Origin of the sequence: Paenibacillus aceti (assembly GCF_003614185.1) — a bacterium.
Taxonomy (GTDB): Bacteria; Bacillota; Bacilli; order Paenibacillales; family Paenibacillaceae; genus Fontibacillus; species Fontibacillus aceti.
Map to the genome: position 1 here is coordinate 126,854 of NZ_KZ987724.1, position 57,671 is coordinate 184,524.

Below are 57,671 nucleotides of genomic sequence, written 5' to 3' on the forward strand. Positions count from 1 at the left end.
ACATGCCCATTTTGATCATATCGGCGGACTGCCGGAATGGGCGGATGCTTGCCGCTGGTTAGGCAGAAGAGGGCAGATGTACGCTCCACGCGAGGTCGTGGACATCCTTCTGCGCCAATATCCCTGGCTGGAGCGGAATCTTGATATTCATCTGCTGGATGATGGGATTACGTTAACCGGCTGGAGTATACATGGCTGGAAGGTGAACCATGGCAAGAACGGTTATTCCTATGCTTACCGCTTCAGCAAGCAAGGATACAACTGGGCATATTGCCCCGATTCGATCGGCTTGCCACCTGAACAGAGGCGGCCACTGAACGGCCTTGATCTATTGATTCTTGGGACAAGCTTCTATAAGGAGCTAGCCGAATATTCCACCCGATCCGTCTACGATGTGACTGAAGCGCTGGAGCTGCTGCAGGAGGTTCAGCCGAAGCGCACGGTATTTACGCATATGTCGCATGATATCGATCTCGCCCGGGATTATGGCCTGTCGGAGCGCGTGTCGTTTGCTAGAACAGGGATGGCAGTTTCTCTAAGATAGATGGTGATATTACGCTCAAAAAAAGCCTCATTTTCCACAAAGGGTGGAATTTGAGGCCCTTTTTATTTAGCATGGCTGGAGTATGCTCGTTATGTTCACTGTGGTTGCAGCACGAACTTGTCGATGACCGCCTTGACTCCATCCTCATTATTACTAAGCGTCACGTAATCGGCAATCTCCTTCAGCGCCGGAATGGCATTGCCCATGGCTACACCAAGCCCCGCCGCCTCTAGCATTTCATGGTCATTCCATGAATCACCGATGGCGATCGTCTCCGCTAATTCGCAGCCAAAATGCGCAGCCAGAAACTTCAGGGCATGTCCCTTCGTCCCCTCCTGATGTGTGATCTCCAGGAAGTTCGGCTTCGATTTTGTGATATGCACCTCCGCGCCGAGCAGTTCGCGCAGCTGGGGAGCTATTTTATCCAAATAATCCGGTTCATCAATAATGAGCATCTTCGGTGTCGGTTGGCTAGCCAGCTTAAGGAAATCCGGCTCCACATAGTATTTCGTCCGGTTCAGATTGGTGTAATCGATCAGCTTCTGATTCTCTTCCCGGGCATAGAGCTTGTCGTCTATATAGGTCTGCAAATGCAAATGATGCTCGGCGCAGAATTCGAAGGTCTTGCGGATCGCTTCTGCCGGTACGTATCGTTCATATAGAACCTTCTCGTCGAGAAGATTTTTGACTAAAGATCCTTGGTAGGTAATAATCGGAACATTCAGTCCTGTCTGACGGGCAATCGCCTGTGCTGAAGAATAGGCGCGTCCGGTGGCCAGGGTCACGATGACTCCTGCGGCGATCGCTTGCTCAAGCGCTTGCTGGGTAGCTGGGGTAACTTCTTTGTTGTCGTTGATCAGAGTATCGTCGATGTCGATGGCAATCAGCTTGTACATAGTCCCTCTCCTTTGATGAATTCTCTATCTATCGATAGCATGACTACCTCTATTGTACCCTCCAGCGCGCAAAATTCAATTTCAACATGAATAGCGGGAGATTTTAGCAGATCATTATGTAAGCTGTCCCGCACCCTGGGACAAGGGGGGACAGTTTTAATACGGTATAGCTCTCTAGCAGCACTCATTCTTCGTCATAAGCAGGGATGATTTCACGGATTCGATCAAGCGGAATCTTCACCCGGAGGAATACTGAACCCCTGCAAATACGCAGCACGAGACAACGATTATTAACATGCAGAATAACCCCTTCCACCTCGCGCCCATCTCTTAACACGATGATAACATCGCGGTTTAATAGACGCCTGGCTCGATCGTACATAGAAATTCGCCTTCTGTAGCTCATAGGATCGTTCACCTCTTTCATTTGAGATAATGCATCATATGAGACTCTATTGAATTTTGATAGGGCTAATAGATTGCGATAAGAAAAATATAGAAAAGCCCGGGGCAAGAGAACTGTAAATCAGTTCTCCACTCCAGGCGATGGAAGGGATAAGGCGTGTTATGTTAACTGATATTAATCTTCCAGGAAGACCAGGCCGATGAAATCATCCTTGTCTATATTTCCAAAATAATGCTTCACATCGATGTCCGCCAGTGCTTCTCGAACGGTGCTCTCCTCGTAGCGGATTCCTCTCAGCTTGTCCTCGATATCCGCAACATCGCCGACGCCGAAGAAGTCCCCATAGATTTTGATATTGCGAATATGGCCTTCTTCGATGTCCATACGCAGGTCGATAATGCCTACTGGGAATTTCTTGGCATGCTTCACGTTGCTGGCTGGAGACTGGCCGTAGTTCCAATCCCAGTTCTTATAACGCTGCTGCGAAATTTCGTTGATTTTTGACCAGTCGGCTTCGGTCAGTTTGTATTGCGGCACTTGATCCGCTTCCATTCCGAATATATGACGCAGCAATTCAGCGCGGAACTCTTCGATGGTCATCTTCTGATCCATGAAGTCGCTGATGTTAGCGACACGGCTTCGCACCGATTTGGTGCTCTTGGATTTGAATTTCTCCGGATTGGCCTTCAAGGAGGCTTGGACATTATCCAGAACAGAGTTGAACATCAGTGTGCCGTGGCTGAACATCCGACCGCGCGTGGAGAACTGGGCGTTGCCGGATATTTTCTGTTCACCGACCTGCAGATCATTGCGGCCTGACAGCTCGGCATTAACGCCAAGGGATCTCAGCGCCTCGACAACAGGCTGGGTGAATTTGCGAAAATTGTGGAATGAATCGCCGTCATCTTTTGTAATGAAACTGAAGTTCAGATTGCCCAGGTCGTGGTACACCGCACCCCCACCCGATAACCGGCGGACAACTTGGACTCCGTTCTCTTTGCAATACTCCTGGTTAATCTCTTCAATTGTATTCTGATGCTTCCCGATAATAATGGACGGGGCATTGATATAAAACAACAAATAGCTATCATCCTCAAGCGGAAGATGCCGTAATGTATATTCTTCGATTGCCAGGTTAACCGATGGATCTGTAATTCCTTGATTGTCAATAAACAGCATATGCTTCAGCCTCCAGTACCTATGAGTTTTGATTCTGTGTATATTCCATTATCTATTGTAAACCAATTATTAGGTAAACCAAAGCGCCGCCGTTATTTGTTCATGAAAAATGCATGTAAGGGGATTGGGCAGCAGGTATAGTGCGTTAAATGGGGTGGCAAGAGGATGGAGGGGGGCATGCGAAGATGACCGTTGCTTCTGTGCCTGCTGGTGCTCTTGTTCGTGCTCTCGTTCGTGCTTGTACTTGTGCTGATGCTGATGCCCATGTCCGTACTGTGCTCGTGTGTAAGTGTAAATCATACACTTATTTTCTCGAATGATCGGTGGCCCCCTCCTTTGGAAGCATTTTGTACACTTAAAATTACTTATTTTCGGATAAATCAGTGGAAAGTGGATTTTTAAGTGCAGGTTCTGCAACTAAAGTGGCGGGTGGAGTGGATTTGTGACTTTTTAGTTGTATGTTCTGCAATTAGACAGCCTTGAGGATTAGAGGGAACTGGGGTGGTTGGCCGGTTGGCTGGTTGGGGATGACTCCACCAGGTCATCGTTTTGGCGGCGATGTGCACCATCAACTTACAGATGTCGTATCTAAACGCTCATCTGCCAAAATTTATGCTGACTCACTAACATAAGTGCTTATGTGCAACTATTCGGCATCTTCATGCTCGGTTTAGAGGGGATAGCTGCTTTTCTGCAACTAAATTGCTGGAATCTCGTTGGATCGGGGCTAAAATAGGGAAATAGTTGTGTGAGCGCAGTTATTTTCTCATTTCAGGCGGAATGGGCGGGAATAGTTGTATTTTTGCAGTTAGTATGAAATTCAAGGTACATCCAGCGTGTTGGAACAGGGGGAATGATCCGTTGTTGATCGTATTTGTGGTTGACGATTGACGGGAGCTGAAGCATATCGCCATAATGGGAATAATCGTGCTATTGGAGTTGAACTGAGAGGTAGAGGAGATACATTATGTTACTTGAAGTATATGGACATGGCGGGGACTTGCAGACCGCTTCGGAACGATATGGAATTTCGCCGGGGCAGATGACGGATTTGAGTGCGAATATCAATCCGTTAGGACCGCCGCCGGGTTTAATAGATAAATTGCGAGCCGCCATGCCGGAAATTGTAAAATACCCTGATCCGGGCCATCGCCGCTTCATATCGCGGTTAAGTGAGCGTTATGCGCTTGAAGCGGATCATTTTATCATCGGCAATGGGGCTGCGGAGAATATGGCACTGGCGCTGCTCGCGCTGTCTCCTGCCAGAGTGGGGATCATTGAGCCCTGTTTCTCAGAGTATAGGACCCTCGCCGAGCAGTTTGGCGCGACGGTCAGCTCGGTATATGGCACTGCGGAACGGGCGTTCAGGGCAGATCCCGGGGATATTGAACGCTTGATTGAGGAGACGGAGCTAGTATTTCTGGGACAGCCTAACAATCCAAACGGCGTGCAATACCCTTTGGATGAGCTGCACAGGTTTGCGCAGACGGCTGAGCGCTGCGGGACTTATCTGGTCGTGGATGAAGCCTTTGTAGATTTCATCCCCGAGGCGAAGAGGCAGACATTGCTGCCCGTGCTCGGGCAATATAAGCACTTGATTCTGATCCGTTCGATGACGAAATTTTATGCGATTCCGGGGCTGCGGCTTGGTTTCGCGCTCGCCGCTCCAGAACTTGTGGCAAGGATGCGCAGCAAGCAGGTGACCTGGAGTGTTAATGCGCTGGCTCTGATTGCCGGAGAGATCTGCTTGCAGGGAGATGAAGTCTATGAGCAGGCGACGATCTCATTAATTACGGAGCAGCGTGAGCTGCTGCATACTGGACTACATCAGCTCGGTTGTCAGACTTGGCCGGGAGAGGCGAACTTCATGCTGGTTCGTCTACCGGAAGGCTGGACGGCAGCTGCTGTACAGACAGAGCTTGGAAGACGCGGGGTGTTGGTGCGAAGCTGTGCGATGTATCCGGGCCTGGGTGAACGTGATATCCGCATTGCTGTCAAAGGGCAGGCTGAGCGTGAGAAATTGCTGACGGAATTGACTGCAGTGCTTGGAGGGAAGACAGAATGACTACGCCATTATTACCGTTTCTGAACGGAGCGGATCAAGGACTCTATGAATCCGAAGCTTGGCAGGGCCTTAAATTGTTCAAAGCAGAGCGTCACTTGCTGCTGAAGCCGCCAGCGCTATTGGATGGGATTAGCAGTGCTGTCTATGGAGGCGGTATGGGCAAGCTGCGCCAAATGGTTAACATCTACGTAGACAAGCATTATCGCTGTGATGATCCGGAGAGGGATATTCGCGGGTTGCTGCAGGAATGGAGCCTGCCGGAGCAGGAGACCGCGGGGCTACTGACCGCTGTGAGGCTGCGTTACGCAGCGGTGGCGGAGGAGCGGAGCAGTGACTACGCGGTGTTCTGCTGCGCGACGGCAGGCGCCTCGAATGCGGCACGGGCGGGAGTCCGGCGGACGACCTTTCCGGCCAGCTGGACGCCGGGCACGATCAACCTCATGTTGGTCGTGGACGGCAGGATGACCGCCGCAGCGATGGTGAACGCCGTCATAACGGCGACGGAGGCCAAGACTGCGGCGCTGCAGGACCTCGGCGTGCTCGATGCCGAGACTGGCCTGGCGGCCACCGGCACCACGACGGACGCGGTCGTGCTTGGCGCCAGCCAGCGAGCCGAATGGCCGCTGCTGCATGCCTACGCGGGGACCGCGACCGATCTGGGCGGCACGGTGGGCCGCCTGGTGTACGCCGCCGTGAGCGAATCGCTGCGCGCTGCGGCAGCGGGTGAGCGCCGATGATGGCGGCGTGGTGGGTGTTGCCGGCGGCGTATGCCCTCGACCGGCTGCTCGGCGATCCGAGATGGCTTCCCCACCCGGTCATCGGGATGGGGAAGGCGATCGCCGCAGTCGAGGCGCTGCTGCGCCGCCTGTGCAAGCCCCGCCACTACCGGGCGGCGGGGCTGCTGCTGCCGCTGACTGTTGTCGGCGGCAGCTTCGTCTTGACCTGGGCCGTGCTGTATTTGCTGGCCCAGGTCAGCCCGTGGCTGTCCGCAGCCGCGGAGGCGATCGTCATCTGGACGACGATCGCTTACAGGGGCCTGCGGGACGCGGGGATGGAGGTGTGCGCCCAGCTGCGCAAGGGCGACCTCCCGGCTGCACGACGATCGCTCAGCATGATCGTCGGCCGCGACACGGAGCATCTCGACGAGTCGGAGATAGCTCGCGGCGCCGTGGAGACGGTCGCCGAGAACATCGTCGATGCCATCGTGTCGCCGCTCTTCTTCGCTCTCATCGGCGGAGCCCCGCTCGCGATCGCGTACCGGGCCGTGAATACGCTGGACTCTATGGTCGGTTACAAGAACGACCGCTATATCAATCTGGGCTGGGCCTCGGCCCGGCTGGATGATGCCGCCAATTTCATTCCGGCACGCCTTACGGCGCTGCTGCTATTTCTGGCGGCCTGGCTGTTGGGACTGGATGTCAAGGAAACGATCCGCGCTGTGCGGCGCGATGCACCGAAGCATCCCAGCCCCAACAGCGGCTACCCCGAGGCTGCCGTTGCCGGCGCGCTCGGCATTCAGCTCGGCGGGGAGAATTCCTATCATGGCGTCACATCCTTCCGCGCCCATATGGGGGAGAAGACCCGCGAGCTTAACAGAGAGGACATTCCTCGGACGGTGAGGCTGATGTTCTTCGTTACTAATACAGTGGTTTTGCTGGGAACGTTGATTACAGTATGGATGACCGGGGGTTGGCACTGGATCAGCTGAAGCTACTGCGGTTTCTCTCGTATCTTCGGTTTGGGTATAGGTAAGTAATAATAGTATAATCTCCCTATCGGGAAAGAAAGGTGGAGGAATTGTGGGATTCGAATTTGCTATAGAGCCTCTAAATTATATCGCCTTCGAGGATGAGGCGGAACAGATCGAGCAATGTAAGGAATGGGGACTATTGTCCGGGAAAGCTGCAAAAACAAAAACATACTTCTACAAAGGAAACGGGCTGAATATGTCCTGTAAGATCGTCGGTATGGTCGATAAAATTACTGCGGTCATCGAACTCGAGAACCAGCAATTGCACTGTATTCATCCTTCCTACTTGAAGGAGATGCAGGCAGCGAGCTATGGTCAGAGGTCTGCTGTGGAGGGGATTGTTACCCCTATTGACAATCCGGAGGATTCGATTCAGGATACCGATCCGGAGATAATTTCTTCTGGAGCCAAGGATGTGGAAGCGATCAAGGCTACATCTGAAGGCAAGCCAACTCAAGCGGACGAGCCCATCGTCGATATTTCTGATCCCGATTATGCGTCACAAGCACCGCAGGGCAAAGTGAAGGGAGCCAAGAAGCAGAAGCTGGAGCTGCCCGAAGGCAAGGTCAAAATGACGGCTACTGTGCAGGACTTTACGACGGTACCGAATCATTTTTCCGATAAAGACGATGAGGTCGTCATCTATGAGGCGGTTTCAGTTCTTGAGCCTGAGCTGGAAATCGGAGAAGCCTGGTCGAGCCATAGTGCCACCCTCAAAAAGTTCGAGCTCGCGGTCGGAGACACCATTACTTTTGAGGCCAAAATTATCGCCAAAAAGCTGACCAAGCACCCTGTCGCCTATAAAATCAACAACCCGGCCAAGATTCAAAAAGTAAACCCTTGATATATAACTCGTGAATTAGAGTAAAAGGCACTTGGGACGGGGGCGTTAGGCGTGAGGACCCTGTATCTAACTTCTAACGAAACTGCAGAGAGCTATTTACTCCAAAACAAGGCTAGTTCGAATCTAACGAAACACCATATCGTTATTTGGGCAAAAACGGGGCTTTAAGTGGCTATATTGACGGAATAAGCTTCCCCTGTTTCGTTACAGTTCCTATGGGCTGTTTTTGGCGTGATTAGCGATACCACGTTTCGTTAGAGTTGGCTACATAGCGGCGGGTTAGGTAAAAGCCTGCATAAATGCAGGCTTTTGGCGGGGTGGGAGCCTCTAAATTAGAAATTCCTGCGAAAATGCAGTTATTTTCCCAAATTTGGCCTGTTTTTAAGGAAATCGATGATAAAGCCTGCACTTTTGCAGGAATTTCGTAAAAAGTGGCCTGGTTGGGTAGTAAAGCCTGCAGATTTGCAGGTATTTCGTTTTCATGCCCGTTTTCAGGTGTCTAGGCCTATGGTCTATAGTGCTCAATGTTGCAATTACCTACTTTTTAGTAACTTTTTTCACATGCGTCACACCGAGAGAAGAAGTAAGAGTTAGATTAAGCACATACACCATACTCAAAAGAGAAGTTAGACTAACCACGTACGTTATACTCGAAGGGGAAGTTACACTAACCACATGCGCCTTATTCGATAAGAGGGAAAGTTGGTATAGGTTCAGAGTAGCTATTGCAAGAGAGAGGAGTGGGATCGGGTGCAAATTAAGATTGGGGTTATCGGGATAAGGCCTGTTGTGGATAAGCTGCTTAAGGTGATTAAGGGGTTTCCGACGTTTATGCCGGTGGTGAAGATTGTGCAGGAGGAAGGGGAGATTCCGGCAGCGGCGGAAGGGCTGATGGCGGAGGTAGAGGCGCTGATTCTGTTTGGGGCGCAGTCTCATCGTAAGGTGAAGGAGAAGGTCAATGTAGCGATTCCGGTACACTATGTTCCGCTGACGGGGGCGGGGCTGTATAGGGCGCTGTTTCGGGCTCAGCAGACGGGGCAACTGGAAGGTGGCATTTCCATCGATTCGTTGACGAAGACGATGGTTATGAATGCCCTGACGGATCTCGGAATCGAGCAGACGAAGGTCGTTCTCTACAATGGCCCTGCCTATGCGTCAGCGGACAAGCTGTTCGCCTTCCACCAGCAGCAGCTGAAGGCAGGAGCTTGCTCACTGGCGATTACCGGGGTAGAATCGGTCGCTCGCAGACTAACCGCCGCCGGAGCAGCCAATGAATGGCTGATTCCATCGGATCAGGATATGAGCGTGACGCTGGAGCGCGCCCTGTTGTCTACGGAATCGCGCCGTATTAAGGAATCGCAGATTGTAGTCGGCATGATCAAGGTCGATGAATTCGGGAAGCTGGTCATGAAGCGCACGAGTGAGCATGAGGTGCAGAAGCTGAAGCTCGATATCCACCGCATGGTCCTAGACTATGTCGAGTCCCTCGACGGTTATCTGACGTCGATTGGGGGCGATGAGTATCTGTTCTTCACGACGCGAGGTATCTTCGAAAGGGAGACCGGCGGTTATAAGACGATCCCGCTGGCCAAGGATGCCAGTCAATCCTTCGGCATCTCGCTGAGCTTCGGGGTTGGCTTCGGCACATCGGCTAATGAAGCGGGAACCAATGCCCGGGCCGCGCTGCGCAAATCGAGGGAAGCCGGGGGGAATACCTGCTTCATTATCCGTGAGGATCAGACGCTGATCGGGCCGCTGGAAATGTCTGATCCGATCCAGACCGTACTATCGCCCACATATACAGGGCTGATCAAAAGAGCCGAGGAGGCCGGAATGACAAGCGCTTATTTGAGTAAGCTGCTGTCTCATACGGCGAAATTTGGCAAATACGAATATACGGTGCATGAGCTCGCCGCCTTGCTCGAGATTACAGTGAGAAGCGCACATCGGCTGCTGCTACTCTGGATTGACAATGGGCTGGTGGATATCGTCGGGATGGAGAAGGTACCTAAGGGGCGGCCACGGCAAATTTACCGTTTCTCTTTTTTGAAGGAGAAGACGATGATGTAATCATTTTAGCTATTTAAAGACGATTTAAAGATTTGTCTTTATATGCATCCCCTCGTTATGATGGAGACAGATCCACAGATGAAAGGGGAAAATGCTGTGAAGACAATCGAAGAATTGGAAGCCAAGCTGGCAGAGCCTTCCGAGGCGTTGATCCAGGACTTATCTACCGTTACGGGAGATATCCTGATTCTTGGTGTAGGTGGAAAAATGGGGCCGAGCCTGGCTCGGCTGGCGCTAAATGCCGTACGCGAGGGCGGCCTGAACAAGCGAATTATCGGTGTATCGCGCTTCTCCAATGAAGAGGCCAGACGCGAGCTGGAGGAAGCAGGGATCGAGACGATTTCCTGTGATCTGTTGAATGATGATGAGCTGATGAAACTGCCGCACGCTGACAACATCATTTATATGGCGGGCAATAAATTTGGAACCACAGGCCGCGAGCATTTCACTTGGGGAATGAACACTTATTTGCCGGGCAGAGTGGCTGAAAAATATAAGGATTCGCGGATCGTCGTCTTCTCTTCGGGGAACATCTATCCATTTATGCCAGTCGGCAGTGGTGGCGCCAGCGAAGCGATCACACCGGAGCCAATCGGCGAATATGCCCAATCTACCCTGGGGCGCGAAAGAATCTTCGAATACCACTCGCACAAGAATGGAACGCCGATGCTGTTCTATCGCCTGAATTATGCGATCGATATGCGCTATGGCGTACTGCTGGAGATCGCCAAGTCTGTGAATGAGCAGCGGGCGATCAATCTGACGATGGGTCATGCCAATGTGATCTGGCAGGGGGATGCCAACCAGATGGCGCTGCGCTGCCTGACGGAATGCACGAATCCGCCTAGCATTATGAACATTACCGGGCCGGAGACGATGTCGATCCGCTGGGCCGCCGAGGAATTCGCCAAGCGACTCGGGAAGGAAGCGATCTTCGAAGGCACAGAAGCCGAGCTGGCGCTGCTCAACAATGCTTCGAAGTCTCATCAGCGCTTCGGTTATCCGGCGGTATCCTTGCTGCAAATGATCGATTGGCTGGCCGAATGGATCGAAGCAGGTGGAGCGACATGGAATAAGCCGACTCACTTCCAGGAAAGAAAGGGGAAATTCTAGTGGCTACTACAACACTTTCACCAGAATTGCTGAAAGCGCTACACGAGGGGCTGGTCATCCCTGCCCATCCTTTGGCGCTGGATGAGAATCGCCAATTAGATGAGAAGCATCAACGGGCCTTAACCCGTTATTATGCGGCTTCGGGAGCCGGAGGGATTGCGATCGGCGTTCACTCTACGCAATTTGAAATCCGCGATCCAGAGCATAATCTGTTCGAGCCTGTGCTCCGCATGGCTGCCGAAGAGATCGCCAAGGCCGATATAGATCATCCGTTCATTAAGGTGGCTGGCGTATGTGGACCTATAGCGCAGGCGTTGAATGAGACGAGGTTGGCGCAATCGCTGGGCTATGATGCTGTTCTGCTCAGCATGGGTGGACTGGTCGATTGGAGTGAAGCGGATATTCTGGATCGGACGAAGCAGGTGGCTGAGATCATGCCTGTAATCGGATTCTATTTGCAGCCATCTGTCGGCGGACGGATCTTCAGCTTCGAGTTCTGGTGCAAATTTGCAGAAATTCCGAATGTGGTCGCTATCAAAATGGCCCCGTTCAACCGCTATCAATCGATCGATGTGGCTCGTGCAGTATGCTATTCCAGCAGACGGGATGAAATCGCGTTATACACAGGCAATGATGACAATATCATTAACGATTTATTGACAACCTATCGCTTTGAAGTCGATGGGGAACTCGTAGAAAAGACCGTTGTCGGCGGCTTGCTGGGTCATTGGGCCGTCTGGACGAAGCAGGCGGTTGAATTATTGAACGAAATCAAGCTTGCCCGTGCCAACGGCGAAATTTCGAAGGAATGGCTGACGCGTAACGTGCAGGTGACGGATACGAACGCTGCATTCTTTGATCCGGCGCATCAGTTCGCGGGCTGTATCCCGGGCATCCATGAGGTGCTGCGCCGCCAGGGCTTGCTCAAGGGCATCTGGTGCCTGAATCCGGAGGAGAGCTTGTCCCCGGGACAGATGGAGGAAATTGATCGCGTATATCGGGAATACCCGCATTTACATGATGATGAGTTTGTGGCCGCCAATCTGGCCAAGTGGCTTGACGATAAATAAAAGAGGAGGGCTCAGGCATGCGTTTTAAGGATGTATTCTCGATTATAGGTCCGAGCATGGTGGGCCCCTCCAGCTCCCATACCGCTGGTGCGGTCAGGCTGGGAAGAACGGCCCGGCATGTACTCGGTGGGCAGCCGGAGCGAGCGGAGATCATCTTCTACGGCTCCTTCGCGACGACCTATCGTGGTCATGGAACAGATCTGGCGATCATCGCCGGACTGCTCGACTACGACACGGATGATCTGCGAATCAGGGAAGCCTTTGAACAGGCTGAGGAAGCCGGGATGAAGGTGCAGATTCGCTCTGCCCAGAAGGCCGGAGTCCATCCCAATACCGCAATGATGATTCTAGAGCGGGGAGATCAGAGGATCGTCGTCACAGGCAGCTCGATCGGCGGTGGTAATATTGAAATCGTCAGTATCGATGATTTCGATGTTAAATTTACGGCTATCTATCCGACCTTGCTGATCTTTCACGCCGACCGGCGCGGAATACTGGCGGAAATGACGGATATATTCAAGCATGCCGATGCCAATATCGGCTATATGGAGGTTGACCGGAAATCGAGAAGTGGCGATGCTCTGACGGTGATTGAGAGCGACGAGATGCTAGATAGCGAGTGTATGGATCGGATTGCCGAATTACCGGATGTTCACAGAGTTTGTTTTATTCATCTCACGGCCAAGGGGGATCGGGCATGAGGTTTACTAATTTGGAGCAATTGATTCAGCTATGTGAGAAGGAACAGGTTACGATCGGGCAGTTGATGGTGACAGAGCAGGCAGCCGAGGCAGGAAGAAGCACTCAGGAAGTCATCCAGCAGATGACCTCCTATTACGGGATTATGAAAGAAGCTGTTCTTAAAGGAATAGATAGTGAAATGCAGCCCCGCAGCGGATTAACTGGGGGTGACGCCCGGCGGGTTCATACTTATTTGCAGCAAGGCATGCCTTCACTGGGAGAGGTGGCCTGTACCGCAATGGCCTACGCTCTGGCGGTGTCTGAGGTGAACGCTTCGATGGGACGGATTATCGCCACCCCGACGGCAGGCTCCTGTGGTATTATACCAGGAGTGTTCGTCAGCTCGCAGGAGCGATTTGGCTGGAGTGATGAGCAGATGGTTCAGGGGCTGTTCAGCGCGGGAGCGATTGGCTACGTAATCGCTAATAACTCTTTCGTATCAGGGGCCGAAGGCGGATGTCAGGCTGAGGTAGGCTCGGCGATCGGCATGGCGGCTGGAGCTTTGGTGGAGCTACGCGGCGGGACGCCGGAGCAGGCAGTGCATGCAGTAGGATTGGCGCTGAAAAATACGCTGGGTCTGATTTGTGATCCGGTAGCCGGATTGGTAGAGATCCCTTGTATCGTCAGAAATGGCTTCGGCGCGGTTACGGCGATGGCTGCCGCAGATATGGCATTGGCCGGGATAAAGAGCGTCATACCGTCGGACGAGGTCATCGATGTGATGCTTGAGGTAGGCAGCGCCATGCCTGAGAAGCATCGCGAGACAGCGCTCGGCGGTCTTGCACAGACCCCAACAGGTAAGCGAATCATGAAGGAACTGTATGAGAAAGAGGAGGGATGAAGATGGACTTATCCTCATTAATTCAAGCGGGTAAGCAGCTTGAGGCGGAGCTGATCGCCTTTCGCAGGGATCTGCATCGTTATCCCGAGTTAAGCTTGCAGGAATCAGGGACGGCTGCGAAGGTAGCACAGCGGCTCAGCCAGCTCGGAATGGAGTATCGCAGCGGTGTCGGCGGCCATGGCATCGTGGCGGAGCTGAAGGGGGAGCAGCCAGGCCCGATGATTGCGCTGCGAGCGGATATGGATGCGCTACCGATTCATGAGGAATCGGGGCTGGATTTTGCTTCCGAGCGCCCAGGGCTGATGCACGCTTGTGGACATGATGCCCATACAGCTATTTTGCTGGGGGCAGCAGAGCTATTGGTTGGCCAAAAAATAAAGGGCAGCGTGCGCTTTCTATTCCAAGCGGCAGAGGAGATCAACGCCGGAGCAAAGGCGATGATTGAACAGGGTGCGCTCGATGGCGTCGCTGAAATCTATGGGCTGCATAATCTTCCGACACTCTCAGCGGGAATGACGGCTACGCGCTACGGTTCCTTGATGGGCTCGGTGGACCGGATCGAGATCCATCTGGAAGGCCGCGGCGGGCATGGCGCGATTCCGGATCAATCCATCGATCCGGTCGTATGTGCTGCGAATATCATAATGTCGCTGCAGAGCATCGTCAGCCGGGAGGTATCGCCCTTCGATCCCGTCGTCGTTACGATCGGCAGCATCAAATCGGGCGAAGCGAATAATGTTATTCCACATTACGCGGAGCTGACCGGAACGATCCGTACCTTCGATGCCAAGGTTCAGCAGCAGATGGCGGAGAGAATAGAACGGATCGTCCAGCAGATCGCCGCTGGGTATAAATGCAAGGCGACATTGAAATATATCGAGCAGACCCCTGTACTGATCAATCATGATGGTTGCAACCGTCATGTCGAGCAGGTGATGGATCGTATGATCGGCGCTGCACGCAGGATCGAAGCGCCGCCGACCTTGGCGGGTGAGGACTTCTCGGTCTATTTGCAGCATGTGCCGGGCTGCTTCTTCTGGTTAGGCTCAGGTCCTGCCGAGGATGCAAGCCATGCTTACGGACTTCATCATCCGAAGTATGAGTTGAATGAAGATTGTATTTCGCTTGGTGCAGCCTTGCTAGCAGCTATAGCATTACAGAGATTATCCGCGAACTAACCCTCAGTTTGAGAAAGGAGAGAGCAAGTAATGAAAGAATTAAATATAGGTATCGTAGGTACAGATTCCTCTCACTCTGTTGCATTCACCAGGCTGCTCAACGACCCGTCCGACGCGAATCACGTTCCGGGCGGGAAGGTTGTAGCAGCTTTTTTAGGCGGATCGGCAGATTTTGCGCTTAGTGCGGACCGGGTGCAGGGCTTCATGACGACGCTGGAGACGGAGTTTGGCGTACATAGAATGGATAGTCCTGAGGAAATCGCAGCGAGCTGTGACGCGATTTTGCTTACATCGGCGGACGGTCGGGTACATCTGGAGCAATTCAAGCGAATTGCACCTTATGGTAAGCCGGTCTTCATCGATAAGCCGCTGGCGCTAAGCAGTAAGGAAGCGAAGGAGTTCTTCTGCTTAGCCCGGGAGCATCAGCTTCCACTGATGAGCAGCTCAGCCTTGCGATATGCCCAGCAAATAACGGATGATCTGGCGCTCAGAGGCTCTGCATCTGTGATTCGTGCCGATGTCGGCGGGCCGCTCGATGTGGAACCGACGCAATCCTATTACTATTGGTACGGAATTCACTCGGTCGAGCTGCTGTACGGCATTATGGGCAGCGGCTGTGTGGAGGTAAATGTAACGAGCGCAGAAAAAGAAAAAGAAAAGGAAGAGGAAGAGCTCATATCAGCAGTATGGAGAGACGGACGGGTAGGAACGGTCAAGCTCAGCCGCCAGCCAGGAACTCCATTTACGGCGGAGATCCATCGGCAGGGGCGAACCTCAGCGATCGAGATCGATTTTGCCGCCAAGCCTTTCTATGCGAGTCTGCTCGAACAGATTATGGTGATGTTCCAGACCGGGGCTGCCCCGCTAGATGAGCAGGAAACGCTGGAGGTCATCCGCTTTGTTGAAGCTGCCGAAGAGAGTAGACTGGCGGGGAAGTCGGTTTGTCTGTAAGGAAATGGTATCGCTTACTAGTTATTTCTTTGCTTATTCGGAGGAGCGAATTTCGAATAATGCGGAAAAAGCAAAAAAACACAAGCGATCATATAGCATTTTCCACCACTTTAGCTTTTTCCACATGCCAAATTGCTTGATATATCAAGGATTTTACGACTTTTGATTATTTTTTGGAGCGAAAAAATAGGTTCGATGAAAACGCTTTATTTACGGAGTGTTAACCCCTATCCTACAATTTGAATTGTCCGATCCGGTAGACTCGGGCAACGTAAATCCATTCGAAAATCATCATTTATTACAAAGGGGAGGCAAACAAATGTCAAAGAGAATTCTCAGTATGGTGCTTGTCCTGATTATGGCAAGTACATTGCTCGCTGCATGTGGTTCAAGCGGCGGCAAAAATGGGAGCGCTTCAAACGGAGACAAGAATAACGGAGCCAGTAACGCTTCAAACAATGCAGTAGTGGAGGATACAAGTAATCAATACGGAGATACGGGCGGATTGAAGCTTCCGTTAGTCGATAAGCCGACAAAGCTTACTTGGATGGTGGTCAGTGATCTTCAGCTTAACGACAAGCTGATTGCCAAGGAAATCGAGAAGCGTACGGGGATTACCGTAGATTTCCAAAGCTATTCTTCAACAACATATCAAGATAAGCTGCGTTTGGTCGTGGCATCCGGTAAGCTGCCTGATATTTTCAACGGGCTTAGACCGGACGAACTGAAGAAAATCGGTCAGCAAAAAGCGGTAGTGGCGATTAATGATTATGTAGACATGCTGCCGAACTTCAAAAAGCTGTACATCGATGAGAATCCATGGGTCGTTAATTCATATGGGGATGAGAATGGCAAACTGTACACCTGGCCGATTTACAACATGAACCGTGATGTCAACCATGGGATGATGTACCGAAAGGATATTTTCGATAAGCATAACATTCCTGAGTGGACCAATACAGAAGAGTTCTATCAAGCGCTTAAGAAATTAAAAGAAATCTACCCGGACTCCTATCCGATGGCTTCCAAGACCAAGGGGGATATCTTCCGAGATCTTGCTTACGGCTGGGGAATCGGGGGCTTAACTTACCCTGTTTATTATGACGAAGCCGATAGTACCTGGAAATTCGCTGGCACACAGCCACAGTACAAAGATATGCTGGATTTCCTGAAAAAACTGTACAACGAAGGGGTGCTTGATCAGGAATTCCTGACTGATACGCCGGAGTCGTGGACAGCGAAGATGACGACCGATAAATCATTCGTTACTTGGGACTGGATCGGCCGTCTGGATCTGTTCTACAACCAAGTAAGTGCGGAAAACCCAGAGTATAATCTGCGCTACGGCAATCCGATCGGACCTACGGGCAATATCCGTACGCTGCCTAAGATCGATGCTGATTTCTCGATGGCGGTTTCCAATAATGATAATAAAGAAGCGGCACTTAAATTGCTCGACTATCTGACCAGTCCATCGGGCGCTGAGCTGATTACGCTTGGTGTAGAGGGGGTTAACTTCAACTTCGATGAGAATGGCAAGCCAGTATATCCAGAGCTGGCCGACCTTCCAAATGTGGATATCAAGGCGCTGGAAGACCATTATGGCATGTGGGTAGAAGGCATGTACCTGAACCCGGACCATCGCTCTGTATACTATAACTTCACGGAGAAGGAACAAGAGGCTCAGGATAAGATCCTGTCTGCCAACAAGTTTGAACCGCTCGATCCTGTGCTTAATCTAACCGAGGAAGAAACGGCGACGGTTGCTGAGCTGCAAACCTCGATTATCAAATCGATGGAAGAATTCAACGCCAAGTACATTCTGAACAAGAATTATGGCGACAAGGAATGGAATGACTGGCTGGGAACGGCCGAGAAGGCGGGCGCAAGTAAGTATGCCGATGTATACAATCAAGCCCAAAAACGCTATGACGCCAATAAATAAATAGACAACAGATAAATAAGGTGAGTGGCATGACGAGTTCAGGGTAATCTCCAGCTCGAAGTGCCATTCGCCAACATCCAGGAGGGAAGAAACGTGCCAAACCCTAACACGGAGAAGCTCCTTTCACTGAATAAGCCATCGCGCGGCTCCCGGTTCGCTACATCGCTCAGTTCAACATGGAATCATATCAAACGGGACAGACAGCTACTGGTTCTCTTTCTGCCGTGCCTTGTGTTTTATATTATTTTCCGGTACGGTCCGTTATTTGGATTAACGATCGCATTTAAGGACTACAACGTATTTCAAGGTATTTTTGGGAGCGAATGGGTCGGTTTTAAGCATTTTTCCAAATTTTTCTCAAGCGATGATTTCTTGCTTCTATTCAAAAATACGTTAACATTGGGCTTTTTCACCTTGATATTCGGATTTCCGATTCCGATTCTTTTGGCCATTTCGCTGAATGAGCTGCGGGTGAAGTGGTTAAAAAAATCGATTCAGACGCTTACTTATTTACCGGCATTTTTGTCGATCGTAATTATTTGCAGTATGGTCATCGACTTCTTGTCGCCTAGCACCGGTTTAATTAACAAGCTGATGGTTGCGCTCGGTTTTGAGAAAATTTATTTTATGATCGCGCCGGAGTGGTTCCGTACTATTTACGTCGCCTCGGACATTTGGGCTACCGCTGGTTATGACGCTATCATCTATCTCGCTGCGGTCGCCGGGATCAGCCCGACACTGTATGAAGCAGCCAGGGTGGACGGTTGCAGCAGATGGAAGAGTCTATGGAATATTACGCTGCCAAGCTTAATGCCGACGATTCTCATTATGTTCATTTTGAAGACAGGTAAAATGCTGCAGATCGGGTATGAGAAGGTACTGCTTCTCTACACGCCGACAACGTACGAAGTGGCGGATGTATTCTCTACTTACGTTTACAGAAAAGGTCTGATTGAATCCAATTACAGCTACGCGGCCGCGGTCGGCATGTTCGAGGCATTAATCGCCATGATTATGCTGCTGTCCGCCAACTTCATAAGTAAAAAGGCAGGAGGTAGGGGGCTATGGTAGGAGAATCAAAATTTAATCTGTTCGGAGTCATCAACGCCCTGCTCCTGATCTGCGTTGGAATGATTACCGTCTATCCGATCATTTATATTTTCTCGATCTCGATCAGTGATACGGCTGCCGTGGTTCAGGGTAAAATCACTTTATTTCCTAAAGGAATTAACTTCGATGCTTACTTGGATGTTCTAAAAGACAAACGGATACCGAGAGCGTATCTGAATACGATTTTTTATACCAGCTTCGGTACTTTTATTAACTTAGCTTTAACTGCGATTGCGGCATATCCGCTGTCCCGTCCTAATTTCATTTGGCGCAAATACTGGATGTTCGGTATCGTATTAACGATGTTCCTCAATCCGGGGATCATTCCGAACTATCTGATTGTACAAGGGCTGGGTCTTACGGATACGGTGTGGGCGCTCGTGATTCCGAATGCGATCTGGACGATGGAGCTGATCATTCTGAAGAGCTTCTATGAGGGCATGTCGGATCAGGTCCGTGAAGCGGCGCTTATCGATGGTGCTTCTGAATATCGAATTCTGTTCAATATCGTGATTCCGCTATCTAAGCCAGCGCTGGCATCGATCGCCCTTTTCTACTTCATGGGGCATTGGAACAGCTACTTCCTGCCGATGATCTACTTGAATGATGCCACCTTGTATCCGCTTCAAGTGGTGCTTCGGGATATGCTTATCTTTGATGAAGGGAACCGCTCGAGCCTGGTCGATGCGGCAGCACTTGCGCCGCAGGCGAAGAAGAATGCCACGATCGTCCTGTCGATGATCCCTGTCTTGATGATCTATCCATTTGCTCAGAAATATTTTGCTTCGGGTGTTATGATCGGTGCCGAGAAGGGATGAGTCGATTCATGTATAATTAATTGGATAAACGACCAGGAGAAAGGATGACTATGACTTGAAGCGTTTTTTTACTAATCTGGGTATCGTGCAAATCTTTTGTTCGCTGCTCTTAGTCATCGGCATCATGTATGTATCCAATTATTTTGTATTCAAAAATTCGATTTCAGGCATTTACGAGAAGGTAGCACAGAACAATACGCTAGCGGTCAGAACGATGATTCAATCCTTCGACAACAGCTTCCGCTCGGTCAACAACATCATTCATACGATTCATGGTCTTCCTTATAGCAGCCTGGAATCGGAGGAGGATGGTCGTATTGATATGGGGAAGGTGTACACGATGCAGGATAGCATCGCTTCGCTTGCCTCTTCCGCGGATTTCATCGAGGACGTGATTGTGTTCTACGATGATATGGACCTGGCCATCACCTCGATAGGTACGAGCAGCCTGAGTCAGTTATTCGAGAAGAAATACAAGCATGATTTGTATAGCGAGAGCTACTGGCGTTCGTACATCCGGGGCAAGAACAGCTTCAAGCTGATGCCCGGACAATACTTCAAGGTGGCGACGAATTCATCGTGGCAGCGAAAGAAGCTGATGGTTGCTGTCGGCGGGAACAAGATCCGTATCTCGAATAAGAATATCATTATTCTGATCGATGAAGCGGCGCTGCTGAAGCATGTGAACCAGAAGCAGATGATGCCGGGCGCTTCGCTAATTGTTCTCGATCAGGATCGCAGTGTCGTGCTGAGCACAGACGCAGACACCGATCTATCGGGGGTGCTCGACGAGGTCTATTTCAATTCGTCGCAGGAAGCTTCCTTAAAGAAGGAAGATTATCAATACAATTTCTATAAATCGGATTTTAACGATTTTATCTATATCAATAAAGTGCCATATCAGTTCCAGAATATCGATTCGGTCGTTGAGGCGAACGAGATGATTATGATGTCGGCGATCATTTGCGCGGTGCTTCTATCGGTACTGCTGAGCATTTATTTGAATCGGCCAGTGAAGAAGATCATCCGTCAACTCGGCGGTACGAGTCGGGGCAATGATTTCCGCAAAATCTTGAGCGGTGTCGTAAAAATGCAAATGGAGATCGACACGACGAAGGAGCAATTGAAGCAGGCGGAATCGGAAGCGCGGCGCAGCGTCTTTCTGCAGGCGGTCGATGAACACGCTTACTCTGGCGATCAGGATCTGCTGCTGCAGGGCGATTATAGCGAGATGATATGCAGCAAGTATTTTGTATTGACCATGCTGCATTTGAATCAGAAGAGCAAGGATCAAACGCCGTCTATGGCAGTGGAGAGGATCACGGAGGTGCTTGATGCGGCTCTGCGCCGGGTAAGTGGGGATATCCAGGTATTCTATGACAAGAATCTGCATTTTGTAGCGCTGATGGGCCTGGAACCGTCTGCGGACCGGGCAGCTCTGTTGAAGCAAATGGGACGGTTGTGCGCAAGTCTGGAGCAGGAGGAGCTGCAGGGTTACTCCGTGTGGGCCAGCGTGAGCAAGCCGTATAAGACCGAGCTGAGAAATTATAAGCTGGCTTATCGCAGCGCCATGGATGGTCTGTTATATAGAGCTGTGAAGGATTCGTCGAATGTACAGGATGCCGAGAAGATACAATTTGGCTGGAGCCTGTACTTCCCATTCGATAAAATCGAGAAGCTCTCGAACTATATGTCGAACGGCAGGCTGCAGGAAGCGAAGGAGATCATTTCCGAGACGCTCGGGGAGAATGCGAATCGGAATGTTCATCATCATCAGCTGGCTCATATTGCCAAGACGATGTTCCTGTATATGCTCAGGCATGCCCGCATGTCGGCTGGCGCAGATGATGAGCTGTATAAGCTGGAGCAGCAATTTCTGCAGAGGATCGATTATGCTCATGATTATCTGGAAATTGAGAACGCCCTGATCGAAGCGGCGAAGTATATTGCCAAGCACAGCAAGTCTGAGGATACGAACCGGCTTAATCCCAGCTTTATTTCACAGTACATCGAGCTGCACTATATGGAGAACTTATACCTGGATCATATCGCTGAGGTTGTGGAAACCTCGCCTAAATATTTTTCAAGCTATTTCAAGAAGACATTTGGGGTCAACTACGTGGAATATCTTAACAAGGTCAGGCTGTCCCATGCCAGGGAATTGCTGAAGGACAGCTCTTTAACGATCGGGGAAATTGGGGAGAAGACGGGGTATTTGAATTCCTCGACCTTCACGACGACATTCAAGAAGTATTACGGTATTTCTCCAAGTGAATATCGGAAGCAAAATTTAAATGAATAATGCTGGAGACGAAGCGACGGAGGCTAGATTTTACATGACAAACCGACATTCAGAAGTTCGCAATATCGCTAGCCGTGCTGAATTGGACAATGTGTATGACATGCTGGGGAGCGTATTTCCTGTCGGCAGGGATTTCTTCCAGAAGAGATTGGACTATGATTCAACCTATGATCTGTCTACGACCTGGATTGCGGAGCAGGACGGGAATATGGCTGCCACGATCCAAGTGTTCCCTTACGTGGGCCGGGTCGGTACTGCGGCGATGAAGATCGGCGGGATCGGGAGTGTAGCTACTTTGCCCGAATACCGGGGACAAGGGCATAGCAGGCAGATTCTGCAGCGCCTGACGGAATGGATGGAGCAGGAGGAGTACGATCTCTCCTTGCTGTTTGCCGAGATTCACTCCTTCTACGAGAAGTCCGGCTGGAATATCGTTCTGGAGACGATGTATGAATTGAAGGATGTAACCCGATTCGCAGATGTAGAGGCAACCGGGATTGACTATGACATTGTACCATTCGATCCCTCCTATACGGAGGCCGTAGCTTGCCTCTATGAGCAGTTTAATGCCGGGCGCACCGGTACGGTGATCAGACCGCAAAGTCATTGGCATAACCGGCTGAATTGGCCGAAATGGGATGAGGCGAAGTGCCTGCTGGCGAAGCGGAACGGGAAAGTCGTGGCCTATGGTCTGATTACTGCGCCAGAGCAGGATGGGACGGTTTATGTGGATGAAATCTGCTATCGACTGGGCGATGAGCAAGCGCTCATTCCTCTTTTCCATACTCTGGTAGGGCAGTATTCAGGTGTGACGCGCGTTCTGGCCAATGTACCCGAAGACCATGCGCTGACGGGGAGTCTTCTGGCCTGGGGAGCGGTGAAGCAGACGTTGCCGTATATGATGTGGAAGATCATCCGCTTTCAGTCACTATTGGGTAAGCTGAGCGATGTTTTCCAGCATCGGCTGGCGAATAGCGCTATATATGCGGAACAGTCTCTGCAGATCAAATGGGAATGCGCTGGGCAGGAGGCCTATCTTCATTATGCGGAGGGGCAAGTGAGGATAGAGTCTGCCCCTCGTCGGGATGAGAATTATTTTAACATCTGCTTGGATCAGGATGAGTTTATGCGTCTGCTGCTGCAAGGGTATGATGAGTCGGTCTCAGCGGCACAGTATTCGTCTGTACTTGAAGTGCTGTTTCCTAAGCAGGCTTTCGTTTTTTATCTTATGGATCGATTTTAGGGTTATCTCTTTAACGTCTCGCAATAGCTGTTGTCTCGGAGTTATAGGGCTGTTGCGAGGCTGCGAAGGGAGGTGGTAATTCGGTACATTATCGGCTTAATTTGTGATGATTCTTGATCCGAAGAGAGGGGAAGTTAGGATGAGAAAAGTGATGTTGGCCCTATGCCTGATCCTGCTAAGCTCCACGGTCTTTACTTACGGGAGTGCAGGTGTACGGGCGGCGGAGAGCTCGAAGATTACCCTGAGCGGGAATGTCAGCAATGTCCGCGTCGGGGATACATTCCAGCTGCAGATTCATGGGGAGCAGTTCGAGGATTTATTCGCTGTTGAGGTTGTATTAGCTTATGATGCCCAGGCATTGCGGGTGGAGGAAGTAAAAGCCGGAGCAGGGTATGATGCTTATGATGCGTATCAGATCGACGCGACCAAAGGGGAGCTCTATCTGCCCCTGGTCAGAAAGCAACTGCAGCCTAACCCGCAAGCTACCGTTCATCTGGCCGATGTGACGTTCAGAGCATTGCAGGATAAAGGCGTAGAAGTTGAGCTCCAGCGTGTTAAAGCGGTGGGGAGTGCATGGGCTACGAATGAACAAGGCTACAAGGATATGAAAAGGCTTACATCCGAAGTTGGCGATGCGATCGCTGTCCAAATCGAGAAGCAGGATAGCAAGGCGCCGGATTATAGCGGTGGTAGCGGGCAGGCGGGATCTAGTAGTCAGCCAGTTGTGTCAGGTCCTACTATGATCGACGGAGCGAAGGATGTCCTGAAGGAGAAGGACCCGACGAAGGCTGCGGAGAAGCTGCAGGCGCTGCTTAGCGGATTGAAGGAAGAGCCAACAGCTGCAGAGAAGCAGGCATTGCTGCAGGCAGCTGAAGCGACGGTTACAGGGCTTTCCCAGATGCCAGTAAGCAAAGAGGGAACAGGTGCGGATGCCGTCTACGTCATTTCCGCCGCTGACCTTTCTCAGTATGATTCATTGCTTCAGAGTATTATAGCTGCACTGCACAAATGGAAGCTGGATTCTCCGCAAATTGCTCAAGCGCAGCTGCAAGCGGTGATGGAATATACGCTCGCTGGGCGGGATGTCAACAAGCTGGGTGTGTACCATTATGATGAAACTACCGGAATCTGGGAATATGTGCGTGGAGCTATGCACCAGACGGATGCCGCGAAATTTGTGATCAGCGTGAAGCAGGCAGGCAAGTATCGCATTCAGGAATATTCCAAGCCGTATAAGGATATCGCAGGAATCTATGCGGAGGCCAAATATGCGGTTGATGTATTGACCGCGAGACATATCGTGAACGGTACATCAGACATCTTATTCTCACCAAGTAAACAAGTGACCCGGGCTGAGTTTTCTTCGATGATCGTCAGAGCGCTTAATCTGGATCTGCTTGATGCCGTCAACCCGGCTGAGGCTACCTATTCTGACGTAGGAGCAGAGGCATGGTATGCCGAGGATATCGCTGTGTTGCGCAAGCTCGGTATTATTAACGGATTCAGTGACGGTACCTTCAGACCGAATGATGCGGTGACCCGGGAGCAGATGGTTGTGATCGCCATGAATGCCTTACGTAATCTGGAGCTGACTGCGGACAACAGCGTTGCTTCTACCGAGACGTTCGCCGATGCTGGGGCGATTAGTGGCTGGGCGAAGGATTCGGTGAATAAGGCCAGAGAGATGAAGCTTGTATCAGGGATCGGCCAGAACCGCTTTATGCCGAAGCAGCCGACTAATCGTGCGGATACGGCAGTATTCATCTGGAAGATGCTTCAGCAATTGAACTAAGGGAGGAGAAGCGCGAATGATAAACTCCAAATTAAAGCAGCTAGGAAAAATGGGAAGCATGGCCGCCTTGGCTTTATTACTGGTACTGCCGTCCTTCATGGCGATACCTGCGCCGATTCAGGCTTCTACGATCGATCTGGATCTGCTGGCCGATGGCTCGAAGGATGAACCGGGGGATTCGCAGCCCGGCGTCTCTGAGGTTACCAATGGAACTGACGATGTGATCGAGGGCAATGAAGGGGAAGCTACCGAGGAGCCTGTTGGCGAATCGGAGGAAGCAGAGGATGCAGAGAATGCTGAAGGTGCTGAATCGGGTGAACCCGGAGAATCCGCTGAGCCTGTGGACGAACAGAATGATGCTGGGCAAACAGTGGAAGAAGGAGCTTTGACAGATCAGGACGACCAGGTTGTTACGGTGACCCAGACGGTGTATACGGTTGAACCGCTTTTTAATAGTGGCTTTGAGCAGCCGGTAAATACTGATGGGACGATTCCAGGCTGGAGCATGTTTTTTGCGCCAAATGAGGCAACTTCCTATGAAATAACACAGGATGTGCGCTATTACGGCAACTCTAGTCTGAAGCTGGTGGATAAATCAAATACATTGCCAATCTATATGCAAAGCGATGAGCGGCCAATCACTCCGGGGTATGAGTATAATGCTTCTGCCATGATCTATATTGCTCCCAATGCGGGAAATGCAGGTGGAGCAAGCCTGGTGCTGCGTTTCTATGATGAGGCAGGCAAACAGGTTAATACAGATAAAGATGGCGAGAATATTGTTCATTTAAGGCAAGTCGGAGTATGGACACGAGTAACGGTAAAAGGGGTTGCTCCAGCCAATGCGGCTTATGCCAGGGTAGCTGCTTCTATATCCAACTATTTTACGGCGGAGTCCGGTGCGTTTTATGATGACTTTACGCTAACCTCGCCGCAGGAGCAGAAGGTGCCGGGAGCCCTGCACCTGCAAATGCCAACAGGGATCTTAGCGAGCCAGACCCTTGAAGCCAAGGTCATGCTCAGTCGGGCTGTAGACGTGCAGACTGCATCCGGCAGCCTGGCCTATGATCCGATGGTGCTGGAGGCCATTGATGTCGCCGTAGCGGATGATTTTAATGAAGAAGGATTAACGCTTGTAGAATGGAGTCTTGATGAACCCGGAGTTCTTACATTCGCGGTAGCTAAGCCAGAGGGGGCCTCTGTTAGCGAGGATAAGCAGGTACTGAATATAACCTTCAAAGTGCTTAGTGAAGTGGAGAAAGTGGATGTAACTCTACTGCAAGGCGCCGGTGTTCAGGATACCGAGGGAGTTCAGAATAACAAGATTTATGTAAGCAGTGAAGCGGAGAGCGTGAGTTCATATGTCCGCAGAGCTTCTATGGATGTGAACGGGGACGGCAGGATCGATCTCTATGATGTGATGGCGGTAGCCAAGCTGACCGGGCAAATGGTAACGAATGATAACTGGAAATTTGATGTGAATCATGACGGCAGAATTGACCAGGCAGATGTCGAAATGCTGACCGATGTGATCTTGTCACAGCTGCTTGATGAGAAGGAAGGAGGGCAGAGTCTATGAACCTGCGCAGAATAAGAAAACATTCGCTTTCTTTATTACTCATTGTCACGCTGGGACTAAGCTTGATATTGCCATCAGGGGCACAGGCAGCCTCGGAGCAGGGGGGCAAATTATCAAAAATGAAATTTGGAACACCTGTGGAGTTGGGACATCCAATCACTTCCGTATCGATCAATGACGGTGTCATGGGAGTGGAGGATGGCAAGCAGGTTTTGTACACGACGGTCTCGACCACTCCGGCTGTATTTAATGTGATTGATGTGAAGAATAATGAGCGGATTCGCGATTTTGAGCTGGCCGGTGTCGCCCAATCGTGGAGACATGTGATAGCGCCGGATGGAACCGTCTATATCGCCGCCATTACTTCATCGGGGACAGGGGAACTGTGGAGCTATTCCCCAGCTACCAAGCAGGTCCAGAAGCTGACTGTGGTCGGCAGTGAGAAATCGCTATGGTCGATGACGACCGACTCTGCCGGGAATGTCTATGTCGGTACCTTTGATAACGGCAAGCTGTTCCAATATAATCCGACGACTAAGGAATTGAGGGATTATGGCAGCTTGGTAGCAGATCATAATTATATCCGCTCTATGGCTTATTATGACGGCTATATCTATGCTGGCATGGCGATGCCGTTCGAGGTCGTTAAGGTGAATGTGGAGACCGGAGCCTCGGAGATCATTTCTGATGAGGTGCCAGGCATCCTCGGTATAGAGCACGAGAAGATTGAATTTGCCTATGATATGGCGGTCGTGGATAAATATCTCTTCGTCAAAGCTAGCGGAGATAAATCAGGGCTGGTCATGGTGTATTACAACCTTGAAGAGAAGAAATGGGAGAATAAATATATCGGCGTTGATCCTGTTAGCAACAGAGGAGTGATGAGCTACAATCAAATTCCGGTTGCTGACGGTAAAGCCTATGTGCCTGCTCATGGCGGCATTCTGGAGGTTGATCTAGCGACGCTGGAGACGAGAAATACCGGGATCAGCTTCGGCACCTCCTTGCGCGGGGCAGCCTGGGTCAATATGGAGGACCCTGAACTTACCCCGGATCGTACGATAGTGACGATTCAGGCGAATGGGAAACTATCCGCTCTCGATGTTAAAAAAGGAATACGCAAGGATATGCCGGGCGTCGCTGCCAAGGGTGGCCCGATTCCGATTCACAATCTGGAGCGGGGCACAGATGGACGGTTGTATATGACCGCTTATCCGGGTGGAAATGGCGCAGTATTTGACCCGACAACGAATCAAGTCACCAGTATCTCGATCGGTCAAGCCGAAGGAATTATCTCGGTTGGCAATAAAGTGTATTACGGCATCTATCCCGGCGGACATATCTATGAAGTGGATATTTCCGGTGAGAGGCTGAGTGATCCCAAGCTGCTGTTCACGATCGGTTCTGATCAAGACAGACCGTATAAAATGGAGTATGCAGATGGTAAGCTGATTATCGGCACAATTCCGAACTATGGGGAGTTAGGCGGGGCACTGACGATTTACGATCTGGCAACAGGTGAAAAGCAAGTTTATCGCGATATGATCAAAGACCACAGTATTATTGGCCTGGCTTATAAAGATGGGAAAATCTATGGCTCAACGACGAAATCCGGCGGATTGAATACGATGATGCCGAAGAATAACCCGGAGGTATTCGTTTGGGATATCGCGCAAAAGAAAATGACGATGCACACAGAGCTTACTGCTCTTAAAGGACTAGGTACACACCGCATGATCAGCGGCCTCACCATAGGCCCGGATGGCTTGCTGTGGGGCGGGGTCGACGGAATCCTGTTCGCCCTGAATCCAGATGATCTATCCATCGTAAAGCAGAAGAATATATACACTGATGTGAAGGACTACGGGATGTGGCGTCCATACTACTTCCGCTGGGGCGAGGACGGACTGCTCTACGCTGGACTGGCAAACCGGATGACGGTAGTTGATCCAGATACTATGGAGTACCGCTCATTAACACCGAGTAACTTCGAGATGAGCTTCATGACGCTGGCCAAGGACGCCGAAGGACATGAGCAAATTTATTACTCGAATAGTACGAAGCTGATGATGATCCCGATTACCGAGTCAACCAGCGTACAGACCTCCGTACGAAATGGTTGCTTCGAGGAGCCGCTCCATGCGGATGGAACGATTCCGGGCTGGAGCAATGCGAATACCGCTTCCGAGGTCAAGTTCAGCCTGTCGAAGGAACGCAGCTACTGCGGAGATTCAGGCCAGAGCTTGAAGGTTTTTGATGAGGTGCAAGGTGATCGAGGAATAGGTAGTTATCTTAGCGATCCGGTTCCGGTAGTTCGCGGCGGTGAATATACGGCCGCAGCCAAGCTGTATATTGAGCAGGGGCTGATTGAAGGTACAAGAACGGATGATTCTGGGATCGTGTTATATTTTTATGATAAGTCAGGTAAACAGGTCGGTTCAGCTAGTGGCACGGTGATCAAAGGCATGCCGCAAAAGGAGTGGATCGACATCTCTGCGACCGGGGTGGCACCGGAGCAAGCGGCGTATGCGCGAATCGCCTTATATTCCTCGGCATGGAATATGATGATTGGATATTATGACCATGTGATCTTCGAGGGGCAATCCGCAGGCAGCTTGGAGTTGAAGGTTGATGGTGAAATCATCGTAGGGGAGACCTTTAACGTGACTTTGCAGGCTCAAGATGTGACTGATCTGTATGCCGTGCAGGCAGCCCTCGAATTTGATCCCGCTCTTTTTGAAGTGGTAGATGTACAAATGGCTGGAGACTTCGGCTCCGCTTCCAACGCCTATTTAGGCTGGAATCAGGATAAGACGAAGGGCAAGCTCAATATTCTAGCTACCCAGTTAGGAGACCGGGTGCTAGGCGGTAGTGTGGATATTGCTCAAATTACAGTGAAGTCGAAGCAATTTGCCGAAGCTGCACATCTGGTTATAAGTAAAAAATCGCTATTTACTGATAAGAATGCGGACATCACCAAGCTATCCCATTCGTTGTCTGACGATGTGAAGCTTGGCATACAGTTTGGTTATGCTGCAGAAGACTTGAACAAGGACCATAAGGTCGATGCCCAGGATGCGGCGCTGATGGCTAAGCAACTAGGCAAGCCAGTGGATGACAGCAACCGGATGCTGGACGTGAACGGCGACGGAATTCTGGATATCAGCGATCTGGCGCTGGTCGTACTGAAAGCGCTGGAGTAAGCCGTTAAATGACAAGGGGCCGTCCAATAAGCCTCTAAAATAAAAAGTTGGGCGGAGAAACGTCATGTTTTCTGTCCAACTTTTTTTGTGGGCCAAAGCCACAATCCCCAAACTCCGTATTTTTTCGCGTCGGCTTCGATCCTTGTACCATCTATTAAGCTTGCGTGGCGCAAGAGACAAACACGGACGGTCAGGACACTCCGCTGATCTAGCGGTCACAAATGTCCGTTAGAGCCTGAAAACGACCACTACCCACCTCTAACGGACACTTTTGACCCTTAGAAGCACAAAATGCCATTTTTCACGAAAACTTCCCTTGTAATGGACATTATTGTCCGTTACAAGGGCGGAATGCCACAGAATCAACGCTAACGGACATTTATATCCGTGTCCGAGTGATCTGGCCAGAACAGGGGGATGTTCACATCTTTAGGCACGCAAAAGAGGCGTCTTTCAAGTCGGAAGAACGACTTTTGAGACAGCCCCTTGTGATCTGTTTTATAATCTAGCTTCTGAATTCAATCTCTTCCGCAAAATCCTTGAATACAACCACCTGGTTCTTCAGGCGGGATCTCTCGGCTGCGAAGGACATCAGATGGCTCTGCACCGACACACTGGCTGAGGATAATCCCTCGTGGATTCGATCCTCACGAACGAGCTTGACGAAGTTGCCGATCAGTGCGCTGTCACCACCGCCATGATCATCGACGCCTGATTCCAGAGGGATTAGCTCCTTCTGACCCGTAAGGAAGTCGGTAACTTCAATTTCACATTTATTGAAGGACATAATACCCTTCACCTCGCCGCGAGTACCCATCAATTTGATCGTTCTTGCGTACTCATTCGTGAATGCGCACATCGTGAAAGCCGCCGTAACGTTATTTTCAAATTCGATATTAACTACTTGATGATCGACCACATCATTGTCGCATTTATAGACGCAGCGACCGTAAGGTCCTTCCTGAAGTGCCTTCATCGTTCCTTCTTCGCTTACATCATTGGTGAGCGCATAGCGCCAGCCCTCGTTAGCAAGATAGAATCTCGGAGCGAAGAACGGGCATTCCTCCGCATGAGGACAGCCGTCAGTACAGCGGTCGGTGGCTTGAGGCGGCGCATTCTCCGCCTTGAAATGGGATAGCGAGCCGAAGGAGGATATACTTCTGCAATCGCTTCCAGCCAGCCACAGCAGAATGTCCATATCATGGCAGGATTTGGCCAGGATCATCGGGCTGGACTCCTCTGAATTCCTCCAATTGCCGCGGACATAGCTATGAGCCTGATGCCAGTAGGCCACATTCTCATTATGCTGGATGGAGACGAGGTCGCCGATTTTTTTGTCCTCGATGATTTTTTTTAGTGTCCCGAAAAACTCCGTATAGCGCAATACATGACAGATATTGAATATGCGGTCGTATTTAACAGCATGCTGCCCCAACTTCACAACCTCAATCGGGTCTGTAGACATCGGCTTCTCCAGCAGGAGATGATAGCCCGCTTCAAAAGCCTTGATCGCTGGCTCGAAGTGGTATTGATCCTGAGTACAGATCAGAGCCGCATCCGCGAGCTTAGGCTCACGCAGCATCTCCTCCCAGGACGTATAGCAAGCGGAATCCGGAAGGTTATGGGCCTTCTGAAAAGCCTCTCTTCGGCCTTGATCAGGCTCGGCGATTGCGACGAATTGCAGCTCTTCCGGATGCTGTAGTGCGTAGGTGGCATAAGCCAGAGCGCCGCGGTTCCCGGCACCGATCAGTACGGCTGTAACCTTTTTCATGAGAAATCTCCTCCATTGTCGTCATTCAGAATACATAATACACGGGATAAACTATATTTACATCGTGTAACTACCTACCTCCATATTATTATGGTGTTAACACTGTGTCAACCTTATTAATCGCTATTAAATCATCGGGCAGATGATAGAGTTCATACCTGACCGGCTTGTATTGAATTCAGCTGATGGATAGTGTACGCTAGGCAACATAAAGGCTATTTACGCGATGGATATAGTGTGAACACAGAATAGAAGATGGCCTAATAGATGGCGAAGATTGCGAACTAGTGGTGAACGTGAAGAATAGAGAAGCGGAGGGATAAGATTGGGAACCAAATGGGAGCAGGAATTGGATCAAATGCGCAAGCAGCGGCGGGAACAAATTATGGAGGCTACCTATGATCTCGTACTGGAAAAGGGGCTTATGTCTATCACCATTGTCGATATCGTCAAGAAGGCGGAGATTAGCCGGGTCACTCTCTATAAATATTACAATTCGATCCACGAGATCGTGTTTGATATCCAGATCAAGATATTGAATGAAATGAGTGGTCTACTGGACGAAAAGCTAACAGGGAAGAACGGGCTTGAGAAGCTGCAGGATTATTTTGCTACCTTTATTCGTATGTACCGGGCTCATCCGGACTACTTCTGCTTTGCCGCTATGTTCGACCAATTCTATCAGTCCTCTTATCCGACGCCGGAATTGGAGGAAAGGTATCAGAGCTTCACCAAGCAGGGAATCGTTCGCATTGAACAAATTATTGAGGAAGGGATTCGCGATGGATCGATTCGCAGGGAGACGGACCCGGTGATGATGGCGCAGATCCTGTCGCATATCATGATGGGCACAACCCAGAGAATTGCCGTGCGCAGCGAAATTTACAAGACGGAGAGCAAGGTGGACTCGAAGGAAATGCTCAACTATTTAACGAACTTCCTGACCTCTTCCTTAGCTGCGGATTCTGCGGATGGACGATAGCGCTACATAGTAGGCTGGAACGGGAGGCGTTAGTTTGCTGCATAATTGTGGTGGTGTGGAATGGTGGCTGATTCGGCATGGTTTGACCAGATGGAATGTGGAGCACAGGTATCAGGGGCATAGTGATGTGGACTTATTGCCGGGGGAGGAGAATGGTCTCGTTTCGTTGCGAGGTGAGCTTGCGGGGATGGGCTTTGCCGGTGTATATTGCAGTGATCTGAAGCGTTGTCGGCAGACCCTGCAATGGATCCGTCCTGATCTGATAGACCAAGTCAGCTACGATGCGCGCCTGCGGGAATTGAACTTCGGTGCCTGGGAAGGCCAGACCTATGAAAAGCTGAAGCATGATCAGCGCTACCGAGCCTGGATTGACGATCCCAAGCGGTATACCCCGTCCGACGGCGAGTCGTGGGAGCAGTTCCATGGACGCGTTACCAGCTTCTATAGCGAGTTGATGCAGGTGTCTAAGGAGCTTGCGGACAGAAGCGTTCAACCGGGGAGGACCGACGAATTTGGGCCTGGTCAGCAACGGAGCAAGAACGAACGAGAGCGTCGCCGAGCGGTTCTCCTGATCGTCACCCATGGCGGCGTGATATCCTTGCTGAAGACGCTTGTGAGTCCAGACATAGGCTTCTGGGATAGTCGGGTTTCACCTGGGGAGATCGTCAAGCTGCAAGTCTTCTAAGAGTTAACTTCGCGGAAAGGAATGAAGATTTTTATGAAGCAGCCGGAACACTCTGGTCGTTATATATACCCTTTTGCCTGCCATGAGACCGAGCGTGATCTGTGCAGAATGGAGCTGCAGGCGCTATTTGGGCAGACTGTCGGGCCGCATACCATTGTGGACACTACCCTACGGATCGATCCGAGCCGCAGCCCATTTTTTTCGATGCGGATGGATGTTGTGGTGAGTGAGGCGGATTGGGAGGAATTGCTGGAGCAAGCGGCCGCGTTGGAGATCGGGGATCATACTTTCAAGGTAAAATATATTAAAGATGGTGACCCATGCAGCTATGAGCAGCAGAGACAGTTTGAGCGCCTGGTAGGAAATGTGATTCGCGGTCAGGCGGAGATGCGCACGCCCGATCTGATTTATGGCTTGCTGGTCAGGGACGGACGTTGGACACTGGGCAGATGCTATCCAGCGCGGTCGATCTGGCTCGAGCATAAGCATAAGCCGCAAAATTATTCGACCGGACTAAGCACAGCCGTCGCTCGCGCATTAGTGAATATAGCCGCGCCGCAGCCGGCGGGAAGGCGGATGATTGATCCCTGCTGTGGCATGGGCAATGTGTTGATTGAGGCTCTCTCGATGGGAATACAGATTGTCGGCCGAGATATTAACCCGCTGGCGATCCAGGGGGCGCGCACGAATTTGCACTATTTTGGCTATGATTCCGAGGGTTTGGTGGAAATCGGTGATATGAACGAGATTCAAGGGCATTATGATGCCGCTATTCTTGATATGCCTTATAACCTTTGCTCCGTGCTTCCGCGCCATGAGCGAATCAGGATGCTGGAGAGCCTGAAGCGGTTCAGCGGCCGATCAGTAATCGTATCTTCAGAGCCGCTAGAGGAGGAGATCCGTGAAGTCGGCCTGGAAATCATCGACCAGGGGCAGGTCGCTAAGGGTTCTTTTGTCCGGAATGTGTGGCTTTGTCGGAGCGAATCTCGGGGTGAATAAAGGGTATATTGTGTTCATTCTCCTTTTCACCTATAATCCAATAGAGAAGATAGCCTTGCTTCAAGCTAATTAAATTTAATGCTCGTTGGTCCTGAGTCGGTGCGATTAGCGCCATGCGCTCGGGTGAAAAGGGAAGCCGGTGTGAATCCGGCGCGGTCCCGCCACTGTAACAGGGACGAAGTCCAAATGCCACTGTCCACAGGCATCCGCCTGCGGGATGGGAAGGCGGGCTTCAAGTCGATTCCCCTGTAAGCCAGGAGACCTGCCGCGAGTAGATGAGACGGTCCTTCGAGGAGAGGATAACGTTCTGCCAAGCTAAGCTTGCCACCGGATGCACGCAGTTGCTTTATTCGGATCAGGCATGAGTTTGTAGACGTGACCCCATCCGTCCATCGGATCGGGTCTTTCTAATTTTAAGGGGAAGAGGTAATTCAAAAATTCCACTTTTGAACACGAAGCAAGCCAAGAAGCCGATTCGACGTCGAATCTTGAATTCAGCCGGGCCTTCCGGTGCTCACGTACCCACTACGTACGCTGCGCTCCTCATGCCCGCCTTCATCCAACCTTCTCGGTGCTGAAAACTGGAATTTTTGAACCCGATTTGAAGGTAGTTCAAAAAGTCTGCTTTTGATCACGAAGCAAGCCAAGAAGCCGATTCGACGTCGAATCTTGAATTCAGCCGGGCCTTCCGGTGCTCACGTACCCACTACGTACGCTGCGCTCCTCATGCCCGCCTTCATCCAACCTTCTCGGTGCTGAAAACTGGAATTTTTGAACCCGATTTGAAGGTAGTTCAAAAAGTCTTCTTTTGATCACGAAGTGACTCAGGGCGTGACTCGGCATCGAATCTTGGACCTTAGCTGGAACAGGCGATTTTGTACACAGAATTATTCAAAAGGAGAGGGAAACATGAGCAACTGGAAAAAAATATGGGCGGTCGGGCTACTGACGTTCGTGCTTCTCGTCGTTGCAGGTTGTGGTGCGAATAATGCGACCACGAATAATGCAGCAAACGGGGCTAATAGCAGTGCTAACGAGGCCTCACAATCTACTAACAATAGCGAGACTAAGGCAGAAGCACAGCATACAACGTATCCGCTGACTGTGAAAGATGCGAACGATGCGGAAATTACATTCGATGCGGCACCGCAGAAGATTGTATCGCTATCTCCGTCGGAGACGGAAGGGCTGTTTGCACTCGGACTGGATGAGCAAATTGTCGGTGTTTCGGACAATGATGATTATCCCGAAGCGGCGTTGTCTAAGCCGAAGATGGGCGGCTTCCAGGTAAATGTGGAGTCTATTGTAGCGACTGAGCCGGATCTCGTAGTTGTAACAGGAACGATGATCAAGGCTGAGACGATTAAGAGCTTGACGGATCTGGGCATCAAGGTACTCCAGTCCAATCCGAAGACAATTGCCGATGTGATGGATCATATCAAGACGATCGGCGAAATTACCGATCACCAGGCTGAGGCGGAGCAGGTTGTGAAGCAGATGCAGTCTGAGCTAGACCAGGTCACAGAAGCTGTGAAGTCTGTCAAAGAAGAAGATAAGAAAAAGGTATATATAGAATTTTCTCCAGGCTGGACCGTCGGCAAGGGCGAGTTCATGGACGAGATGATTACACTCGCTGGGGGAGTGAACGTAGCTTCCGATGTAGAAGGCTGGAGCCAAATTAATGAAGAGAACATTATTAAAGCGAATCCTGACGTGGTTCTATATGCCAAGAGCGTCATCGAGAATGATCAGACCTTGGCGGATATCGTGAAGGGACGCAGTGGCTGGGATCAAATTAATGCGGTAAAAAATGATCAGGTGATCGGATTGGATGATAATTTGCTGAGCCGTCCAGGCCCGCGCGTAACGCAAGGGTTGATTGAGGTAGCCAAAGCGATCTATCCGGATTTGATGCAGCCATGAGAAGCAAGCTGGCCGGATACGGAATCATAGGTCTTGCTTTGCTGGCAATGACCCTTCTGATCTGTATTGGAGTCGGTTCAGTCTATTTGCCTGCCGGGGAAATCATGGCCATCCTATTGCATCATATCCCGTGGATTGGCGATTTTATTACGCCGGACTGGAGCACAGCCTCCGAACAGATCGTGATGAAGGTTCGCCTGCCGCGGGTCTTGCTCGGTCTGCTCGTCGGGGCTTCCCTCGCGGTAGCGGGGGCAGCCTTCCAGGGCGTGCTGCGTAATCCGCTCTCCGATCCATTCACTCTCGGCGTATCATCGGGTTCAGCGCTGGGAGCGGCGGTATTGATCTTTCTCGGGTGGCAGTATTCGTGGATCGGCGTGTTCACACTGCCTGCCGTTGCTTTTGTAACCGGCTCGCTGACACTGTGGATCGTCATGTGGCTGGCCCGGGAGAACGGGAAAATACCGATCGAGAACTTGATTCTGTCGGGCGTTGTGATGCAGTCCTTCCTTGGGGCTGTCGTCTCTTTCCTGACGGCGATGTCGAAGAAGACGGTGAATGAAATTCTATATTGGACAATGGGGTCCTTAAGCTTGCGAGGATGGTCGTATACGGCCATCCTGCTGCCATATATGGCGCTTGGACTCATCTTCCTCTGGAGCCGGGCCAGGACACTGAATTTGCTCGCTCTGGGCGAGCGTCAGGCGGTGCATACCGGTCTTAATGTGGAATTTACCAAGCTGTCGGTACTATTCGTCGCTACCCTGCTTACAGCTGCCGCCGTCTCTGTATCTGGAGTAATCGGTTTCGTCGGCCTGGTCGTGCCGCATATTATCCGTCTGATTACCGGCCCCGACTATCGCTTGATCATCCCGCTCTCTGCGCTCGGCGGAGGCATCTTCATGATGTGGAGCGATCTGGCGGCTCGCTCGCTGCTAGCTCCGATTGAAATTCCGCTGGGGATTGTCACGGCCTTCGTGGGGGCGCCGTTCTTCGCTTATTTGCTGTATCGGAAGAAGCGGGAGAGAGAGGTGGAAATGCGATGATCGAGGTTCATCATATCGATAAATCGTATGGAAGCCTGACCGTGCTCAAGGATATCAACTGGCAGGTCCGACGCGGACAATTCTGGGGAGTGATCGGCCCCAATGGCAGCGGGAAGTCTACGCTAATCAGCCTTCTATCAGGGGTAGAGAAGCCGAATCGCGGTCAGATCAAGCTAGGTGGCAGGCGGATTAGCGAATATAAGCGCAAGGAGCTGTCGCGCAAGCTGGCTGTGTTGCAGCAGGATGGGCTGCCGCCGGTAGCCTACCCGGTTCGGGAAGTGATCGAAATGGGGCGCTTCCCGTTTCAGAATTGGCGCGGCAGGGAGAATAGCGAAGCGGCCCGGCAGCTGATGGATGAAATCATGGCTAAGCTGGAGCTGAACGAGCTAGCCTCAAGACCGCTGCATGTGCTAAGCGGCGGCCAGCGGCAGCGGGTTGCTCTGGGCAAGGTCATGGCCCAGCAGCCGGAGATTGTACTGCTCGATGAGCCGACGACCTATCTGGATATCCGGCATCAGGTGCAGTTCATGGAGCTGGTAGCGGGGTGGCAGCGGGAGGCCGGCTTGACGGTCATTTCCGTGATGCATGATCTGAACTTGGCGGCGCTGTACTGTGACCAGCTGCTAGTGCTACATCAGGGCAGGGTGGTAGCGGAAGGTACCCCGGAACAAATCATTAACTCGGAAATGATCGAATCGGTGTTCCATGTGAAGTCTCATATCGTTACCCACCCGGACCAGGGCGAGCCGCAGTTATTGTTGCGCAAGACAGATCGTGCTAATGTTAAGTGACAGGATATGAGCGTCAAGAGCATCAAGAGCATCAAGAGTGCCAAGGGGCGGAACAAGTGTGAGTAATTGGTATGGCTGGTCATGGCGAGTAAACACGATTAGGCCTGCAAAATACTGCGACAAATGTGTTACGGCGGCGTGTAAACCTAGCATAAGTGCTAACGACCCTTGGGGAGCATACTACGTGCGGCGTGCACAGGCATGAACATTTGAAAACTGCAAATATGCAGGTTTTTCAGCTCGAAATGCCCTGTTGATAGGAAATTCCTGCAAATATGCAGGCTTTTTGACCTTTTTGATTGGAATCGAGCTACTTTGGAGAAAAAAGCTGCATTTTCGCAGGAATTCACTCTCACGGATGAAATATTGGCAAAATTCCTGCATAATCGCAGGCTTTTATCGGGAATGGCCTTAGTGTGTTGCTTATTCCCACCCATTACCCACATTTGCAGGTTCTGTTGGCATATGGAGCAAACTTCGGTGATGAAGAACAACGATTTACTTTTAACGAAACTACAGAGCGCTATTTACTCAAAAACAGGACTATTTGAATCTAACGAAACACCATATCGCTATTTGAGCTAAATCGAGGCTTTAAACGACTATTGGGGTCCAATAGCGTTACCCTGTTTCGTTACAATGTGCAGAGGCACTTTTTGGCGCGAATAGCGTTACCACGTTTCGTCAGAGTCAAGTTCGTTAGAGTCAGATAGGCAGCAGGAAGAAAGGGGATCGAAATGAATCAGTCAATAGAGCAAATCATCAGCGGGATCGCGGTTCCGGATCAAGCAGCCTCGGCGGCTGCAGCAGAGCATTTGGACAAGCTAACCAAGCCTCCGGGCAGTCTTGGCAAGTTGGAGAGCCTGGCCGTGAAGCTGGCGGGAATTACCGGGGAGAAATGTCCCGATGTATCCAAGCGCTCGGTCATCGTGATGGCTGCGGATCATGGCGTATGCGAAGAAGGAATCAGTGCTTTTCCGGCGGAGGTTACGCCGCAGATGGTACATAATTTCCTCGCTGGGGGAGCGGCGGTCAATGTGCTGGCTCGCCATGCCGGAGCTGAGGTGCTATGTGTCGATGTCGGCGTGAATGCCGAGCTATCGCACCCGGATCTGGTCATGAAGAAGGTGCGTTATGGTACGGCGAATATGGCCAAAGGACCGGCGATGAGCCGTCAGGAAGCAGAAGCGGCGCTGCTGGCGGGAGTTGAGACGGTGGAAGCGGCGATCGCACGTGGTTCGAGATTATTCGTTACTGGAGAGATGGGCATCGGCAATACGACGGCCAGCGCAGCCGTGATGAGCGCGCTCTCTGGCAGATCCGTGCAGGAATGCGTAGGTCGCGGAACAGGCCTGGACGATGAGCGGCTGCAGCATAAAATCTCGGTAGTGCAGCGCGCGCTCGAGGTTAACCAGCCGGATGCCGATGATCCGCTGGATGTTCTGTCCAAGGTGGGCGGGCTTGAAATCGCCGGCTTGGCCGGGGTGATTCTCGCGGCTGCGGCGCATCATTGTCCGGTCGTGATCGACGGATTTATCTCCAGTGCAGCCGCCCTGGTTGCGCAGAGGCTCGCGCCGAATGCGGCGCATTATATGATCGCCTCGCACGCTTCGCATGAGCAGGGCCATGAGCAGTTACTTGGCGAGCTAGGGCTCACGCCGATGCTGCATTTGGATATGCGGCTCGGCGAAGGCACGGGCGGCGTGCTGGCGCTGCATATGATCGATGCGATCGGCCATGTCATGGCCGAGATGGCGACATTTGAGAGCGCCGGGGTGTCTACAGCTGAGCCCGCCGAGCCTGAGGTAACCGCATGATTATCACGGTAACGGGCGGCGCCCGCAGCGGGAAGAGCGCCTTTGCCGAGAAGTGGTGCATGAAGCATGCTCGGCAAGGTCTCTATATTGCTACTGCGCAAGCCTTTGATGCCGAGATGCGCGAACGGATCAAGCTGCATCAGCAAATGCGGGAGGACAGTGGCTTCGCTTGGGAGACGAGGGAAGAATCTGTGCAACTGGCTGCTGTGTTGAGTGACATAGGTCAGATATGGAGATGGCCGAGCCAGCGGTTCAGTCCCGCTTCAGCTCAAGCGTTGGAATCTTCAGCCGAGCAGGTCGAACAAGCTGAACAGGTGGTACTGGTGGATTGCCTGACATTATGGCTCTCCAATGTGCTGCTCACAGCGGGTGACGGATCGGAGGCCGAGGAGCTAGTACGGAAGGAGATCGATCGCCTTGCTGCGGTCATCTCCGCTTATTCCGGGAATCTGGTACTGGTCACGAATGAGGTGGGTGACGGAATCGTGCCTGAATATCGGCTAGGGCGGATATATCGCGACCTGTCAGGCATTATGAACCGCAGGATAGCGGAGATATCTGACCAGGTCTTCCTTGTAACGGCAGGGATTCCGATTGAACTTAAGAGCAGGGAGTATCGGTTATGACACAAAAAGGACGGCCAATTCTGGCCGCTTTTCAATTTTTATCGCGTTTTCCGGTGCGGGCTGAGCTTGAATTCACGCCGGAGCTGTTGAAGAGAAGCGCGAAATATTATCCGCTCGTCGGGGCGGCGATCGGCATTGTCATCTGGCTGATCGGAGCCATTGCAGGTTTGGCGCTGCCTGTTTTCCCGTTGTCGGTCATCCTGCTCATCGTCTGGGTCTGGCTGACGGGCGGCCTGCATTTGGATGGCTGGATGGATTCTGCCGATGCCTTCCTGAGCTACCGCCCTCGTGAGAAGATGCTGGAGATCATGAAGGATAGCCGGGTTGGGGCGATGGGGGTACTGGGTTGCGTCCTGCTATTGCTCTTCAAAACTTCCCTGCTCGTCACACTTCTAGGCCGCGGGCTGTATGCAGCGGGAGCGGGGATTATGATCGCCCCGATCTGGAGCCGTTGGTTCATGGCGCTGGCCATGCGCAAATGGCCTACGGCACGCGGCAAAGAAGGTCTCGCTGGAAGATTCCAGGGACAGAGCAGTGAAGATACGCTGCGATCCACTCTATTGGCGCTCGCGCTGTCCGCAGTACTGCTCCTGCTCGCTGCTGTGCCGCAATGTGGAGATGTGAACCTGATTCTGTCATCGGTTTATTATATCCTTGCGCCTGTACTGGCCTGGGGAATCGGCTCCTGGATGGCGGGGAGGATGAGCACAAGGCTAGGCGGCTTGACCGGAGATACTTATGGAGCGATGAACGAAGGGCTGGAGGCGATGCTGCTCTTGTTCGCCTGTTTGCTCTTCTGATAAGGGAAGCGGAGGTTCGATTTTAATGAGGCAAAATAACAGGTCAAAAGGGACTGTGCTTATGCTGCAAGGCACGGCTTCTGATGTCGGCAAGAGTGTGGTCGTGACCGCCTTATGCCGTATTTTCAAGCAGGATGGGCTGAAGACGGCTCCGTTCAAATCTCAGAATATGGCGCTTAACTCTTATGTGACTATGGATGGTCGGGAAATCGGCCGCGCTCAGGGTGTTCAGGCAGAGGCCTGCGGCATCGCAGCGACGACCGATATGAATCCTGTCTTGCTGAAGCCGACCGGAGATATGCATTCGCAAATTGTCATCCACGGCAAGCCCTATCTTCATCTTAGCGCCATGAAATACCGGGAGGACTTCCTGCCCATGGCGAAGCCGATTGTAATGGATGCGCTGAACCGATTGCGGGACGAATATGATATCGTCGTCATGGAAGGAGCCGGAAGTCCGGCGGAAATCAACTTGAAGCAGCGCGATATTGTGAATATGAATCTGGCTGGCTGGGCCGAGGCCCCGGTCATGTTGGTCGGCGATATCGATCGTGGCGGCGTGTTTGCCTTTCTGGTTGGAACGTTAGAACTGCTGGAGCCTGAAGAGAGGGCGAGGGTCAAAGGCTTTATCATTAACAAATTCCGCGGCGATCTGGAATTGCTGAAGCCAGGGCTGGATTGGCTGGAGCAGCGGACGGGGATTCCTGTGCTCGGCGTATTGCCATTCTTACCGGATCTGGAGATTGAGGCGGAGGATTCGGTCATTCTTGATTCCTATGCTTCCTTGCCCAAGCAGGGGCGTGATCTCGATATCGCCGTGATTCGCTATCCGCGCATCTCTAATTTTACCGATTTTGATATGCTGGCGGCCGAGCCGGATGTGTCCTTGCGTTATGTCCAGAGAACCGCGGAGCTGGGGACCCCGGATGTGGTGATTCTTCCAGGCTCCAAGGATACGATCAGCGATCTGGAGTTCCTGCGGGAGCAAGGCCTGGCGGAAGCTTTGCAGGAGCATATCCATGGAAGCACGTATACGCAGCTTGTGGGTATTTGCGGTGGATATCAGATGCTGGGGGATACTCTGCTTGATACGGAGGCGATTGAATCCGGCAAGCCGCGACAAGCTCAGGGCCTGGGCTTGCTGCCACTGACGACAACCTTTCTTCCCGAAAAAATGACAGAACGTACCGAAGGACATGTACTACCGGACATCCCGCTTTCGTTATATTCGGTTTCGCTAGAGTCGAATTTGCCCGTGGGAGGGTATGAAATCCATTCCGGTGAGACGGTATACTCCGGTGCTTCTGGTAGCGGACAGGAGCCAGGTGCAGTGCCGTTATTCGCAGTTCAGAGTGCTGGCGGACAAATGCGGCAGGAGGGCGCTTGCCGTCCCGATGGTCGGGTTTTCGGCACCTATTTACACGGTATATTCGATAGTGATATTTGGCGCAGAGCTTGGCTTGATGGGGTAAGAATGTCCAAGGGGCTGGAGCCCCTGACGCAGACTTTTACCGCCGCTGCCCGGCGCGAAGCAGCCTTTGACCGCTTGGCCAGTCATGTGAGAGAGCGTCTGAATATGGACAAAATATATGAGATCGCAGGCTTGAACAAGCAGCCATAGCTTTGACAAGCGCTTTCATTTGTTATACGATATAATTACGCTTAATTTTCGATTGGTAAAGTCGAAAAGCGGGGGAACCATTTTTTGGGGCGAATCGTTATGTTTTTGCGTAGGGAACCATCTTTCCCGAGTCCGTCAGCTAACCTCGTTTGCAGTGGATGGGTCATATTTTTTATAATGGTTCACCATGACCCTGTTACGGGTCTTTTTTGTTTTTTTATGGATAATTCTGACCCGTTATACTCGGCTTAATATTCGCCTTGCGCTGCACAGTCATCTGTGGGTTTCTCCATGCTTCTTCTTTACGAATCGGCAATAGATTAGACGTAATTCAAAGGAGGAGATGGTGTATGGCAAGCCCGAAGTACATTACGAATATCGATAAGGTGACGCAGTTATCCCAGCAGGAGCGGGATCAGCTCCGTCCGATTACCGATAAGTTCGTGTTCCGGGTAAATGATTATTACTTGAATTTGATTGATTGGGATGATCCTCATGACCCGATTCGTAAATTGGTAATCCCGAATACGGGGGAGCTTCGCGAGTATGGGCGCTGGGATGCCTCTGACGAGGATACGAACTATGTCGTTCCCGGCTGTCAGCATAAGTACCGGACAACGGCGCTGCTGATTGTATCTGAAGTATGCGGTGCTTATTGTCGTTACTGCTTCCGCAAGCGCTTGTTCCGCAATGATGTGAAGGAAGCGATGGCCGATGTAACCCCGGGCATCGAATATATCTCCCAGCATCCGGAGATTAATAATGTCCTGTTAACCGGCGGGGATAGTCTGATCCTTGCTACCTCCAAGCTTCGTTCGATCCTTGAGCGGCTACGGGCGATTGAGCATGTGAAGATCATCCGGCTTGGCTCGAAGATACCGGTGTTCAACCCGATGCGGATCTATGAAGATCCTGAGCTATTGAAGCTGATCTCTGAGTTCTCCTCTTCGGAGAAGCGCATTTACATCATGGCACATATTAATCATCCCCGTGAAATTACGGCGGAGGCTCGCAGATGCTTCGAGGCGCTGCATGAGGCCGGGGCGATCGTCGTGAATCAGACACCGATTCTGAAAGGTATCAATGATGACGAAGCGGTGCTGGGTGAATTGCTCGATAAACTGTCCTGGGCAGGTGTCACGCCGTATTACTTCTTCATCAACCGTCCTGTCGCCGGCAACTCCGACTTCGTTATACCGCTGCAGCGCGCCTACAAGCTGGTGGAGGGAGCTAAGGCTCGTACCTCTGGGCTTGGCAAGCGTGTCCGCTTATCGATGAGCCACACCTCTGGCAAAATTGAAATATTAGCGATTGAGAACGGAATGGCCTATTTGAAATATCATCAATCCCGGGATAATGAGTACGGGAAGTTCATGGTGCTCGAATGTCCTGAGGATGCAGCCTGGTTCGACGACCTTCCCGGCAATGAGTCTTATTGGGAGAAGCCAGAGAAGAAATTGGCCGAGGTTGTCTCCGTGAATAAGCTGTAAGTGAAATCATAATATTGCAACAGTAAACCGAAAGACCCGCCGGCATGGAAGTGCTCCGGCGGGTCTTATATTGCGCTCTAAACCTTGAATTTATCAACGGCTTCTCTTAAGGATAAGGCATGCTTGTGAAGCTGTTCGATCGCTTCAACATGGTTCTTCATTTCTTGAATCTGCTGACCGGAGTTAGCAGAGATCTCTTCGATACTGCGGAGGGATTTCTCTGTAATATTGGCCGAATCTTCCACAGAAGCGGTTACTTCCTCGGTGCTGGCCGATATTTCCTCTGTCGCTGCCGAGACGGATTGAACGCTGGAGTTGATCTCGGAGATCAGCTCCGTTAAATGGCTGAACGCCAGCTCAGCCTGGTTCACTTGTTTCGTTCCCGAGCTAATCTCATTAGCAGCCTTTTGCATCATCTGCATGGAATTCACAGATTCCTCCTGGATGCTTAACAGATATTCGCTGATCTGGGAAGTCGCGTCCTTCGTCTGCTCTGCGAGCATGCGAATCTCTGCGGCGACGACGGAGAAGCCTTTGCCATGTTCTCCAGCCCGCGCGGCTTCAATCGCCGCATTCAGCGCCAGAATATGAACCTGCTTCGTGATGTTGGAGATCAGGTCGACCACTTGGAGAATTGAAGCGGCCCGTTCGTTCAATATAGAAATATGGGTTAGTGATTGCGTAGCAGCTTGCTCTACCAGGCGCATCTGCTGGGTAGCTGATTTGGCCAGCTCATTGCCGCTGTCTGCTTCATCTGAGGCTTGACCAATCCGTTCAGTTACCTCGGCTGAAGAGCCGGCGATATGTTGAATTCCTTCCGAAATTTCCTCCATAGCGCGGGCGTTCTCTGCGGCCGCCCCCCCCGGCGATGACCGTGCTGCCCTTCTCCACTTCAAGCATGGAGCTGCCGGAATGCTCAATCAATTGCTGGAATGTGTTGACCGACTGGTAAATTTGATCCGAGCCTTGAATCACACCATGTGAGCTGCTCTGAACCTTGGTGATCATTTCTTTTAATTCATCGATCATGGTTTGGAAGCTGGTTGCGAGCTCGGCGATTTCGTCTCGACCGGTAATGGTGATCCGCTGGCTTAGGTCGCCTTGGGCCATGCTTGTGGTTACTGCTGCTAATTTCTTAAGCGGTTTGACGATTCTCTGACTGTTCAGATAAGCCGCAATCAGAGCGATCACAATGACAAGTGCCATGATTGCGAGACCGGTCCACAGAATTTCTTCTTCCTTCTCTTTGATGAAGGTCGCATCCATTCCTACGGCCAAGACAGCGTTGCTGCCTGATAGACGGGTATAGGCTGTCTTGTGGATACCGTACTGATCTCGATACAATTCGCTAATCTTTTGCTTTCCGGGGTCTTGAACGTTCATAGCTTCCTGGATGTCCAGCTCGTCACCGATTTTCATGACTGAATCTTTGTTGGCTCCGACTACGACAGCCTTGTCCTCTTGAATGTCGAGTATGTAAGCCGTATGGAGATGGAATTCCTCCACCTTCTTGGTCAGATAGGATTCTACGGCAAAGCGTGAGGTTTCACGACCCTTAATGAGCTGTAGAGCCTGGGTATTATCAAGCCCTCTGTAAATATCTCTGGAGCTCGTATGCAATACCTCATCAAATTGCGGCATTACATTCTTGTCGATAATGCCCATTGCAATGAAGTAGAAGCTTGTACAATACAAAATAGACGATAAGATGGTGATGATCGCAAAAGTCAGCATAAATTTGCGACCGATGGAACGATTGTTTTTTCTCATGGAATCCCCCTGATTCTTTCCTATTACTATGTATTCAGATGGTAGAAACATGGCATATAAGGTATTGTAAGACAAAATGAAACGATTGAACAACGGTATTCTTTATTTTTTGTATGTTAGCGATTTCATTGTTTCGAGAACGTGAATTCTGCCATTAAGTGCAAGCTAAGTTCAAAATCGCACTTTTTGGGCAAGCTCTATATTGGAAAGGAATGATAGGTTGGCAACTTGCCGGAGGCTATGCTATTGTAAGAAATGCTGATTGAATTTAGCCGCGGTTCGTAACCATCCCGCGTAATCAAAACTAGGAGGAACATGATGTTTAATTTTTTCTGGGGTATTCTATATATGCTCGTAAATCTGACCTTCTTCCTGATCTGCTACCGCTGGTTCGGCAAGAAGGGGTTATACGCCTGGATCGGGGTTGCTACCGTCATCGCCAATATTCAAGTCGTTAAGACGATCGATATGTTCGGAATTGTCATGACGCTGGGCAATACGATGTATGTAAGTCTGTATCTGACGAGCGATTTATTAAATGAGAAATATGGTCGCCAAGAGGCGAAGAAGGCGGTATGGTTCGGTTTCTTCACACTCATTATGACGACGATTCTGATGCAGATGGTGCTTGTATTTCAGCCGCAGCCAGGGGATCTGGCGCAAGGGTCGCTCAAGACGATCTTCGGGCTGATGCCGAGGCTGGCCATCGGTAGCTTGACGGCATATTTCGTCAGTCAGTTTCTTGATGTGCGCCTCTATGCTTGGATTCGCCGTTTCTATCCGCTGCGTAATCAGCTCTGGATTCGGAATAACGGAAGCACGATGATCAGCTCTTTTGTGGATACGTTAATCTTCTGCTCGATCGCCTTCATAGGTAAATATAGCTTCGATGTGTGGCTGGAAATTCTGTTCACGACATATATTATCAAATTTGCCTTGACCGCGGTGGGCACGCCATTTCTGTACATCGCTCGCAACTTTCATCCCGATGGTGAGCCGGAACCGGATAAGGTGAACTGATTGTGCGGATAGAGGCAGTCCCCTTAAATCACAAAACCTCCAGGATCGCGTTGATGGGTCTTGGAGGTTTTGTGTTGTTCGCTAGAGAGTGCAGCGCTGGCTAGCCTGCAGGCCTAGCTGATAAAAGTAAGCTGCTTCGGAAAAGTAGTCAGTACCTCAACTCCGGATTCCGTGACCAGAACATCGTCCTCAATCCGGACGCCGGCTACTCGAGGAACATAAATGCCCGGCTCGACAGTAAAGACATTGCCAGCCGACATCAACAGATCATTCATGCCGTGTACAGACGGGAATTCATGGACATCGATACCGAGCCCATGTCCAAGCCGGTGCAGGAAATATTCCCCGTATCCGGCCTCGGTAATCAGATCTCGCGCGGCTTTGTCGATGGAGCCGAAGGAGATGCCGGGGCGAATCTGGGCGATGGCCGCTTCATTGGCGGCAAGCACGGTGTTGTAAATCCGCGTCTGCTCTTCGGTAATCTCTCCATAGGCGAAGGTGCGGGTAATGTCCGAGGCGTAGCCATCTGCATAAACCCCGATATCGAACATGACGAGATCACCGCGCTGCAATAGCCGTTTACCCGGAATTCCATGCGGCAGGGCGGCGTTCTCACCGAATAATACCATCGAATCGAAGGAAGGGCCGTCCGCACCAAGCTTGCGGATCTGATATTCTACTTCCGCGACGAGCTCGTTCTCGGAAACTCCCTCTTTCACTTGCTTGAGCGCTTCCTGTAATACCTGTTCGATTAAGGAAATAGCGTGGCGCAGCTTGCCGACTTCCTCGGCTGATTTATGCATCCGCAGCTCGCGAAGCCAAGGGCCTACGTCGAAGCTTGCGGAGAAGGACAGCGCCTCTTGCACAGATTCATAGCGTGTCATGGATAGATTGTCTTTTTCCAGACCGATTGTGCCGATCTTCCCTTTTAATTTGGTCGCTAATATTTGATAAGGATTGTCGGTGTCCTGATGGGTGATGATGTCGGTGATATCCGATGCCGCGCGGGCAGCCTCTTCATCGAGGGCAGGGACGAGCATGAATGGCTCGTTACCGCTCTGCAGCACAGCCCCCAGGAATCTCTCATGAGGGTCGCTCAGAAAACCGGTTAAATAATATACATGCTTGGGATCGGTAATGAGCAAGGTATCGATCCCGGATTGCTTCATATTCTGTTCAAGTCCGGACCATTTGGAATTCATGACTGATACTTCCTTTCTGGAAAATATGCAAAAAATAGTTGGCTGTAGCATCCGTCTTTTTCATTATTATTATAGGCTAATTGAATCGTTTGCGATAGTTTCCCGGGAGCATCAGCCGATCTTCGCGACAAAAAGAAGATGCCCAGATCATAATGTCCGCGGCATCTTCTTTAATTTCTATTAAGCGGCTGTACTATTGTTCCTGAACAGTCGTACGACTCTGTGAATAAGGGCGGCAACTGCGGCGGCTGGCCAAAAGGCTCCCTGCTGATTGTAATGCAGCTGCTCTTCTTCAAAGGACATCTTCTCATAATAGGTGTTCTGGTCTTTCCCGCTCGTATGCTTCTTCTGACGCAGCTCGTCAATATACTGATATTGCACGAAAACCATGAGAGCAAAAGCAGCGCCGAGACAACCGACAATCGTCCATATTATCCAGCTTTCCATAGCGGATCCCTCCTGATTCCATCTTAACATAAATAGGAATATTTACAATTGCGACTCTCTTATTCTGAGAGGTCTTGACAGAAAATGTATAGGTGGTAGTTTACATTTATTAAAATCATTCATACAATGAGATTGTTATTCAAATTTTAAGAATAAGGAGGTTGCTAGCTATATGATCGCTGAGAAAAAGGACAAGACTAAGTTCATATTGTTCGGCTTATTGCTAGGTATTCTAATGTCAGCTATGGACAATACGATCGTAACAACGGCGATGGGAACGATCGTCTCCGAGCTAGGGGGGATGGATCAGTTCGTTTGGGTTACCTCCGCTTATATGGTAGCTGTTATGGCAGGGACGCCGATTTTTGGGAAGCTGTCGGATATGTACGGACGGAAAAGGTTTTTTATCTTTGGCATTATTACATTTATATTCGGTTCTGTACTATGCGGGATTGCGAACAGCATCGTTCAGCTCAGCATATTCCGTGCGATTCAGGGGATTGGCGGCGGCGCGCTGATGCCGATTGCCTTCACGATTATTTATGATATCTTCCCGATAGAGAAACGCGGCAAAATGACGGGATTGATGGGAGCTGTGTTCGGGACTTCGAGTATTTTTGGCCCGCTGCTCGGTGCATTCATTACGGATCACCTCGGCTGGAACTGGGTTTTCTATATTAATGTGCCGCTCGGTATTGTAGCGCTAGTATTGATTATTGTCTTCTACCATGAATCATTGACCCATGAGAAGCAGCGGATTGACTGGGGCGGTGCTTTTACGCTAGTCGGTGCTGTGGTCTGCCTGATGTTCGCGCTTGAATTGGGCGGGGAGAAATATGCCTGGAACTCCGCGATGATTATCGGCCTGTTCGTCGGGTTTGCCATATTATTCATCACGTTCCTGTTGGTGGAGACGCGTGCCAAGGAGCCGGTGATTTCGTTCTCCATGTTCAAGATTCCATTGTATGCTACGAGCAGCCTGCTGGCTCTGTTCTATGGAAGTGTGTTTATTATTGCCACGGTCTATATTCCTATCTATGTGCAGGGGGTATATGGCGGAACGGCCACAAATTCAGGTATTATTCTAATGCCGATGATGCTGGGCTCTGTATTTGGTAGTATGCTCGGCGGAATCTTAACGTCCAGAATGTCTTATCGCAGCGTCATGATGATCTCTGTCGTGTTCTTCGTGGGCGGGATCTTCGCGCTCAGCACCTTGACCAGTGATTCCTCGCGCTTGCTGTTGACCGTATATAGTGTCCTGACCGGGTTCGGGGTCGGTTTCTCTTTCTCCGTGCTGGGGATGGCGGCTGTTCATCATTTTGATGCGCGGCAACGGGGAGCCGCGACTTCCACGAATTCATTCCTGAGATCGCTGGGCATGACGCTGGGCATTACGATCTTCGGGATCGTGCAGCGTAATTTGCTGGCGCAGCATATGACCAAGGCATTCGAAGGGATGGGGGTATCCGGGCAAGATTTCGGCGATACGCGGGATATGCTTAGTCCGGAGAAGAGGGCGTTGATTCCGGCACCGATTCTGGAGAAAATAACAAATGCACTATCCCTGTCCATCACCCATACTTTCATGTGGGCATTGATTCCTACCGCTCTGACGGTGGTCGTCGTGCTAATGATGCCGAAGGACCGCATCAAGCCGAAAGCGGTGAGAGGCGCTGAGGTGAAGGAGCAGCATGTGTAGTGCTCATTTAACTGAATAATGCGAAAGCCCGCTTAACTTACTGCTCCCCTGATCGATTGAAGCTTTAGATGCTGAATTGAAAAGAGAGCAGAAGAGGCGGGCTTTTTTAATTTTATGATTCGTAGATACTCTGCAATTCTCTCACTAACTGGGCAGGTCTTCTTCCATTAAGGGCATCGATCAGATTCCTTGCAGCGAGCATGCCCATTTCAAGTCGGGTTTGCGATGTAGCTGAACCGATATGCGGCAGGAGGACTACATTATCCATCGTTAAAAGCGGGTTATTCGGGTCGACAGGCTCTTGCTCAAATACGTCCAGACCCGCGCCGAAGATCTGCTTCTGACGAAGGGCATCGATCATCGCAGCTTCATCTACGGTAGCCCCACGGGAGGCGTTGATGAATATGGCCGAAGGCTTCATCAGAGCGAACTCGCGTTCACCGATATAGTGTCTGGTCTCCGGGGTTAGCGGAGTCATCAAGACGATGAAGTCGGATTCGCGCAACAGCTCTTCTTTGGAGCGATACTCTGCGCCCAGCGCCTGCTCGGCATCAGGTTTACGCTGACGGCTATGGTATAGGATGTTCATACCGAAGCCCCATTTGCCCCGGTGCGCGACCGCTTGTCCAATATTGCCCATACCGATGATTCCTAATGTTTTATGATGCACATCCAGTCCGAATATACTCTCATCATCCTTGCTCGACCAATGTCCATGCCGGACATAGCGGTCCAATTCCGGCACCCGGCGGGCGACGGACAGCATGAGGGATAGAATCAGATCAGCGACGGTATCATCAAGCACTTTAGGGGTGTTGGTTCCGAGTACACGGCGGCTCCGCATGGCTTCGAGATCGAAGTTGTTGTAGCCCACGCTGAAGTTGCTGACCACTTTTAACTTGGGCGAGTGCTCCAGTAACTCCTGATCGATCCGTGTTCCAGAGGTTAACAGTCCTTCGCAATCGGCAAGCTGCTCGAATAGATAGTCGCGTGGGATGGGTTCCAGGCGATCCCATTTTTTGTAGCTGCAGTGCTGAGCGATATAGTCTTCTACCTCGGCGGGGACTTTGCGGGCGATATAAACTTGCGGTTTCAAGGTCAAAGCGTATACCTCCATGTCTTTGGTTATTTAATACTTATTGTAACTATTTTAATTATCGGTTGTCGATCTTCTCCGGGTACATATCATGATTCATCAAGCGGTGCTCGGCCATCGTCTCATATTTCGTGCCTGGACGGCCATAGTTGCAATACGGGTCGATCGAGATACCGCCGCGGGGAGTAAATTTGCCCCATACTTCGATATATTTCGGATTCATCAGCTTAATCAGATCATTCATAATGATGTTGACGCAATCCTCGTGGAAATCGCCGTGGTTACGGAAGCTGAACAGGTACAGCTTGAGGGATTTGCTCTCGACCATTTTCAGATCAGGGATATAGCTGATATAGATCGTGGCAAAATCGGGCTGTCCGGTAATCGGGCACAGGCTTGTAAATTCGGGACAATTGAACTTCACAAAATAATCACGGTAGGGATGCTTATTATCGAAGCTCTCCAGCATTTCCGGCGTATAGGTCATCGGGTATTTCACGGCTTGATTGCCAAGCAGGGTAATATCCTGCATTTCCTCCTGCTGTCTTCCTGACATGGACATGGGATCATCCTCCTGAAATTTGAGTAATGTGTTTGAGTAATGTGATGGAATGGATCGGATTGGATTGGTTAGGCGCATCTATATACGTACTGGTAGTGGGAGTTCCCTCGCCGCTTGAATCACAGAGGGAAATTCCTGCAAAAGTGCATCTTTTTCAGCATACTAATGCCCTGTGGCGGGAAAAGCCTGCGAAAATGCATCCTTTTTCTCCGTAGAAGCCGGATTTGACGAAAATCGGCCTAAAAGCCTGCATTATTGCAGGAATTTTGTAAAAACAGATGATTTCGCTTGAAAAGCCTGCATATTTGCATCTTTTTTTAAATTCTCGGGCGAATCCTGGAGCGCGCTAGGTCGGCACCGACTCGGCACCAGCTCACAGCTTACCACCGCCGTGGCACTGACTGAGACTGACGCAGCACTTAGCTAATTACCGCCGTGGCACCGACTTACCACCCACTCACCACCGCCGTGGCATCAATACTCAGACACCGCGTTTATTGCCCCATACTAAGGCGTGCAGCTGTGGCAACACCCTGACGTTATTGAGCTCAGGCGAATCCATAACCTGCTCGATCAGCTGCTCATAGCACTGCAGTAGATCGCTGACATGATCCTTGAGATCCATCCGCTGTACATCGGGATTGCCGACCTGGATATACATCGGTATCTCGGGATACTGCTGATGCACTTGCTTGGCATAGTCCAGATCCAGGTCGTCGAAGACGACCACCTTCAGGCTCATGCTGTAGGAAGCAGGGCGACTGCTTAGCCTGTCCACGATCTCGCTTAGCTTCGTCCAATCGGTACGCATCCCCGAGCTTGGCGGCTTGGGGGACAGGGTAACTTGCTCGACCTCGGCCAGCCAATCCTGCCAGCGCGAGCCTTGGGTTTCAACCGCAATCGTGATGCCCTGCTGCTGCAGCAGCTCGATCAGCGTCTGGAGCTGTGGCAGCAGAAGCGGATTGCCACCGGATAGCGTGACATGGGAGAAGCGGTTCTGTCCGATCTGCTGCAGCTCCTCCCAGATTTCCGCCGCCGTCATCAGGCGGATCGCTCCCTTGGCGCTTCCGTCCCAGGTGAAGGCGGAGTCGCACCAGCTGCAGTGATAGTCGCAGCCCGCGGTGCGCACGAACATCGTCTTCTGGCCGATGACCATGCCTTCGCCTTGAACGGTTGGGCCGAAGATCTCCAGCACGGGAATCAGCGGCTTGGCTGACCCGGTTGCTCTGGATGCCTTCGGTTTATTCATCGCACTCATCATCGTACATCCACTCCCGTCTGGCTTCGGCATAGCTCGTCCCCGTCTCATACAAGCGGATGAATTCCGTACGTCCTCCGCGGATTGAAGAACGGTAGGCTTCAGATTGCAGGGCGCTCTCCATCCGTTCGAATAACCACACGACCATATTCTCAGCGGTCGTATTCATCGGCGGCAGCGTCTCATTTAAATAGCGATGATCGAGATACCCCTCGATTTCTTCTTTCCAGATTGCCTTGATCGCCCCGAAATCAACGGTAATGCCGATTTCATTCGGGATACCGCTGATACCGAACACGACTTTATAGGTGTGTCCATGCAGGTTCTTGCATTTTCCTTCATAGGCATGCAGATGATGAGCCGCATCGAAGGTGAATTCCTTGCTTACCAGCACGCGGCGCTGATGGTATCTAAGCTGCTCTTTACTGATATCCTGTTCGAATTTCTGCAGATGATCTACAATCTGGAACTCTCCAGGCATCCGGGTAGTCATGAGGGCATTTCCTCCTCTCCCCGGCGCAGTTGGCGCATTTTCAAATATTTCTCGAGTCCGGCTCTTCTAAGCTTACAGGCAGGGCACTCCCCGCAGCCGTCACCGATGATCCCGTTATAGCAGGTTAGTGTCCGTTCTCTAACAAAATCAAAAGCTCCCAGCTCATCAGCCAGCTTCCATGTCTCGGCCTTGTCGATCCACATCAGCGGCGTATGGATGACGAAATTGTAGTCCATAGCCAGATTAAGGGTGACGTTGAGCGATTTCACGAAGGCATCCCGGCAATCGGGATAGCCGCTGAAATCTGTCTCGCATACGCCGGTAACGAGATGGCGGGCGGAGCGTCCTTTGGCGAACACCGCCGCGAAGCTCAGGAAGAGATGATTGCGTCCTTCGACAAAAGTGCTAGGCAGCTGGCCTTCTTCCTGAACGATTGGCATGTTGCTGTTGGTGAGCGAGTTTTGCGTTATTTGGCCAAGCAGGCTCATATCCAGCACCGTGAGCTTCACGCCCAGCTCAGCGGCGATCTCCTTCGCACATTCAATCTCCAGTTTATGGCGCTGGCCATAGTCGAAGGTGACCGCTTCCACTTCACGGAACTGCTGCAGAGCCCAGAACAGGCAGGTGGTGCTATCTTGCCCGCCGCTGAAGACGACGACTGCTTTTTCATTTTTCAGCATAAAAAAACCTCTCATTCTTCTTGGATTGTGGTTCGGAAGAAAGAGAGTTCTTGAACTGCGTTACAAAAAACAAGCCCATGCAAAATCAAAGGCAGGGCGCCATTAGTTTTTTATAGAGGGAGTTCGCGAACCTCTCTCATGCGATGCTGCATGAACTTCTTCGTATTATTTTAGGATACCCCGTCATTATAGCATATTTGTCTAAGTGAGGAACGTGATAAACTATGGAATCCAGTCTATGACACGCAAAATTCGAAAATCTATTTACAATTGAGATTGATATGCAACATAATGGAATATATTAGCCAGGAAGGGGAAGCGAAGATAATGAAGAAGAAAATGAAATGGTTAGCCATACCTATGGTATTGCTATTGGTTATGCTGACCGGCTGTCAGGCTGTGGGAGGACTGGATGTCAACAAGGCGCTCACGAACAGCATGAATCCGTCGTCCAGTGAATCGAAGCAGAAGATTTCGCTTGAACTCGTACCTGCGGCAAATATTTCTGCGGAAGATCAGAAGACGATCGATCTGCTTAACTCTCTCTCGATTACGATCGATGAGGGTAAATTGCAGGATAAAGAGACCGCATCAATGAAAGGTTCGATCGGCTTCAAAGGTCAAGAATTGCCGTACCAATTGTCCATCGACAAGCAAGGCATGACAATTCTGCTGGATGGAGCGAAGCAACCGCTCTACATATCGCTGGATGATGAAGCTGGATACCCGGATATGAGTCCATATGAGCGCAATATCCAAGGTTTCTCCGAGAAGACGGTTGAATTCGTAATCAAGCACGCACCTAACCCGTCCAAGCTTGCCGTGAAGCAGGTTCAAGACAAAGTGAATGGCGAAGCGCTGTCTCTAACGAAGCTTCATGTAGAAGTGGATGGGGAAGAGTTGCTGTCTATGGTCAAGCCATTTTTAACGGAGGTAGTGAAGGACGAAGCAGGTCTGAAAGAGCTGATTGAAGCGTTCTATGATGCCTTCTATCCCGTCTTCACTTCAATGGAAGAAGAGGGCTATGACGTGGGAACTTCCCTCCCGATCGATTCCAAAGGTGCTGCGGTTGGCGCAATACATGGTGAATTAATGGAGAGCCTGAACGAATTTTTGAATAATTACGACGCTAGCTTGAGTGAAATGCTGAAGGAGACACCAGAGCTGACGACGGTTCTGGGTAAGAATTCGACGCTGAACATGGACTTCTACTTCGACAGCAAGCAGAATGTTCGCAAGCAGAACATGGATCTTACGATCGCCATTCCGGAAGGCGAAGGCATCCCGATTCAAGCAGTCAAGCTTCATACTGAGAGCGAAATGTGGAATATTGGCGCAGCCATCGCCATTGACAAGATTGATACTAGCACAGGCGTGATCGATGTGACGGATGGAGATATTACCCCGGGTCAGATGCTGCGTAATTTTGAGGTCAGCTCCCTGGCGTATAAGACGTTGAAGAATGATCTGAAAATAACAGAAAAGAACATTTGGATGGATCCGGAAACCGAGTATTACGGCATTATTTCTGATAAGAATGTATCCTTCGTACCCCTGCGTTATCTGTCTGAGGAATTGGATGCAGAGGTAAAATGGACGAAAGGCTCCAAGCAAATTGTCATTATTGATGATCTTAACGGTCGGGAAATCGTGTTGACGGTCGGCTCAGACCAAGCGACGATTGGAGGTCAGGCGGTTACCTTGCCGCAGCCTGTATTCGTTCATACTGACGGTACAACCTATGTTCCGCTGCGGTTTATGGCGGAATCCTTGGGTGCTACGGTGACTAAGGATGCAGACGGCTGGCTGATCATCGATCGTAAATAGAACAAATGGTAAAATAGAACGGGGCTGTCTAATAAGCCTCTAAAATAAAAAGTTGGGCGGAAAAACATCATGTTTTCCGTCCAACTTTTTTTGTAGGGCCAAAGCCACAATCCCAAACTCCGTATTTATTCGCGCAAGAGACAAGCACGGACGGTCAGGACTCTCCCCTGATCTAGCGGTCAAAAATGTCCGTTAGAGCATGAAAACAACCACTTTGCTCCTCTAACGGACACTTTTGACCCTTAGAAGCACAAAATGCCATTTTTCGCGACAATTTCTCTTGTAACGGACATTATTGTCCGTTACAAGGGCGGGATGCTACAGAATCAGCGCTAACGGACATTGATGTCCGTGTCCAAGTGATCCGGCCAGAACAGAGGAATGTTCCCATTTTGGGACACGCTAAAGAGGCGTCTTTCAAGTCGGAAGATCGACTTTTGAGACAGCCCCGTTTTTTTATTTTCTGATCAATATTACCGCTGGCGAATTCGCTGCGTCATTTCCTGCTGCACCTGTTCCAGTGCCTGGACCATCTTCTGTGATGCCATCTCCAGTTCGACTAGTATGTTATCGGCTTGCAATAGCCCGTCTGTGCCCTGGGATTGGACCGATTCCAGAGCGGCGTCGGTCAGACGATGAACATTAGCATGCTGTTCCTGCAGAGCCGGGAAGGATGGAAGGGAAGTGATGCCCGGATCGTTCTTGATCTTCTCGCACCATTGGCTCAACCGACAGGCTCCTTGTCCGCTGAGCCTTTCGTGATTGTCATGCTGGAAGCCTAATGTATCGTTGTATACCCACCAGCGCAATAGCAGGTGATCGGTCTTGGCGGTGCGCAGGATTTGCGAGTGACTGAGCTGCGAATTTATTCTAAGCGTTTTCAACCTCAGGCTGTCCACTTTACGGCTTACCTCAAAAATATCTCTACCCGTAGCGATAGCAAACTGCTGAATTTCTTCCTGATGGCCGAGCATCGTGGAGGTACGTTCTGTAATATCGCTCGTAGCTGCAGCTTGCTGCTCGACGATCGAGGCGACATTTGCCGTGAAATCGCGGAAATTCTCTATTTGCTCCATAATCTGTTCCAGATCATTAACGGCTTCCTTCGTTGCTTCTACACGCTCCGCGATATGCGAGCCCATCGATCTCGTCTCTTGTCCGATCGTATTCGCTGTGCCGATAATTCTCGTAATGACTTGGGTGATCTGTTCGACCGCTCCCTTCGTCTGCTCTGAGAGCTTGCGGACTTCACTGGCCACCACGGCGAAGCCGAGCCCTTGCTCCCCAGCTCTGGCTGCTTCTATCGAGGCGTTGAGGGCGAGTAGATTGGTCTGATCCGCGACGTTGCTGATCACATCGATAATATCCGTAATATTGTGAATCGATAGCAGGAATTGCTCGAATTGCTGGCTGGCCTCGGATACAT

General features: G+C 50.9%; 48 protein-coding genes and 3 riboswitches (2 of these 51 running past the window's edge). Of the genes, 34 read left to right on the forward strand and 14 right to left on the reverse strand.

Features of this window, described 5'->3' with window-relative positions:
• Positions 1-544 carry the 3' portion of an MBL fold metallo-hydrolase gene (locus BFJ94_RS00520; RefSeq protein ID WP_120460192.1) on the forward strand. Its footprint begins 230 nt before the window's first position, so only the last 544 of its 774 coding nucleotides appear in the window; its start codon lies beyond the left edge, outside the window; it ends in the stop codon at positions 542-544.
• A 95-nt stretch (positions 545-639) separates the two neighbouring features.
• Here the strand turns inward: BFJ94_RS00520 and BFJ94_RS00525 are convergent, their stop codons facing one another.
• The 3 genes from BFJ94_RS00525 to lplA form a co-directional block, all read right to left on the reverse strand.
• Positions 640-1,440 (reverse strand): Cof-type HAD-IIB family hydrolase, encoded by an 801-nt coding sequence (locus tag BFJ94_RS00525; RefSeq protein ID WP_120460194.1) that lies wholly within the window; start codon positions 1,438-1,440, stop codon positions 640-642.
• A 184-nt stretch (positions 1,441-1,624) separates the two neighbouring features.
• Positions 1,625-1,846 carry a hypothetical protein gene (locus BFJ94_RS00530; protein ID WP_162944095.1) on the reverse strand — a complete coding sequence of 74 codons (222 nt, stop codon included), beginning with the start codon at positions 1,844-1,846 and terminating at the stop codon, positions 1,625-1,627.
• A gap of 174 nt (positions 1,847-2,020) precedes the next feature.
• On the reverse strand, positions 2,021-3,025 hold the full coding sequence (gene lplA, locus BFJ94_RS00535; protein WP_120460198.1) for a lipoate--protein ligase: 1,005 nt from the start codon (positions 3,023-3,025) through the stop codon (positions 2,021-2,023).
• Positions 3,026-3,992: 967 nt separating this feature from the next.
• On the opposite strand from lplA, the gene cobD reads away from it, so the two are divergent.
• The 19 genes from cobD to BFJ94_RS00635 all read left to right on the forward strand — a co-directional run bounded on the left by cobD (position 3,993) and on the right by BFJ94_RS00635 (position 29,640).
• Positions 3,993-5,090 carry a threonine-phosphate decarboxylase CobD gene (gene cobD / locus BFJ94_RS00545; protein ID WP_120460201.1) on the forward strand — a complete coding sequence of 366 codons (1,098 nt, stop codon included), beginning with the start codon at positions 3,993-3,995 and terminating at the stop codon, positions 5,088-5,090.
• A complete protein-coding gene (locus BFJ94_RS00550; RefSeq protein WP_120460203.1) occupies positions 5,087-5,827 on the forward strand; it encodes an adenosylcobinamide amidohydrolase in 741 nt (246 codons plus the stop codon). The genes cobD and BFJ94_RS00550 overlap by 4 nt, the downstream gene beginning before the upstream one ends.
• A complete protein-coding gene (cbiB, locus tag BFJ94_RS00555; RefSeq protein ID WP_120460205.1) occupies positions 5,827-6,798 on the forward strand; it encodes an adenosylcobinamide-phosphate synthase CbiB in 972 nt (323 codons plus the stop codon). The genes BFJ94_RS00550 and cbiB overlap by 1 nt, the downstream gene beginning before the upstream one ends.
• A gap of 91 nt (positions 6,799-6,889) precedes the next feature.
• Positions 6,890-7,684: a hypothetical protein gene (locus BFJ94_RS00560; RefSeq protein ID WP_120460207.1), complete on the forward strand. Its 795-nt coding sequence runs from the start codon at positions 6,890-6,892 to the stop codon at positions 7,682-7,684.
• Between the two features lie 750 nt (positions 7,685-8,434).
• Positions 8,435-9,754 (forward strand): GGDEF domain-containing protein, encoded by a 1,320-nt coding sequence (locus tag BFJ94_RS00565; RefSeq protein ID WP_120460209.1) that lies wholly within the window; start codon positions 8,435-8,437, stop codon positions 9,752-9,754.
• A gap of 96 nt (positions 9,755-9,850) precedes the next feature.
• Complete coding sequence (locus BFJ94_RS00570; RefSeq protein WP_120465026.1) at positions 9,851-10,867, forward strand: NAD-dependent epimerase/dehydratase family protein; 1,017 nt, start codon at positions 9,851-9,853, stop codon at positions 10,865-10,867.
• Complete coding sequence (locus BFJ94_RS00575; protein ID WP_120460211.1) at positions 10,867-11,937, forward strand: dihydrodipicolinate synthase family protein; 1,071 nt, start codon at positions 10,867-10,869, stop codon at positions 11,935-11,937. Before BFJ94_RS00570 ends, BFJ94_RS00575 begins: the two co-directional genes overlap by 1 nt.
• A gap of 17 nt (positions 11,938-11,954) precedes the next feature.
• Positions 11,955-12,638: an L-serine ammonia-lyase, iron-sulfur-dependent subunit beta gene (gene sdaAB, locus BFJ94_RS00580; RefSeq protein ID WP_120460212.1), complete on the forward strand. Its 684-nt coding sequence runs from the start codon at positions 11,955-11,957 to the stop codon at positions 12,636-12,638.
• Positions 12,635-13,519, forward strand: a complete 885-nt coding sequence (gene sdaAA / locus BFJ94_RS00585) for an L-serine ammonia-lyase, iron-sulfur-dependent, subunit alpha (protein ID WP_120460214.1) — start codon at positions 12,635-12,637, stop codon at positions 13,517-13,519. The genes sdaAB and sdaAA overlap by 4 nt, the downstream gene beginning before the upstream one ends.
• Before the next feature lie 2 nt (positions 13,520-13,521).
• Positions 13,522-14,697 (forward strand): M20 metallopeptidase family protein, encoded by a 1,176-nt coding sequence (locus BFJ94_RS00590; protein WP_229716804.1) that lies wholly within the window; start codon positions 13,522-13,524, stop codon positions 14,695-14,697.
• A 30-nt stretch (positions 14,698-14,727) separates the two neighbouring features.
• The gene (locus BFJ94_RS00595) at positions 14,728-15,648 is read left to right on the forward strand and encodes a Gfo/Idh/MocA family protein (RefSeq protein ID WP_120460219.1); all 921 of its coding nucleotides are present in this window, start codon (positions 14,728-14,730) and stop codon (positions 15,646-15,648) included.
• Between the two features lie 319 nt (positions 15,649-15,967).
• Positions 15,968-17,593: an extracellular solute-binding protein gene (locus tag BFJ94_RS00600; protein WP_120460221.1), complete on the forward strand. Its 1,626-nt coding sequence runs from the start codon at positions 15,968-15,970 to the stop codon at positions 17,591-17,593.
• Positions 17,594-17,719: 126 nt separating this feature from the next.
• A complete protein-coding gene (locus tag BFJ94_RS00605; protein ID WP_120465027.1) occupies positions 17,720-18,664 on the forward strand; it encodes an ABC transporter permease in 945 nt (314 codons plus the stop codon).
• Positions 18,658-19,521, forward strand: coding sequence for a carbohydrate ABC transporter permease (locus BFJ94_RS00610; protein ID WP_120460223.1), 864 nt, complete (start codon positions 18,658-18,660; stop codon positions 19,519-19,521). The genes BFJ94_RS00605 and BFJ94_RS00610 overlap by 7 nt, the downstream gene beginning before the upstream one ends.
• Positions 19,522-19,576: 55 nt before the next feature.
• Positions 19,577-21,823, forward strand: coding sequence for a helix-turn-helix domain-containing protein (locus tag BFJ94_RS00615; RefSeq protein WP_120460224.1), 2,247 nt, complete (start codon positions 19,577-19,579; stop codon positions 21,821-21,823).
• Positions 21,824-21,857: 34 nt separating this feature from the next.
• Positions 21,858-23,066, forward strand: a complete 1,209-nt coding sequence (locus BFJ94_RS00620; protein WP_162944097.1) for a GNAT family N-acetyltransferase — start codon at positions 21,858-21,860, stop codon at positions 23,064-23,066.
• 139 nt (positions 23,067-23,205) lie between these two features.
• Positions 23,206-24,858 (forward strand): S-layer homology domain-containing protein, encoded by a 1,653-nt coding sequence (locus BFJ94_RS00625; protein WP_162944099.1) that lies wholly within the window; start codon positions 23,206-23,208, stop codon positions 24,856-24,858.
• A 16-nt stretch (positions 24,859-24,874) separates the two neighbouring features.
• Positions 24,875-26,437: a cohesin domain-containing protein gene (locus BFJ94_RS00630; RefSeq protein ID WP_120460231.1), complete on the forward strand. Its 1,563-nt coding sequence runs from the start codon at positions 24,875-24,877 to the stop codon at positions 26,435-26,437.
• Positions 26,434-29,640 carry a cohesin domain-containing protein gene (locus BFJ94_RS00635; protein WP_120460233.1) on the forward strand — a complete coding sequence of 1,069 codons (3,207 nt, stop codon included), beginning with the start codon at positions 26,434-26,436 and terminating at the stop codon, positions 29,638-29,640. Before BFJ94_RS00630 ends, BFJ94_RS00635 begins: the two co-directional genes overlap by 4 nt.
• A gap of 505 nt (positions 29,641-30,145) precedes the next feature.
• Here BFJ94_RS00635 and BFJ94_RS00640 read toward each other — a convergent pair.
• A complete protein-coding gene (locus tag BFJ94_RS00640) occupies positions 30,146-31,411 on the reverse strand; it encodes a Gfo/Idh/MocA family protein (protein WP_120460235.1) in 1,266 nt (421 codons plus the stop codon).
• Between the two features lie 325 nt (positions 31,412-31,736).
• Between BFJ94_RS00640 and BFJ94_RS00645 the strand changes: the two genes are divergently transcribed.
• From BFJ94_RS00645 to BFJ94_RS00695, 11 genes are all read left to right on the forward strand, one after another.
• Complete coding sequence (locus tag BFJ94_RS00645; protein WP_120460237.1) at positions 31,737-32,393, forward strand: TetR/AcrR family transcriptional regulator; 657 nt, start codon at positions 31,737-31,739, stop codon at positions 32,391-32,393.
• Between the two features lie 34 nt (positions 32,394-32,427).
• Positions 32,428-33,078: a histidine phosphatase family protein gene (locus BFJ94_RS00650; RefSeq protein ID WP_229716803.1), complete on the forward strand. Its 651-nt coding sequence runs from the start codon at positions 32,428-32,430 to the stop codon at positions 33,076-33,078.
• 33 nt (positions 33,079-33,111) lie between these two features.
• Positions 33,112-34,077: a TRM11 family SAM-dependent methyltransferase gene (locus BFJ94_RS00655; RefSeq protein WP_240431884.1), complete on the forward strand. Its 966-nt coding sequence runs from the start codon at positions 33,112-33,114 to the stop codon at positions 34,075-34,077.
• Between the two features lie 68 nt (positions 34,078-34,145).
• A riboswitch (cobalamin riboswitch) is annotated at positions 34,146-34,361 on the forward strand.
• A gap of 625 nt (positions 34,362-34,986) precedes the next feature.
• The gene (locus tag BFJ94_RS00660; RefSeq protein ID WP_120460240.1) at positions 34,987-36,000 is read left to right on the forward strand and encodes an ABC transporter substrate-binding protein; all 1,014 of its coding nucleotides are present in this window, start codon (positions 34,987-34,989) and stop codon (positions 35,998-36,000) included.
• Complete coding sequence (locus BFJ94_RS00665) at positions 35,997-37,043, forward strand: FecCD family ABC transporter permease (protein WP_120460242.1); 1,047 nt, start codon at positions 35,997-35,999, stop codon at positions 37,041-37,043. The genes BFJ94_RS00660 and BFJ94_RS00665 overlap by 4 nt, the downstream gene beginning before the upstream one ends.
• A complete protein-coding gene (locus BFJ94_RS00670; protein WP_120460244.1) occupies positions 37,040-37,834 on the forward strand; it encodes an ABC transporter ATP-binding protein in 795 nt (264 codons plus the stop codon). Before BFJ94_RS00665 ends, BFJ94_RS00670 begins: the two co-directional genes overlap by 4 nt.
• Positions 37,835-38,571: 737 nt before the next feature.
• Positions 38,572-39,651, forward strand: coding sequence for a nicotinate-nucleotide--dimethylbenzimidazole phosphoribosyltransferase (gene cobT / locus BFJ94_RS00675; protein WP_120460246.1), 1,080 nt, complete (start codon positions 38,572-38,574; stop codon positions 39,649-39,651).
• Positions 39,648-40,277 carry a bifunctional adenosylcobinamide kinase/adenosylcobinamide-phosphate guanylyltransferase gene (locus tag BFJ94_RS00680; protein ID WP_120460248.1) on the forward strand — a complete coding sequence of 210 codons (630 nt, stop codon included), beginning with the start codon at positions 39,648-39,650 and terminating at the stop codon, positions 40,275-40,277. The genes cobT and BFJ94_RS00680 overlap by 4 nt, the downstream gene beginning before the upstream one ends.
• Positions 40,274-41,077: an adenosylcobinamide-GDP ribazoletransferase gene (cobS, locus tag BFJ94_RS00685; protein ID WP_120460249.1), complete on the forward strand. Its 804-nt coding sequence runs from the start codon at positions 40,274-40,276 to the stop codon at positions 41,075-41,077. The genes BFJ94_RS00680 and cobS overlap by 4 nt, the downstream gene beginning before the upstream one ends.
• 25 nt (positions 41,078-41,102) lie before the next feature.
• Positions 41,103-42,698, forward strand: coding sequence for a cobyric acid synthase (locus BFJ94_RS00690; RefSeq protein WP_120460251.1), 1,596 nt, complete (start codon positions 41,103-41,105; stop codon positions 42,696-42,698).
• A 28-nt stretch (positions 42,699-42,726) separates the two neighbouring features.
• A riboswitch (cyclic di-AMP (ydaO/yuaA leader) is annotated at positions 42,727-42,867 on the forward strand.
• 181 nt (positions 42,868-43,048) lie between these two features.
• Positions 43,049-44,188, forward strand: coding sequence for a KamA family radical SAM protein (locus BFJ94_RS00695; protein WP_120460253.1), 1,140 nt, complete (start codon positions 43,049-43,051; stop codon positions 44,186-44,188).
• A 77-nt stretch (positions 44,189-44,265) separates the two neighbouring features.
• Here BFJ94_RS00695 and BFJ94_RS25695 read toward each other — a convergent pair whose 3' ends face one another.
• Together BFJ94_RS25695 and BFJ94_RS25700 are read right to left on the reverse strand one after the other, a co-directional pair.
• A complete protein-coding gene (locus BFJ94_RS25695) occupies positions 44,266-45,021 on the reverse strand; it encodes a methyl-accepting chemotaxis protein (RefSeq protein WP_229716801.1) in 756 nt (251 codons plus the stop codon).
• Entirely contained in the window at positions 44,963-45,958 is a 996-nt protein-coding gene (locus BFJ94_RS25700; protein ID WP_229716800.1) for a HAMP domain-containing protein, read from the reverse strand. The genes BFJ94_RS25695 and BFJ94_RS25700 overlap by 59 nt, the downstream gene beginning before the upstream one ends.
• Before the next feature lie 318 nt (positions 45,959-46,276).
• On the opposite strand from BFJ94_RS25700, the gene BFJ94_RS00705 reads away from it, so the two are divergent.
• Positions 46,277-46,978 carry a queuosine precursor transporter gene (locus tag BFJ94_RS00705; protein WP_120460255.1) on the forward strand — a complete coding sequence of 234 codons (702 nt, stop codon included), beginning with the start codon at positions 46,277-46,279 and terminating at the stop codon, positions 46,976-46,978.
• A 113-nt stretch (positions 46,979-47,091) separates the two neighbouring features.
• Here the strand turns inward: BFJ94_RS00705 and BFJ94_RS00710 are convergent, their stop codons facing one another.
• Both BFJ94_RS00710 and BFJ94_RS00715 read right to left on the reverse strand, forming a co-directional pair.
• Positions 47,092-48,180 (reverse strand): M24 family metallopeptidase, encoded by a 1,089-nt coding sequence (locus BFJ94_RS00710; RefSeq protein ID WP_120460257.1) that lies wholly within the window; start codon positions 48,178-48,180, stop codon positions 47,092-47,094.
• A gap of 180 nt (positions 48,181-48,360) precedes the next feature.
• Positions 48,361-48,627 carry a DUF3949 domain-containing protein gene (locus tag BFJ94_RS00715; RefSeq protein WP_120460259.1) on the reverse strand — a complete coding sequence of 89 codons (267 nt, stop codon included), beginning with the start codon at positions 48,625-48,627 and terminating at the stop codon, positions 48,361-48,363.
• A 172-nt stretch (positions 48,628-48,799) separates the two neighbouring features.
• On the opposite strand from BFJ94_RS00715, the gene BFJ94_RS00720 reads away from it, so the two are divergent.
• Positions 48,800-50,329 carry an MDR family MFS transporter gene (locus BFJ94_RS00720; protein WP_120460261.1) on the forward strand — a complete coding sequence of 510 codons (1,530 nt, stop codon included), beginning with the start codon at positions 48,800-48,802 and terminating at the stop codon, positions 50,327-50,329.
• A gap of 112 nt (positions 50,330-50,441) precedes the next feature.
• Here BFJ94_RS00720 and BFJ94_RS00725 read toward each other — a convergent pair whose 3' ends face one another.
• From BFJ94_RS00725 to queC, 5 genes are all read right to left on the reverse strand, one after another.
• Positions 50,442-51,425 (reverse strand): 2-hydroxyacid dehydrogenase, encoded by a 984-nt coding sequence (locus tag BFJ94_RS00725; protein ID WP_120465029.1) that lies wholly within the window; start codon positions 51,423-51,425, stop codon positions 50,442-50,444.
• A gap of 58 nt (positions 51,426-51,483) precedes the next feature.
• Positions 51,484-51,981: a preQ(1) synthase gene (gene queF, locus BFJ94_RS00730; RefSeq protein WP_120465030.1), complete on the reverse strand. Its 498-nt coding sequence runs from the start codon at positions 51,979-51,981 to the stop codon at positions 51,484-51,486.
• A gap of 487 nt (positions 51,982-52,468) precedes the next feature.
• Positions 52,469-53,245 carry a 7-carboxy-7-deazaguanine synthase QueE gene (gene queE, locus BFJ94_RS00735; RefSeq protein ID WP_438803672.1) on the reverse strand — a complete coding sequence of 259 codons (777 nt, stop codon included), beginning with the start codon at positions 53,243-53,245 and terminating at the stop codon, positions 52,469-52,471.
• A complete protein-coding gene (gene queD / locus BFJ94_RS00740) occupies positions 53,229-53,738 on the reverse strand; it encodes a 6-carboxytetrahydropterin synthase QueD (protein ID WP_120460264.1) in 510 nt (169 codons plus the stop codon). Before queD ends, queE begins: the two co-directional genes overlap by 17 nt.
• Positions 53,735-54,415 carry a 7-cyano-7-deazaguanine synthase QueC gene (gene queC / locus BFJ94_RS00745; protein WP_120465031.1) on the reverse strand — a complete coding sequence of 227 codons (681 nt, stop codon included), beginning with the start codon at positions 54,413-54,415 and terminating at the stop codon, positions 53,735-53,737. The genes queD and queC overlap by 4 nt, the downstream gene beginning before the upstream one ends.
• Before the next feature lie 99 nt (positions 54,416-54,514).
• Positions 54,515-54,558, reverse strand: a riboswitch (PreQ1 riboswitch).
• Positions 54,559-54,745: 187 nt separating this feature from the next.
• Here queC and BFJ94_RS00750 point away from each other — a divergent pair.
• Positions 54,746-56,245, forward strand: a complete 1,500-nt coding sequence (locus tag BFJ94_RS00750; RefSeq protein ID WP_120460266.1) for a copper amine oxidase N-terminal domain-containing protein — start codon at positions 54,746-54,748, stop codon at positions 56,243-56,245.
• A gap of 473 nt (positions 56,246-56,718) precedes the next feature.
• Here the strand turns inward: BFJ94_RS00750 and BFJ94_RS00755 are convergent, their stop codons facing one another.
• Positions 56,719-57,671 carry the 3' portion of a globin-coupled sensor protein gene (locus tag BFJ94_RS00755; RefSeq protein WP_120460268.1) on the reverse strand. Its footprint extends 799 nt past the window's final position, so only the last 953 of its 1,752 coding nucleotides appear in the window; the start codon falls outside the window, past its right edge; its stop codon occupies positions 56,719-56,721.

Bases quoted from the DNA above. Each gene is read 5' to 3' on its own strand.
- cbiB (WP_120460205.1), top strand. From the start codon at position 5,827: ATGGCGGCGTGGTGGGTGTTGCCGGCGGCGTATGCCCTCGACCGGCTG.
- cobS (WP_120460249.1), top strand. From the start codon at position 40,274: ATGACACAAAAAGGACGGCCAATTCTGGCCGCTTTTCAATTTTTATCG.
- BFJ94_RS00640 (WP_120460235.1), bottom strand. From the start codon at position 31,411: ATGAAAAAGGTTACAGCCGTACTGATCGGTGCCGGGAACCGCGGCGCT.
- BFJ94_RS00695 (WP_120460253.1), top strand. From the start codon at position 43,049: ATGGCAAGCCCGAAGTACATTACGAATATCGATAAGGTGACGCAGTTA.
- BFJ94_RS00665 (WP_120460242.1), top strand. From the start codon at position 35,997: ATGAGAAGCAAGCTGGCCGGATACGGAATCATAGGTCTTGCTTTGCTG.
- BFJ94_RS00680 (WP_120460248.1), top strand. From the start codon at position 39,648: ATGATTATCACGGTAACGGGCGGCGCCCGCAGCGGGAAGAGCGCCTTT.
- BFJ94_RS00595 (WP_120460219.1), top strand. From the start codon at position 14,728: ATGAAAGAATTAAATATAGGTATCGTAGGTACAGATTCCTCTCACTCT.
- cobT (WP_120460246.1), top strand. From the start codon at position 38,572: ATGAATCAGTCAATAGAGCAAATCATCAGCGGGATCGCGGTTCCGGAT.
- BFJ94_RS00525 (WP_120460194.1), bottom strand. From the start codon at position 1,440: ATGTACAAGCTGATTGCCATCGACATCGACGATACTCTGATCAACGAC.
- BFJ94_RS00530 (WP_162944095.1), bottom strand. From the start codon at position 1,846: ATGAGCTACAGAAGGCGAATTTCTATGTACGATCGAGCCAGGCGTCTA.
- BFJ94_RS00655 (WP_240431884.1), top strand. From the start codon at position 33,112: ATGAAGCAGCCGGAACACTCTGGTCGTTATATATACCCTTTTGCCTGC.
- BFJ94_RS00620 (WP_162944097.1), top strand. From the start codon at position 21,858: ATGACAAACCGACATTCAGAAGTTCGCAATATCGCTAGCCGTGCTGAA.
- BFJ94_RS00750 (WP_120460266.1), top strand. From the start codon at position 54,746: ATGAAGAAGAAAATGAAATGGTTAGCCATACCTATGGTATTGCTATTG.
- BFJ94_RS00550 (WP_120460203.1), top strand. From the start codon at position 5,087: ATGACTACGCCATTATTACCGTTTCTGAACGGAGCGGATCAAGGACTC.
- BFJ94_RS00705 (WP_120460255.1), top strand. From the start codon at position 46,277: ATGTTTAATTTTTTCTGGGGTATTCTATATATGCTCGTAAATCTGACC.
- BFJ94_RS00635 (WP_120460233.1), top strand. From the start codon at position 26,434: ATGAACCTGCGCAGAATAAGAAAACATTCGCTTTCTTTATTACTCATT.
- sdaAA (WP_120460214.1), top strand. From the start codon at position 12,635: ATGAGGTTTACTAATTTGGAGCAATTGATTCAGCTATGTGAGAAGGAA.
- BFJ94_RS00690 (WP_120460251.1), top strand. From the start codon at position 41,103: ATGAGGCAAAATAACAGGTCAAAAGGGACTGTGCTTATGCTGCAAGGC.
- sdaAB (WP_120460212.1), top strand. From the start codon at position 11,955: ATGCGTTTTAAGGATGTATTCTCGATTATAGGTCCGAGCATGGTGGGC.
- BFJ94_RS00600 (WP_120460221.1), top strand. From the start codon at position 15,968: ATGTCAAAGAGAATTCTCAGTATGGTGCTTGTCCTGATTATGGCAAGT.
- BFJ94_RS00715 (WP_120460259.1), bottom strand. From the start codon at position 48,627: ATGGAAAGCTGGATAATATGGACGATTGTCGGTTGTCTCGGCGCTGCT.
- BFJ94_RS00670 (WP_120460244.1), top strand. From the start codon at position 37,040: ATGATCGAGGTTCATCATATCGATAAATCGTATGGAAGCCTGACCGTG.
- queF (WP_120465030.1), bottom strand. From the start codon at position 51,981: ATGTCAGGAAGACAGCAGGAGGAAATGCAGGATATTACCCTGCTTGGC.
- BFJ94_RS00710 (WP_120460257.1), bottom strand. From the start codon at position 48,180: ATGAATTCCAAATGGTCCGGACTTGAACAGAATATGAAGCAATCCGGG.
- BFJ94_RS00630 (WP_120460231.1), top strand. From the start codon at position 24,875: ATGATAAACTCCAAATTAAAGCAGCTAGGAAAAATGGGAAGCATGGCC.
- BFJ94_RS00660 (WP_120460240.1), top strand. From the start codon at position 34,987: ATGAGCAACTGGAAAAAAATATGGGCGGTCGGGCTACTGACGTTCGTG.
- BFJ94_RS25695 (WP_229716801.1), bottom strand. From the start codon at position 45,021: ATGGAGGAAATTTCGGAAGGAATTCAACATATCGCCGGCTCTTCAGCC.
- queD (WP_120460264.1), bottom strand. From the start codon at position 53,738: ATGACTACCCGGATGCCTGGAGAGTTCCAGATTGTAGATCATCTGCAG.
- lplA (WP_120460198.1), bottom strand. From the start codon at position 3,025: ATGCTGTTTATTGACAATCAAGGAATTACAGATCCATCGGTTAACCTG.
- cobD (WP_120460201.1), top strand. From the start codon at position 3,993: ATGTTACTTGAAGTATATGGACATGGCGGGGACTTGCAGACCGCTTCG.
- BFJ94_RS25700 (WP_229716800.1), bottom strand. From the start codon at position 45,958: ATGAGAAAAAACAATCGTTCCATCGGTCGCAAATTTATGCTGACTTTT.
- BFJ94_RS00625 (WP_162944099.1), top strand. From the start codon at position 23,206: ATGAGAAAAGTGATGTTGGCCCTATGCCTGATCCTGCTAAGCTCCACG.
- queE (WP_438803672.1), bottom strand. From the start codon at position 53,245: ATGAGTGCGATGAATAAACCGAAGGCATCCAGAGCAACCGGGTCAGCC.
- BFJ94_RS00610 (WP_120460223.1), top strand. From the start codon at position 18,658: ATGGTAGGAGAATCAAAATTTAATCTGTTCGGAGTCATCAACGCCCTG.
- BFJ94_RS00590 (WP_229716804.1), top strand. From the start codon at position 13,522: ATGGACTTATCCTCATTAATTCAAGCGGGTAAGCAGCTTGAGGCGGAG.
- BFJ94_RS00720 (WP_120460261.1), top strand. From the start codon at position 48,800: ATGATCGCTGAGAAAAAGGACAAGACTAAGTTCATATTGTTCGGCTTA.